Source organism: Pseudomonas sp. YA1 (assembly GCF_058680555.1).
The window spans coordinates 280,280-336,287 of the sequence record NZ_JBZWBG010000001.1; the positions used below are offsets into that span (position 1 = coordinate 280,280).

A 56,008-nucleotide genomic window follows, 5' to 3' on the forward strand; every position below is an offset into this window, starting at 1 on the left:
TTCTTCGCAACGGCCGAAGCCCCCTGTTCCGTGCAAAGCCTGGCCGGAGCCGGGCACAATGGCCGAAATCGTTGGAAGAGGGCAGGATGATGATCGAAGGTCTGGAAAAGATGCTGGCCAAAGGCGTGGACAATGCGCTGCTGCGCTTCGGCCTGGGCAAGGGCTACCTGGACGCGGGCGACGCCGAACGCGCGACGGAACACCTCCAGCGTTGCGTAGAGCAGGACCCGAAGTATTCCGCTGGCTGGAAACTGCTGGGCAAGGCGCGCCAGGCTGCCGGCGATCTCGCGGGCGCCCGGCAGGCCTGGGAGCAAGGCCTGGCAGCTGCCGCGACGCATGGCGACAAGCAGGCCGAAAAGGAAATGACGGTGTTCCTGCGCAAGCTCGACAGGGCGAGAACCTGAGCGTCCGGCCGAGGCTCGCGCAGCGCGTTCTCGCCACCCGCTGGCCGGAGTTCCGGCAGGCGTGTCGGGCGTCCTCATCGAGCGCTGGCGGAACGGTTCGAGCACGCCCCGACGACACTTTTACAAAGACCTGTTCCACACATTCGTAGGCAACTTCTGTCAACGATGTAGCCTGCATCCCGAACGCCCAACACCCCATTGAGCGACCGCTGCCGGCCCTCTAGCTTCGACTCATCGCTTCGGTCCAAGCCCGAACGCGACACCCGACTTCAACTACTTTTCCGGAGCCAACATGTCGAAGCACGAGCGTTCAGTCCCGTCCTATGTCGAATACCCATACGAGCAAGCGATTCTCTACGTTCACCGGAACGCCTCCGCCAATGAGATGCTCGAATCCGTACAGGAGCGCCTGAGGGCTCTCCTCGGTCTCCTCCATGCCTTGGAAAGGATCGAAGTGCGGACAGGGCAGGGCGTTCCCATTCAGCGCGTGGCGCACATCCTGGTCACGCTCGGCGGCGATGCCCTGACGCTGCTCACGGCCGCGCACCGGGCTACCACCTCCTAACGAAGAAGGGCGCAACGGTCACGGCCGTTGCGCCCTTCCTCCAGACTGCCTCGATGAGCCTCAAGCGTTGCTCTGCGGCCGCCCCGGCAGCATCTTCAGGATGCCGTTGAGTAGCATGCCGTAGAGCGGCACGAACAGCAGAAGGCTGATACTCAGCTTCACTCCGTAGTCCACCGTGGCGATTTCCACCCAGTGTTGCGCCATGAACGGATTGTCGCTGCGCCAGAACGCCACGAAGAAGAAGGTGAAAGTGTCCAGCAGGTTGCCGAGGATGGTCGAGGCGACTGGCGCGGTCCACCAGTGTCGGGAACGACGGAGGCGATCGAATACCTGGATGTCGAGGATCTGCCCGAGCACATAGGCGAGGAAGCTTGCCAGGGAGATCCGTGCGACGAAGGTGTTGAACTCCAGCAGCGCGGAGAAACCACGGAACGCCGCTTCCTGGAACAACACCGAGACCACGTAGGAGGCGATCAACGCCGGGATCATGACCCGGGCGATGACCAGCCGGGCAGGGCCCTTGCCCAGCAAGCGCACGGTGAGGTCGGTAGCCAGGAAGATGAACGGAAAGCTGAAGGCGCCCCAGGTGGTGTGCCAGCCAAACAGGGTGATCGGCAACTGCACCAGGTAGTTGCTGGCGATGATGATGAAGATGTGGAAGGCGATCAGGCCGGCCAGGGTGCCGCGCCAGGCCGCCGGAGAAGAAGCTGACATGTACTGTCCTTTTTGCGCGATGGGGTGAGGGAACCCATGCCCGGCACCATGCCGAGCGGCGCGCATTCTAGCCGATAACCGGCAGCGGTTTCGCCCACTCTGTGATCAGTGGCTCATGCCTGGGGTTCCACGTGGAACATCACCGTTCAGGCTTCGCTGAGAAAGCGCAGGCCGACGCCTTCCGCATCGACTCGCACGACTTCCATCTGCAGGATCGGCGCGTCGATCGGCAGATCCTGTACCTGGCCAGTAACGACACTGCCTGTTGGGAGCTGGGTCAGATCCGGGTGTTTGACATAGACCCCGGTGTCGGAGAGGTCGCGTGTCTGCGCCATCAGCTCGCCAAATAACGGGTGACTGATACGGATTCGGCACTTGAGCGGGGTTCGTGGGTATTGTCGTTGATTATCCATCGAGTCCCTCGGGACCTGCGGAGGAGGCGGCAGAGCTGAGCATAGTACCCGGATATGAAAAAGGCGTCTTCCGACGCCCTTTCCTCAGTACCATTTTTTCTCGCCATCCGGGCGGTTCTTGAAGCGCTTCATGCTCCACATGTACTGGCTGGGATAGGCTCGTACATACTTCGCCAACTCGCGGCTCATGGCTGCTACAGACACTTCCAGGTCCTTGTCGTACATGTCCGCCGGAGCCGCTTCGAGGATCACCTTGTAACCGCTACCATCGGGCAGGCGCACCGCATGGAAGAACACTCCACGCGCCTTGCCGCGTGAAAGCAACTGCGGGACGAACTTGCTGATCAATGCAGTGGTGCCCAGGTAGGGCACGAAGAGCCCAGCGGTACGCGCGGGCTCGGGGTCGGCGGGAATCCCTACGCAACCGCCTTTCTTCACTTCCTTGATGACACTGAGGATACCCTCCGGAGTGGAAGGTGCGACGCGATTGCCCAATTGCACGCGTTGCTTCTTCAGCAACTCGTCCACTGCCTTCAGCTTGGGCGGACGATAGAAGATGATCGGCTTGGCGTAAGAGCAATAGAAGTGGTTGAGTACTTCCCAGTTTCCCAGGTGACTGGTAATGCCGACCAGGCCATCGCCGGAAGCCAGCGCTTCCTCCAGCACTTCCATGCCTTCGACCTCGCGGATGTACCTCAGCGACTTTTCAGGCGGCCAGATCCAGGCACAGGCACTTTCGGTGAGGGTACGGCCAATATCCATCAGGCTTTGTCCGACCAGCTTTTCCAGTTCGGTTTCGGACAACTCGGGGAAGCACTTGGACAGGTTGATCCGCACTACCTCGCGGGATCGATTCGGCAATTTCCACATCAGCCAGCCTATGCCGGCCCCGACGCCTTGCACGGCACGCCAGGGCAATAGCGCGAACAGGCGTAGGGCCCCCACCACCAGGGCACCTTTGAATTTCTCCACGAAACACTCCTCGCTCGACTCGAACGCGCATTGTACGCCAGGAAGAAGGGCGAGGGCGGCAGCCAAGGAAGCGGGGCGACCAGCTATGCTGCGCGCCGATGTTCCACGTGGAACATCCGAACGCATCCATCAGGGAGCGCCCGGCTAGCCGACGAGTTGGGCGTAACGGTCGCAGTCCTGGGTATGGTCCATGACCATGCCGCTGGCCTGCATGAAGGCGTAGCAGATGGTCGGCCCGACGAAGTTGAAGCCGGCCTTGCGCAGCGCCTTGCTCATGGCCTCGGCTTCCGGGGTAATCGCCGGCACCTCGGCACGACCAGCGAAATGGTTGATCTTCGGCTGGCCGCCGACGAAGGACCAGAGGAACCCAGCCGGGTCATCCAGCTCCAGCCAGGCCTGGGCGTTCTGCCGCGCAGCGTTGAGCTTGGCCCGATTGCGAATGATGCCGGGGTCGAGCATCAGTTCGTCGATCTCCGCGTCGCTCATCTGTGCCACTCGCTGCACATCGAAGCCGAACAGCACCTGGCGGTAGCGCTCGCGCTTCTTCAGCACGGTGATCCAGGACAACCCGGCCTGGAAGCCCTCCAGCAGCAGAAGTTCGAACAGCGCGTCGGGATCGCGCTGCGGCACACCCCACTCCTCGTCGTGGTAGGCCATGTAGAGAGGATCGTCGTTGCACCAGAAGCAGCGTGGCATAAGGCTTTCCGTGGTTTTCCAGGGATCGGGGGGACGGGCGAGGCGGCGCGGGAATCGGGTATACTTCCGCGTTTTGTATCGAAGCCTCAGCACAGGTGAATTTCGTGAGCCAGACTACGCCCGCCGTGCGCACCTTCCAAGACCTGATTCTCGCCCTGCAGAACTACTGGGCCGAGCAGGGCTGCGTGGTGCTGCAGCCCTACGACATGGAAGTGGGCGCCGGCACCTTCCACACCGCCACCTTCCTCCGCGCCATCGGCCCGGAGACCTGGAACGCCGCCTACGTCCAGCCGAGCCGCCGCCCCACCGACGGCCGCTACGGCGAGAACCCCAACCGCCTGCAGCACTACTACCAGTTTCAGGTGGTCCTGAAGCCGAACCCGGAGAACTTCCAGGAGCTGTATCTCGGCTCGCTGAAAGCCATCGGCATCGACCCGCTGGTCCACGACATCCGCTTCGTCGAGGACAACTGGGAATCGCCGACCCTCGGCGCCTGGGGCCTGGGTTGGGAAATCTGGCTGAACGGCATGGAAGTCACCCAGTTCACCTACTTCCAGCAGGTCGGCGGCATCGAGTGCTATCCGGTCACCGGCGAGATCACCTACGGCCTGGAGCGCCTGGCCATGTACCTGCAGGGCGTGGATTCGGTCTACGACCTGGTCTGGACCGACGGCCCGTTCGGCAAGGTCACCTATGGCGACGTGTTCCACCAGAACGAGGTGGAGCAATCCACCTTCAACTTCGAGCACGCCAACGTGCCGAAGCTGTTCGAACTGTTCGACTTCTACGAAAGCGAAGCCAACCGCCTGATCGCGCTGGAGCTGCCGTTGCCGACCTACGAGATGGTCCTCAAGGCTTCGCATACCTTCAACCTGCTGGATGCGCGGCGCGCCATCTCGGTCACCGAGCGCCAGCGCTACATCCTTCGCGTGCGTACCCTGGCCCGCGCCGTGGCGCAGAGCTACCTGCAGGCCCGCGCGCGCCTCGGCTTCCCCATGGCCACCCCCGAATTGCGTGACGAAGTACTGGCCAAGCTGAAGGAGGCCGAATGATGAGCGCCAAGGATTTCCTGGTCGAACTGGGCACCGAAGAGCTGCCGCCAAAAGCCCTCAACAGCCTCGGCGAAGCCTTCCTCAGCGGTATCGAGAAGGGCCTCAAGGCTGCCGGTCTGAGCTATGCCGCTGCGCGTTTCTATGCGGCGCCGCGCCGTCTCGCCGTGCTGGTCGAGCAACTCGCCGTGCAGCAGCCCGACCGTACCGTCAACCTAGACGGTCCGCCGCTGCAGGCCGCCTTCGACGCCAGCGGTAACCCGACCCAGGCCGCCCTGGGCTTCGCCAAGAAGTGCGGCGTGGATCTGCAGCAGATCGACAAGAGCGGTCCGAAGCTGCGCTTCAGCCAGACCATCGCCGGCCAACCGGCCGCCGGCCTGCTGCCTGGCATCGTCGAGGCCTCGTTGAACGAACTGCCGATTCCCAAGCGGATGCGCTGGGCAGCTCGCCGCGAGGAGTTCGTGCGTCCGACCCAATGGCTGGTGATGCTGTTCGGCGACGACGTGGTCGAGTGCGAGATCCTCGCCCAGAAAGCCGGGCGCGAATCCCGTGGCCACCGCTTCCACAATCCGGACAATGTGCGTATTTCCAGCCCGGCAGCGTACCTGGAAGACCTGCGCGGCGCTCATGTGCTGGCCGATTTCGCCGAGCGCCGCGAGCTGATCGCCAAGCGCGTGGCCGAACTGGCCGCCGAGCAACAAGGCAGCGCCATCGTGCCGCCGAGCCTCCTCGACGAAGTGACTGCACTGGTCGAGTGGCCGGTGCCGCTGGTCTGCTCCTTCGAGGAGCGCTTCCTCGAGGTCCCGCAGGAAGCCCTGATCACCACCATGCAGGACAACCAGAAATACTTCTGCCTGCTGGACGCCGACGGCAAGCTGCTGCCGCGCTTCATCACCGTCGCCAACGTCGAGAGCAAGGCGCCGGAAAACATCGTCAGCGGTAACGAGAAGGTGGTTCGCCCGCGCCTCACCGACGCCGAGTTCTTCTTCAAGCAGGACAAGAAGCAGCCGCTCGAAAGCTTCAACGAGCGCCTGCGCAACGTAGTGTTCCAGGCCCAGCTCGGCACCGTGTTCGAGAAGGCCCAGCGCGTCTCCGGCCTGGCCGCCTACATCGTCGAACGTATAGGCGGCAATGCGCAGAACGCCGCGCGCGCCGGCATCCTGTCCAAGTGCGACCTGGCGACCGAAATGGTCGGCGAGTTCCCCGAAATGCAGGGCATCGCCGGCTACTACTACGCCACCCACGGCGGCGAAGCGGAAGACGTCGCCCTGGCCCTCAACGAGCAGTACATGCCGCGCGGCGCCGGCGCCGAGCTACCCTCGACCCTGACCGGCGCCGCCGTGGCGGTGGCCGACAAGCTCGATACCCTGGTCGGTATCTTCGGCATCGGCATGCTTCCCACCGGCAGCAAGGACCCCTACGCGCTGCGCCGTGCCGCGCTGGGTGTGCTGCGCATCCTCATCGAGAAGCAGCTCGACCTGGACCTGGTAGCCGCGGTCAACGCCGCCGTCGAGCAATACGGCGACAAGGTCAAGGCCGCCGGCCTGGCCGAGCAGGTGCTGGACTTCGTGTTCGACCGTCTGCGCGCGCGCTACGAGGACGAAGGCGTGGACGTGGCCGTGTACCAGTCGGTGCGCGCGCTCAAGCCAAGCTCGCCGCTGGACTTCGACCAGCGCGTACAGGCCGTCCAGGCCTTCCGCCAGTTGCCTGAAGCCGAGGCCCTGGCCGCAGCGAACAAACGGGTGTCGAATATTCTCGCCAAGTCCGAGGACGAGGTTCCGCCGAGCGTGGATGCCAGCCTGCTGGTGGAAGCCGCCGAGAAGGCCCTGGGCAGCGCCGTGGCGAACGCCGAAAGCGAAGTCGCGCCGCTGGCAGCGGCACGCGACTATCGCGCCGCGCTGGCCCGCCTGGCGGCCTTGCGCGAGCCGGTGGATACGTTCTTCGCCGATGTGATGGTCAATGTCGACGACGCGGCGGTGCGCGCCAACCGCCATGCGCTGCTGGCCAAGCTACGCGGGTCGTTCCTCGGGGTGGCGGACATCTCGCTGCTCGGCTGAGCCAGTTCCGCCTCGAAGAAAAGGCCCGGCGTCCTCGCGACACCGGGCCTTTTTCACTACAGGACCTTCAGATACTCCAGCAGCGCGCGTTTCTCCTCGGCCGACAGGCTGGTGCCGTACTCATGGCCGCAGCGGCTGTTGCCGGAATCACGCTGCTCGCAGCCGGTGGTCTTCAGCACATAGCTGCCGAATTGGGTCTGCTGGGCGGCGAGGCCGACCTTGTCCACGTCGTAGGCCGAGCCCACCGGGAAGGATTCCACCCGCTCCGCGGCCGGCTTCAGCAACTCTTCCAGGGTCGGCACCGAGCCGTTGTGCAGGTACGGCGCCGCCGCCCAGATCCCCTGCAGGACCCGCGACTCGTAGGGGTAGGGGTCGGCCTGGGTACGCACCGGCTTCTGGAAGGCGGTCAGCAGTTGCCGGGTTTCGTCGGTCATCACGCTTTCCGGCTTGACCGCCGCCGCCTTGGCATCGTGCTTCTCACCGAGGATCGGCACGAAGTGCTGCAGGATCGAACCGGCCACCGCTACGGCGAGTACGTCGAAGGCTCCGTCGGTCGCCTTCAGCGGCTGGCCGAACGGCATCCGCGCGCCCTCCATCACGCCGGTCTGCACCTGGCCATCGAGGATGGCGTGCTGGCGGCTGTCGCTGCCGACGTCCCTCAGCGGAGTATCCCAAAGCACCAGGTCCTTGATCCGGATGCCGTGGCACTCCACGCATCCACCCTCGTCGGTCTTGCGGGCGAAGATCAGCGCGCCTTTCCTGGCCAGGTGCTTGTCCACCGCCCAGGGCCACTTCGGCGGGCCGATCTTCTTGATCAGCTCCTCCAGCTTGCCCAACCCGTGGAAGTTGGCCGAGTTGACCTTCAGGTAATCCATGCCCAGCAGGTGGAACTTGCTCTTCTGCGGGTGGAAGGTGGCGAACACCCCGTAGACCTCGCCGACATTGCGCGCCAGGCCGAGCAGGTCGTTGCCGTTGGCGGCGAAGCCGGGCCACTGGGTCTTGTTCTGCCGCGCCGCGTTCCACAGGAACGGGTAGCGCACCGGCGCATCCGCCGCCTTGATGTTGTCGGGAATCAGATAGGGCGGCGCGGTGCCGATATCCAGCCCGGTAAGGCGGTTGAAGATCATCGATACCGCGTCCAGCCGCGCTGGTCCCCAGGTGTCCTTGGGCAGCGCGCGCTCGATCAGCGTGTGATAGGGCTCGTACCATTCCTTCACCGCCGCGAGCAGGGCGTCGCGCGCACCGGGAGGCGGATTGGCCCCGAGGATCTGCTTGGCGAAGGCGTCGAAGGCGGCGTCATCGCTGGTCAGCGGTCCCACGGCCCGATCGAGGTCGGCGAGGAATGCCTGGAAGTCGACGATCGCCGGACCGCCGTCGATCCGATAGGCCGTGCCCTTCACCTCGATCTGCCGGGTATGGCAGGCCGAACAGGTCATGCCGACCATCTGCCGGGCACCCGTGCCGGCTACGGTGAAGCCCACCGGCAGGCCTTCCGCGGGCGCCTTGGGATTGGGCAAATAGCCGTAGCGGGCCAGGCTGTCGGCGAGGAAAGGCGTTCCATCCGACTGTCGCAACGCCTTGAGCCAGGGCAGGGGCATCACCTGCGAGCCTTGGTCGCGGCTGTAGAAGTCCTGGCGGTGGCTTTCGGTCCATTCCTTGCCCTGGTCGAGCATGACCGGAGCGGCCGCCAGGGCGGCGGAAGAAAGTGCCAGGGAAGCGAGGGACAAGCTTGAAAGGTGCAGTGTCTTTTTCAGGCGTTTCACGGTTACCGTCCTTGGGAACGGGCAGACGCCCCGGAACTCCCCGTCGTCATGCCCGCTCCACCTGTGGTGGAAACACGGCCGGTCGGCCGTGCTGGCATGCGATAGGCGCTTACTGCGTTACTCCGGTGATCCACCCGCCAAGGGGTTCGCACGTACTCCGAGACACCCACTGCTGCGTGCCAAATGACTCCCTGGCCTGGGATTGCCATTCCATTGCCATTATTGAATCTAGTACAGATTGTCCAGCGTAGGGGGCTCGTCGATCCATCCGCGATGCTCCGGCTGGCTGAGGTAGAATCGATCCTTTCCGTTCATGGCCAACTGCGCATCGATGTCCCGTTCCCTGCTGATTCTCGACCGCGATGGAGTCATCAACCTCGACTCCGACGATTACATCAAGACCCTCGACGAGTGGATCCCCATCCCCAGCTCGATCGAGGCCATCGCCCGCCTGAGCAAGGCCGGCTGGACCGTCGCGGTGGCTACCAACCAGTCCGGCATCGCCCGTGGCTATTACGACCTGGCGGTGCTCGAGGCCATGCATGCGCGCTTGCGCGAACTGGTCGCGGAGCAGGGCGGCGAGGTCGGCCTCATCGTCTATTGTCCGCATGGACCGGACGACGGTTGCGACTGCCGCAAGCCGAAGCCGGGTATGCTGCGGCAGATCGGCAAGCACTACGGGGTCGATCTGTCGGGTATCTGGTTCGTCGGCGACAGCATCGGTGACCTGGAGGCGGCGCGGGCCGTCGATTGTCAGCCGGTGTTGGTAAAGACCGGAAAAGGTGTACGTACGCTGGGCAAGCCCTTGCCAGAGGGCACCCTGATATTCGACGATCTGGCGGCAGTCGCCAGCGCATTACTTCAGTAAGGTCAGAATACATGTCGACAGTGCAGGCCATCAGAACCGTCCTCTTTTACCTGCTGCTGTCCGCCAGCGCGTTCGTCTGGGGCACCCTCAGCTTCTTCATCGCGCCGATCCTGCCGTTCCGCGCCCGCTACCGCTTCGTGGTACAGAACTGGTGCCGCTTCGCGATCTGGCTGACCCGCGTGGTCGCCGGCATCCGCTACGAGGTGCGCGGGCTGGAGAACATCCCGGAAAAGCCCTGCGTGATCCTCTCCAAGCACCAGAGCACCTGGGAAACCTTCTTCCTCTCCGGCTTCTTCGAGCCACTCAGCCAGGTACTCAAGCGCGAGCTGCTCTACGTGCCGTTCTTCGGCTGGGCCCTGGCCCTGCTCAAGCCCATCGCCATCGACCGCAGCCAGCCGAAGCTGGCCCTCAAGCAACTGGCCAAGCAGGGCGACGAGTGCCTGAAGAAAGGCGCCTGGGTGCTGATCTTCCCGGAAGGCACGCGTATTCCGGTGGGGCAGATGGGCAAGTTCTCCCGCGGCGGCACCGCCCTGGCGGTCAACGCCGGGCTACCGGTACTGCCGATCGCCCACAACGCCGGGCAGTATTGGCCCAAGGCCGGCTGGGCCAAGTACCCGGGCACCATCCAGGTGGTGATCGGCCCGGCGATGCACGCCGAAGGCGAAGGCCCGCGCGCCATCGCCGAGCTAAACCAGCGCGCCGAAGCCTGGGTCAGCGAGACCATGGCCGAGATCAGCCCCATCCAGCAGCGGGTCAGCCATCCGGAGCCGTCGGTGGTCTCGTGAAGGGCCGCAAAGCCCCCTGCAAGGCGCACTGTGCGCCGATTCGATAAAAGAAGCCCCGCCATAGCGGGGCTTCTTGTTTTCACGCGAGGCGCAAAGCAAGGCCGGTTGGCAACGATCGACCGAATTGACCGGCGTCCGCTGCCCACAGGAGCGGTGCAACGCCGCCAGGAGGCCCGGGCCCAGGGTGCCAATGCCGGCGAGCAACCGGGGCTCGACCACACCTTGGCAAGGCACCCCTGGCGCCCGTATCCAGGCTACCTGGCGCAAAAAGAAAACCCCGGCGCCGGGCCGGGGTTTCCATGAGGGTCGGTCTGCCGACCTGTCACACGGTCACACGTCCAGGTTCGACACCGCCAGCGCGTTGCTTTCGATGAAGTCGCGGCGCGGCTCCACGGCATCGCCCATCAGGGTGTTGAAGATCTGGTCGGCGGCGATGGCGTCCTCGATGGTCACCTTGAGCATGCGCCGGACGTTCGGATCCATGGTGGTTTCCCACAGCTGCTCAGGGTTCATCTCGCCCAACCCCTTGTATCGCTGGATGCTGTGGCGCTTGGTACCTTCGGCCATCAGCCAGTCCAGGCCGTCCTTGAAGGCGCTGATCGGGCGCTTGCGCTCACCCTTCTGCACGTAGGCGCCGTCTTCCAGCAGGCTGTTCAGCTGGTCGCCGAGCAGCGACACCGAGCGGTAGTCATTGCTGGCGAAGAAGTCACGGTTGAAGGTGACGTAGCTGGACAGGCCGTGGGCCACCAGTTCCACCTCGGGCAGCCACAGGTGGCGCTCGCGGTCTTCGCGCAGGCTGGCCTTGTAGGTCAGGCCAGACTTCTCGGCGGCGGTCAGGCGCGCCTGGAACTTCTCCAACCAGCCCTGCATGGCCGACTCGTTAGCCAGGTCGTCCACCGACACGGTAGGCAGGTAGATGAAGTGCTCGGTCAGCTCCTGGGGGTACAGGCGCGACAGGCGCTTGAGGGTGGCGATCACCCCGCGATACTCGTTGACCAGTTTCTCCAGCGCTGCCCCGGACAGGCCCGGAGCGTGCTCGTTGACGTGCAGGCTGGCGTCTTCCAGGGCCGACTGGGTCATGTACTCTTCCATGGCCTGGTCGTCCTTGATGTACTGCTCCTGCTTGCCGCGCTTGACCTTGTACAACGGGGGCTGGGCGATGTAGATGTAGCCACGCTCGATCAGCTCGGGCATCTGGCGGAAGAAGAAGGTCAACAGCAGGGTGCGGATGTGCGAACCGTCGACGTCAGCATCGGTCATGATGATGATGTTGTGGTAGCGCAGCTTGTCGATGTTGTACTCCTCGCGGCCGATGCCACAGCCCAGGGCGGTGATCAGCGTACCGACCTCCTGGGAGGAGAGCATCTTGTCGAAGCGCGCCTTTTCGACGTTGAGGATCTTGCCCTTGAGCGGCAGGATCGCCTGGGTCCGGCGATTGCGGCCCTGCTTGGCGGAACCGCCCGCGGAGTCACCCTCCACGATGTACAGTTCGGAGAGCGCCGGGTCCTTTTCCTGGCAATCGGCCAGTTTGCCGGGCAGGCCGGCGATGTCCAGCGCGCCCTTGCGGCGGGTCATCTCGCGCGCCTTGCGCGCGGCCTCGCGGGCACGGGCGGCGTCGATCATCTTGCCGACCACGGCCTTGGCTTCGTTGGGATTCTCCAGCAGGAAGTCGGCGAAGTACTTGCCCATCTCCTGTTCCACCGCAGTCTTCACCTCGGAGGAGACCAGCTTGTCCTTGGTCTGCGAGCTGAACTTCGGGTCCGGTACCTTCACCGAGATGATCGCGGTGAGGCCTTCGCGGGCATCGTCGCCGGTGGTGGCGATCTTGAACTTCTTCGCCAGGCCTTCGGCCTCGATGTAGTTGTTCAGGTTACGCGTCAGCGCCGAACGGAAACCGGCCAGGTGGGTGCCGCCGTCACGCTGCGGGATGTTGTTGGTGAAGCAGAGCAGGTTCTCGTTGAAGCTGTCGTTCCACTGCAAGGCGACTTCCACACCCACGCCGTCCTCTTCACGCTGGACGTTGAAGTGGAATACCTCGTTCACCGCGGTCTTGTTGGTGTTCAGGTACTCGACGAAGGCCTTCAGACCGCCTTCGTACTTGAACAGCTCCTCCTTGCCGGTACGCTCGTCGCGCAGCAGGATGCCGACTCCGGAGTTGAGGAAGGACAGCTCGCGGATGCGCTTGGCCAGGATGTCCCAACTGAAGTGGATGTTGCTGAAGGTCTCCGGGGACGGCTTGAAGTGAACTTCGGTGCCGGAGCCATCGGTCTCGCCCACTTCGCGCAGTGGGAACTGCGGAACGCCGTGGTGGTAGACCTGTTCCCAGACCTTGTTGTGGCGACGGATGGTCAGGCGCAGTTCATGGGACAGCGCGTTCACCACCGAGACGCCCACACCGTGCAAGCCGCCGGACACCTTGTAGGTGTTGTCGTCGAACTTGCCGCCGGCGTGGAGGACGGTCATGATCACTTCCGCCGCAGAAACCCCTTCTTCCTTGTGGATATCCACCGGAATACCGCGTCCATTGTCGCGGACAGTGATCGACTCATCCGTATGGATGGTGATGCTGATTTCGCTGCAATAACCGGCCAGCGCTTCGTCGATGGAGTTATCCACCACCTCGAACACCATGTGGTGCAGACCGGTGCCATCGTCGGTGTCGCCGATGTACATGCCGGGGCGCTTGCGTACGGCATCCAGCCCCTTCAGCACCTTGATGCTGGAAGAGTCGTACGTGTTGTTCTCGCTCATGCTTCACTCCCGATGGTCGTGGTCTGAGAGACTTTTCCATGTTCCACGTGGAACATGGATACCGGCGTATCCGTGCGCCAGCCGTCTTTCAATAGTTGCGGGTCCACACAGGTGATGAATACCTGGCAACCCAAATCTTCAAGCAAGCGGCAAAGAGCCATTCGATGCTGCTCATCCAGTTCCGAGGGCAGGTCGTCCACCAGGTAGACGCACTGTCCGCGCTTGGCGCGATTGATCAGATGACCTTGGGCGATGCGCAGGGCGCATACCACCAGCTTCTGCTGACCGCGCGAGAGAATCTCCGCGGCGTTATGACCTGCCAACCGTATGCGAAGATCCGCACGCTGCGGTCCCGCCTGGGTGTGGCCCATCTGCTGGTCGCGCAACAGGCTGGAAGCCAGGACCTCCAGGAGGTCCCGGTCCTTGTCCCAGCCTCGGTAGTAGCTAAGGGTCAGGTCATCCAGTGAAACCAATTCGGCGAGTGTTTCCTCGAATACCGGTTTCAACGCCTGGATATAGCTTCTGCGGTAGGCATCGATCTCATCGCTGGCCAGGCTCAATTCCCGGTCCCAGGCCGCTTGCGACGCGGGGTCCAGTTTACCATGCCGGAGCCAGGAGTTCCGCTGGCGCAGCGCCTTCTGCAGGCGCTGCCAGACGGGCAGAAACCGAGGTTCCACGTGGAACACTCCCCAATCGAGGAACTGTCGGCGGATCTTCGGAGCTCCCTCGAGCAACCGAAAGCTGTCCGGGTTGATCAGTTGCAGTGGAAGTGTTTCCGCTAATTGAGCCGCACTTCGGGCGTTCTGCCCATCGATGCGAATGGTGAACTCGCCCTGGCGCTCACGGGAAATCCCCAGGTTGCTGGCGATGCCGTTGGCCAACATCACCTGGCCGAATACGGTGCAGGCCGCTTCCTCGTACTGGATCACCGGCTGCAAGCGCGCACTGCGGAATGAACGCGCCAGGCCCAGCAGGTGGATGGCTTCGAGCACGCTGGTCTTGCCGCTGCCATTATCGCCGTAGAGGATGTTGATGCGGGGGGAGGGGGAGAGGGTCACCGGGTGCAGGTTGCGCACCGCGGTGACCGAAACGCGGGTCAGGGACATTCAGTGTGATTAGAGGCGCATCGGCATGACGACATAGGCAGAATCGTCATTGTCGGCCTCGTGGACCAGGGCGCTGCTGTTGGAATCGGAAAGGATGAAGCGGACCTGCTCGGTACCGATCACACCCAGCACGTCGAGCAGGTAACTGACGTTGAAGCCGATCTCCAGGTTGCCGCCGTTGTACTCGACCTGCACTTCTTCCTCGGCCTCTTCCTGCTCCGGGTTGTTCGCCTGGATTTTCAGCAAACCGTTGGAAAGCTGCAGGCGAATGCCGCGGTACTTCTCGTTGGAGAGGATCGCGGTACGGCTGAAGGCTTCGCGCAGTTGCTGGCGGTCACCGACCACCAGCTTGTCGCCACCGCGCGGCAGTACACGCTCGTAGTCCGGGAACTTGCCGTCCACCAGCTTCGAAGTGAAGGTGAATTCGCCAGTGGTGGCACGGATATGGTGCTGGCCCAGGACGATGCCGACTTCGCCGTCCTGCTCGGTGAGCAGACGAGCCAGTTCGAGGATGCCTTTGCGCGGCACGATCACCTGGTGGCGGTCCTGCGACGGGATCTGCGCATCCAGCGAGCACATGGCCAGTCGGTGGCCGTCGGTGGCGACGGAGCGCAGGGTGCCGCCGTTCACTTCCAGCAGCATGCCGTTGAGGTAGTAACGCACGTCCTGCTGGGCCATGGCGAAGCTGGTGCGGTCGATCAGGCGACGCAGCTTGCTCTGGGCAATGCTGAAGTTCAGCGAGCCGGGACCTTCCTCTACGGTGGGGAAATCGTTGGCCGGCAGGGTGGACAGGGTGAAGCGGCTACGCCCGGCCTTCACCAGGAGTTTCTGCTCTTCGACACGGATGTCGATCAGCACGTCGTTCGGCAGGCTCTTGCAGATGTCCATCAGCTTGCGCGCCGGTACGGTGATCTCGCCGGGTTCGGCGGCATCTTCCAGTACCACGCGACCAACCAGCTCGACCTCGAGGTCGGTGCCGGTCAGCGACAGTTGCTGGCCTTCGACCACCAGCAGGACGTTGGAGAGAACCGGCAATGTCTGGCGGCGTTCCACGACGCCGGCGACCAGTTGCAGCGGTTTCAACAGGGCTTCGCGTTGAATGGTGAAATGCATGGTCTAGTCCCTTGCCTCGTGGGCTGCGTCAGGTTGTCAGGGTACGCAGCAGGTTCTTGTAGTCCTCGCGGATATCCGCGTCGGATTCCCTAAGTTGAGCGATCTTACGACAGGCGTGCAACACCGTGGTGTGATCCCGACCGCCGAAGGCCACGCCGATCTCCGGCAGGCTGTGGTTGGTCAGCTCCTTGGAGAGCGCCATGGCCACCTGGCGCGGGCGCGCCACCGAACGCGAACGCCGCTTGGACAACAGATCGGATATCTTGATCTTGTAGTACTCGGCGACGGTGCGCTGGATGTTGTCGATGCTGACCAGCTTGTCCTGAAGGGCCAACAAGTCCTTCAGCGACTCGCGAATCAGCTCGATGGTGATCGGCCGGCCCATGAAGTGCGAGTGGGCGATCACCCGCTTCAGCGCACCTTCCAGTTCACGCACGTTGGAACGGATGCGCTGGGCGATGAAGAAGGCCGCGTCGTGCGGCAGCTCGATCTTCGCCTGCTCGGCCTTCTTCATCAGGATCGCCACCCGGGTTTCCAGTTCCGGCGGCTCGACGGCCACCGTCAGGCCCCAGCCGAAGCGGGACTTCAGCCGCTCTTCCAGGCCTTCGATTTCCTTCGGATAGCGGTCGCTGGTGAGGATCACCTGCTGGCCGCCTTCGAGAAGGGCGTTGAAGGTGTGGAAGAACTCCTCCTGGGAGCGCTCCTTACGGGCGAAGAACTGGATGTCGTCGATCAACAGTGCGTCCACCGAGCGGTAGAAGCGCTTGAATTCGTTGATGGCGTTGAGCTGCAAGGCCTTCACCATGTCCGCGACGAAACGTTCCGAATGCAGGTAAACCACCTTGGCGTTCGGGTTCTTCTTCAGCAGGTGGTTGCCCACCGCATGCATCAGGTGGGTCTTGCCCAGGCCGACGCCACCGTAGAGGAACAGCGGGTTGTAGCCGTGCTTGAGGTTGTCCGCCACCTGCCAGGCGGCGGCGCGGGCCAACTGGTTGGACTTGCCCTCGACGAAGTTCTCGAAGGTGAAGGTACGGTTGAGATAGCTGGTGTGCTTCAGCGCGCCTTCGACCTGGACGTTGCGCTCGGTGCGTACCGCAGGTGCGGCTCCGGCCGGCATAGCGGCGGCCAGCGGATCGATGCTGGGCTCTTCCGGCTCGTAGGGGTCGCTCGACACGCTGGGAGCCGTCGTCACTGGCGGCAGCTCTTCACGTGGCACCACCACGGGCGCGGCCGATACCGGCTGCACTGGCGCCGGCGGCGGAGCAACCGGAGGCGGGGGAGCCACGTGGGTCTGCGATGGGACGATGGCGGCGCGCGGCGTACGGCTACGCTTGCTGCCTATTAATAAGGAAAGGGCGGGCAACTGACCCTCGCCGCGTTCACCGAGCAGTTCCAGAAGCCGACCGAGGTATTTCTCGTTCACCCAATCGAGGACGAAACGGTTGGGTGCATACACACGCAATTCGTCGCCTTCGGCTTCGACCTGCAAGGGACGGATCCAGGTGTTGAATTGTTGGGACGGCAGCTCATCGCGGAGAAGATCCACGCACTGCTGCCAAAGTTCCACGGACACGGATATCCCCCAAAGATTGGAAAGGCGGCACAACGAAATAAGCGCCTATTGTAGCCGGACGGGCCGGACTTATCCACATGCCGATGCGCTGAGGCCCCAAGCAAATCAAGACCTTAATAAAAGCAGGCAGGCCGACGGACGGTCGTCCTGGACTTTGTGGATAACCCTTGCTTTGAAGGGGGTACATCCCTGCGCACAGCCGTGTGGAAAAAACCGCTGTGGATAACCATCTCGTTCATCCCCAGGCTTCGCTCAGGAAGGAAACAGCCTCGACACCGGTTCTCGACAACCTTTTGCCTGCCGGAGAAACACGCAGTTGCTGGGCTTCGTCGAGTTATGCACAGAAAAGCGCCGTCCCAAAAGCATTAACCGTTTCTATCCTTTAAAAGAAAAATGACTTCCTTGTATCTATCTATTACGTCATCGCTGGTTGGAAATTGACCTGCCCGTTCGATTTCACTAGAATCGCCGGTCTCTTTAAACGGGGTCACTGCGACCTCAAGTCGTCAACCCAGGTACCGAATCATGAAACGTACTTTCCAACCCAGCACCCTCAAGCGCGCTCGCGTCCACGGTTTCCGCGCCCGTATGGCCACCAAGAACGGCCGTCAGGTTCTGTCGCGTCGTCGCGCCAAAGGCCGTAAGCGTCTGACCGTCTGATTTATCCGGTACGGGTGGTGAGTCGGGACTTCGACCGGGACAAGCGTCTACTGACAGCCCGGCAATTCAGCGCAGTCTTCGACTCTCCGACCGGCAAGGTCCCCGGCAAGCACGTCCTGCTGCTGGCGCGCGAGAACGGTCTCGATCACCCCCGCCTGGGCCTGGTGATCGGCAAGAAGAACGTCAAGCTCGCCGTCCAGCGCAATCGCCTCAAACGCCTGATCCGCGAATCGTTCCGCCATAACCAGGAAACCCTGGCTGGCTGGGATATCGTGGTGATCGCGCGCAAAGGCCTGGGCGAACTGGAAAATCCGGAGCTGCACCAGCAGTTCGGCAAGCTCTGGAAACGCCTGTTGCGCAATCGACCTCGCACGGAAAGCCCTGCTGACGCCCCTGGCGTGGCCGACGGTACTCATGCATAGGTCGATGCCCGCGCATCCCGATCCCTGTAGTGTCATCCCCCCTTCGATGACCCGGCACCGTCGTTCCCAGCCAAGTTGTACTTCCCTAGCGTACGAGGCTATCGCGCAGCATGGCCCGCGACGCAATGGTCGCCCGAGTGCGGTTTCCTCCACTCGGCTCCATCACTGGCAATCCCGTAGCCGCGATCTGCTACTGTCAGTTTCCTTCAAGCCCCGCCCTTTCTCGATGGCCGAGTAACCATGGACATTCAACGCTCGATTCTCATCGTCGCCCTTGCAGTCGTGTCCTACCTGCTGGTTCTCCAGTGGAACAAGGATTACGGTCAGCCTGAGCTGCCCGCCGCCAGCGCTTCGATGAACACCACGCAAGGCCTGCCGGACACTCCGTCCGCCTCGGGCACCAGCAGTGACGTTCCCACTGCCCAGAGCAGTGCGGCCGGCAGCGAAGCCGCCGACAAGCCGGTTGCGGTCAGCGACAAGCTGATCCAGGTGAAGACCGACGTCCTCGACCTGGCCATCGATCCCCGTGGCGGCGATATCGTCCAGCTCGGCCTGTTGCAGTATCCGCGCCGCCTGGACCGTCCGGACGTGCCGTTCCCGCTGTTCGACAACGGTCGCGAACGTACCTACCTGGCGCAGAGCGGCCTCACCGGTGCCGACGGCCCGGACGCCAGCAGCGCCGGCCGCCCGCTGTTCCACAGTGCGCAGAGCAGCTACCAGTTGGCCGACGGCCAGAACGAACTGGTCGTGGACCTGAGCTTCAGCCACGACGGTGTCAACTACATCAAGCGCTTCACCTTCCACCGTGGCCTGAAAGCCGATTGCTCGGACAAGGAAAAGGCTCAGAAGAAGATCGAGTGCATCAATGAAAACGCCTATCAGGTCGGCGTCAGCTACCTGATCGACAACCAGAGCGGCAAGACCTGGAGCGGCAACCTGTTCGCCCAGCTCAAGCGCGACGGCAGCGCCGACCCGTCCTCGACCACCGCCACCGGGGTGTCCACCTACCTCGGCGCCGCGGTCTGGACCCCGGATTCGCCGTACAAGAAGATCTCCACCAAGGACATGGACAAGGAACAGTTCAAGGAGTCCGTGCAGGGTGGCTGGGTCGCCTGGCTGCAACACTACTTCGTGACCGCCTGGGTTCCGACCAAGGGCGAGCAGCACCAGGTCATGACCCGCAAGGACGGCCAGGGCAACTACATCGTCGGTTTCACCGGCCCGACCCTGAGCGTTCCGGCGGGTAGCAAGGTGGAAACCGACCTGACCCTGTATGCCGGCCCGAAACTCCAGAAGCACCTGAAGGAACTCTCCCCGGGCCTGGAACTGACCGTCGACTACGGTTTCCTCTGGTTCATCGCCCAGCCGATCTTCTGGCTGCTGCAACATATCCACAGCCTGATCGGCAACTGGGGCTGGTCGATCATCGCCCTGACCGTCCTGATCAAGCTGGCCTTCTTCCCGTTGTCCGCCGCCAGCTACCGTTCGATGGCGCGCATGCGCGCGGTGTCGCCGAAGATGCAGGCGATCAAGGAACAGCACGGCGACGATCGGCAGAAGATGTCCCAGGCGATGATGGAGCTGTACAAGAAGGAGAAGATCAATCCGCTGGGCGGCTGCCTGCCGATCCTGGTCCAGATGCCGGTCTTCCTCTCCCTCTACTGGGTACTCCTGGAAAGCGTGGAAATGCGCCAGGCGCCGTGGCTCGGCTGGATCACCGACCTGTCGGTGAAGGATCCGTTCTTCATCCTGCCGATCGTCATGGGCGGCACCATGCTGATCCAGCAGATGCTCAACCCGACCCCGCCGGACCCGATGCAGGCCAAGGTGATGAAGCTGATGCCGATCATCTTCACCTTCTTCTTCCTCTGGTTCCCAGCCGGTCTGGTGCTGTACTGGGTGGTCAACAACTGCCTGTCGATCGCTCAGCAGTGGTACATTACCCGCAAGATCGAGGCAGCCGCGAAGACCGCCTGACGTCTATCGCGAAAACTGTCCACAACAAGACGCCCCCTCGAGGGGCGTCTTGCTATCCGGAGATATCCACATGCAAGCCGTCACCGAAACCATCGTCGCGATAGCTACTGCCCAGGGCCGCGGCGGCGTGGGAATCGTCCGCGTCTCCGGACCTCTCGCCGGACAGATGGCCGTGGCCGTGAGCGGACGCCAGCTGAAAGCCCGGCATGCGCATTACGGACCGTTCCTCGATGCCGGTGGGCAGGTGATCGACGAAGGCCTGTCACTGTATTTCCCCGGCCCGAACTCGTTCACCGGCGAAGACGTACTCGAACTGCAGGGGCACGGCGGCCCCGTGGTACTCGACCTGCTGGTGCAGCGTTGTCTGGAACTGGGTGCCCGCCAGGCGCGACCGGGCGAGTTCAGCGAGCGTGCGTTCCTCAACGATAAGCTCGACCTGGCCCAGGCCGAAGCCATCGCCGATCTGATCGAGGCCAGCTCGGAGCAGGCCGCGCGCAATGCATTGCGTTCCCTGCAGGGCGAATTCTCGCGCCGGGTACATGCATTGACCGAGCAACTGATTTCCCTGCGCATCTATGTCGAAGCCGCCATCGACTTCCCCGAGGAAGAAATCGACTTCCTCGCCGATGGCCATGTACTGGGGCTTCTGGAAAAAGTACGCACAGAATTATCCACAGTGCAGCGCGAAGCTTCCCAAGGCGCCCTGCTGCGCGACGGCATGACCGTGGTCATCGCCGGACGACCGAATGCCGGCAAGTCCAGCCTGCTGAATGCCCTGGCCGGTCGCGAGGCGGCCATCGTCACGGACATAGCCGGCACCACCCGCGATGTACTGCGCGAACATATCCACATCGATGGCATGCCCCTGCATGTGGTGGACACCGCAGGCCTGCGGGATACCGAGGACCATGTGGAAAAGATCGGCGTGGAACGTGCGCTGAAAGCCATCGGCGAAGCCGATCGCGTGCTGCTGGTGGTGGACGCCACCGCCCCGGAAGCAGCGGACCCGTTTTCCCTATGGCCGGAGTTTCTCGACCAGCGACCGGAACCGGGCAAGGTCACCCTGATCCGCAACAAGGCGGATTTGTCCACAGAGTCCATTGGCCTTGAGGAAAGCGCGGACGGCCACGTCACCATCACCCTCTCGGCGCGCACCGGCGCCGGCCTGGAGCTGCTGCGCGAACACCTGAAGGCCTGCATGGGCTTCGAACAGACCGCGGAAAGCGGTTTCAGCGCCCGCCGGCGCCACCTGGAGGCGCTGCGCCAGGCTGGCCAGGCGCTGGAGCATGGCCACAGCCAACTTATCCACAATGGCGCAGGCGAGCTGCTGGCCGAGGATCTGCGCCAGGCCCAGCAGCACCTGGGTGAAATCACCGGCGCATTCACCCCCGACGACCTGCTGGGTCGCATCTTCTCGAGTTTCTGCATCGGCAAGTAATGGGGCTCGGCCCACGCCGAGTTGTGGATAACCAGGGCAAGGTTCGCTCCGGTTCTGCGTACTTTCCTTTCACTGTGCCCCTTGCCGCCGGCACTCAACCACGCAGGCATGGATTGCCGGCGCGCCGCTTCGTCCCCGAGAAAACCATCTGCGCCGATGTCGGTCTGCATGGGATGGATATCCACCTGGGAGAGGTTTATGCACAGGCATCGCGCTCCGATCCGGCGTCCGCGAAGGCGCTGCGCTGTGGTCAATCTCCCTCTCGAACGGCGTATCTATCCCGTTGTCTCGCCTGGCGCTATCGCCACGCGCCGGGACGTTCCGTGCACGCAAGACAACCCGGTAAGCGATTTACCCACAAGCCTGGAAGAGATTCTGCGAAAAGAGCTGTTGCAGACCCTGGACTCCGTCGATACCGGCCAGGCGCGGCCCTCGCCTTCGGCTCCCAAGGCGTCCCAGGGCGAGCACTCGGACACTACAACATGGAGATCGTAGCCAACCTGGCGGTATGGCTCGGCGGCGAATGCCATGTCGGACAGATGATCGACTGGTTCGGCAGTTACGACCGCACTAGCGGGCTCAGTGCTCGGCTACTGCTGCGCAAACCCGCTAACGAGGGCTCCGAGCGGGATTTCCAGGTCTCCGCCAAGCGCCGCTTCGAGCGCCTGTCGTCATCCATCGATACGCTGGAAAGCGGCAACGACTAAGCCTTTCCCACGCCTTTCCATCTCCTTCTTCCTACCTGGCTGCGGTCCTGCCGCGGCCCGGATACGCTCGCCTGAAACCTGTGGAAAACCCCAGGGACAGGAGGGTAGATAAACCCGCCGAAGCTCTGTGCATAACTCCACATGTTGATAACGAGCCATTCCATCCACAGCTAAAAAACGCTTATCAACAGGGCCCAGATAGGGTTTGGGACAGCCTTATCATTCGCTACAGGCTATGTCTTTACTGGGCTCGACGTACTTATCAACAGAAAAGCCGCTGCTAAGTAATAAACACAAGTTCTAAAAAGATATAAACATTCCTTTCCTTTTATTTTTTGTAAGCCCGCCGAGCCGTTTTGCTCCCTCGATCTGGATTGGCTATTTTTTGTCCAGGAGTCTTCATTCAGGTTCGCTAAATCCTTATACTGTCCGGCTTTCCTGAATTCCTGCTTCTGAACAGGCCGAGGTGCGTGGTGGATTTCCCTACCCGTTTTGACGTAATCGTGATCGGCGGTGGCCATGCAGGCACCGAAGCCGCACTCGCGGCTGCGCGCATGGGTGTGAAAACCCTGCTGTTGACCCACAATGTGGAAACCCTGGGGCAGATGAGCTGCAACCCCGCCATCGGCGGCATTGGCAAGAGCCATCTGGTCAAGGAAATCGACGCCCTTGGCGGCGCCATGGCCGAAGCCACCGACAAGGGCGGTATCCAGTTCCGCATCCTTAACAGCCGCAAGGGGCCGGCAGTGCGCGCCACTCGTGCACAAGCCGATCGCGTGCTCTATAAGGCCGCTATCCGCCATACACTGGAAAACCAGCCGAACCTGTGGATATTCCAGCAGGCCTGCGACGACCTGATCGTCGAGCAGGATCAGGTCCGCGGCGTAGTGACCCAGATGGGCCTGCGCTTCCATGCTGACAACGTGGTCCTGACTACCGGCACCTTCCTCGGCGGACTTATCCACATCGGCCTGGAGAACTACTCCGGCGGACGCGCCGGCGACCCGCCGTCCATCGCTCTGGCGCGTCGTCTGCGTGAATTGCCGCTGCGGGTCGGCCGTCTGAAGACCGGCACGCCGCCGCGGATCGACGGGCGCAGCGTGGACTTCTCGGTGATGACCGAGCAGCCGGGTGACACGCCGATCCCGGTGATGTCCTTCCTTGGTTCGAAGGAACAGCATCCCGAGCAAGTCAGTTGCTGGATCACCCATACCAACGCACGGACCCACGAGATCATCGCCGCCAACCTCGATCGTTCGCCGATGTATTCCGGTGTGATCGAAGGCATCGGCCCGCGCTACTGCCCGTCGATCGAAGACAAGATCCATCGCTTTGCCGACAAGGAAAGCCACCAGGTCTTCCTCGAGCCGGAAGGCCTGACGACCCACGAGCTGTATCCCAACGGCATTTCCACGTCCCTGCCGTTCGACGTGCAACTGCAGATCGTGCGTTCCATCCGTGGCATGGAAAACGCCCACATCGTGCGGCCGGGCTATGCGATCGAGTACGACTTCTTCGATCCCCGCGATCTCAGGTACAGCCTGGAGACCAAGGTCATCGGCGGCCTGTTCTTCGCCGGCCAGATCAACGGCACCACCGGCTACGAGGAAGCTGGCGCCCAGGGCCTGCTGGCCGGCGCCAATGCTGCGTTGCGTTCGCAGGGCAAGGACAGCTGGTGCCCGCGCCGTGACGAGGCCTACATCGGCGTGCTGGTGGACGACCTGATCACGCTCGGCACCCAGGAGCCGTACCGCATGTTCACCTCGCGGGCGGAATACCGCCTGATCCTCCGCGAGGACAACGCCGACCTGCGTCTCACCGAGAAGGGACGCGAGCTGGGCCTTGTCGACGATCGGCGCTGGGCTGCCTTCGAAGCCAAGCGCGAAGGTATCGAACGCGAGGAACAGCGGCTGAAGAGCACCTGGGTGCGGCCGAATACCCCGCAGGGCGACGCCATCGCCGAGCGTTTCGGTACGCCGCTGACCCATGAATACAACCTGCTCAACCTGCTGAGCCGCCCCGAGATCGATTACGCCGGCCTGGTGGAGATCACCGGCGACGCTGTGGATAACCCCCAGGTGGCCGAGCAGGTGGAGATTCGCACCAAGTACGCCGGCTACATCGACCGCCAGCAGGAGGAAATCGCCCGGCTGCGCGCCAGCGAAGATACCCGCCTGCCTGTGGATATCGATTACCTGGGGATTTCCGGCCTGTCGAAGGAAATCCAGAACAAGCTGAACCAGGCCCGTCCGGAAACCCTCGGACAGGCTTCGCGAATCCCCGGCGTCACGCCGGCTGCGATTTCGCTGTTGTTGATCCACCTGAAGAAGCGTGCCTCTGGCCGCCAACTGGAGCAGAGCGCTTGATGTCTGCGGTAACCCAACATCACGCCGACGAACTCGCGCGCGGTGCTGACGAGCTAGGCGTCGCTCTCGACGCCGACAAGCAACGCCAGCTGCTGGCCTACCTGGCCCTGCTGATCAAATGGAACAAGGCCTACAACCTGACCGCCGTGCGCGACCCGGACGAGATGGTTTCGCGCCACCTGCTCGACAGCCTGAGCATCGTGCCTTACGCCGAGGCTGGGGATAACTGGCTGGATGTCGGCAGCGGCGGCGGCATGCCCGGCGTGCCGCTGGCCATCCTGTTCCCGGAAAAGCGCCTGACCCTGCTCGACAGCAACGGCAAGAAGACCCGCTTCCTGACCCAGGTGAAGCTCGAGCTGAAGCTGGCCAACCTCGAAGTCGTGCACAGCCGGGTGGAAGCCTTCCGTCCCGAGAGCCCCTTCGATGGCATCGTTTCCCGCGCTTTCAGCAGCCTGGAGGACTTCGCCAACTGGACCCGCCACCTCGGTGGCCAGGAAACCCGCTGGCTGGCGATGAAGGGCGTGCATCCGAACGAAGAGCTGGCGGCACTCCCGGAGGATTTCCGGGTCGAAGCCGAGCACGCGCTGGCGGTACCCGGTTGCCAAGGTCAGCGGCATCTGCTGATACTGCGGCGCACAGCATGAGGGGGAACAGGGATAACCATGGCTAAGGTATTCGCGATCGCCAACCAGAAAGGCGGTGTCGGCAAGACCACGACCTGTATCAACCTCGCGGCCTCCCTCGTGGCGACCAAGCGCCGCGTCCTCCTGCTGGACCTGGATCCCCAGGGCAACGCCACCACCGGCAGCGGCATCGACAAGCACAACCTGGAGCACTCCATCTACGACGTGCTCACCGGCGAGTGCAACCTCGCCGAGGCCATGCAGTTCTCCGAACACGGCGGCTACCAGTTGTTGCCGGCCAACCGCGACCTGACCGCCGCGGAAGTGGTGCTGCTGGAAATGGACATGAAGGAAAATCGCCTGCGCAACGCGCTGGCGCCGATCCGCGAGAACTACGACTACATCCTCATCGACTGCCCGCCGTCGCTGTCGATGCTCACCGTCAATGCGCTGACCGCCGCCGACGGCGTGATCATCCCCATGCAGTGCGAGTACTACGCGCTGGAGGGACTGACCGACCTGATGAACAGCATCCAGCGCATCGGCCAGTTGCTCAACCCGACGCTGAAGATCGAGGGCCTGTTGCGGACCATGTACGATCCGCGCATCAGCCTGACCAACGATGTCTCCGCGCAATTGCAGGAGCATTTCGGCGACACCCTCTACAGCACCGTCATCCCGCGTAACGTGCGCCTCGCCGAAGCCCCCAGCTTCGGCATGCCGGCGCTGGTTTACGACAAGCAATCCCGCGGCGCCATCGCCTACCTGGCGCTGGCCGGCGAGCTGGTCCGCCGCCAGCGCGCCAAAGGCCGCGCCGCAACCGCATAAGGAACCCGCATGGCAGCCAAGAAACGTGGACTGGGACGCGGGCTCGATGCCCTGCTGGGCGGCTCGAGTCCCGCCAAACTGCAGGAAGAAGCCGTACAGGCCGACCGCCGCGAGTTGCAGCAGATCCCCCTCGACCTGATGCAGCGCGGCAAGTACCAGCCGCGTCGCGACATGGACCCTCAGGCGCTGGAGGAACTGGCGCAGTCGATCAAGGCCCAGGGCGTGATGCAGCCCATCGTGGTGCGGCCGATCGCCAATGGCCGCTACGAGATCATCGCCGGCGAGCGGCGCTGGCGGGCCAGCCAGCAGGCCGGACTGGAAAAGATCCCGGCGCTGGTGCGCGACGTGCCGGACGAAGCGGCCATCGCCATGGCGCTGATCGAGAACATCCAGCGCGAGGACCTCAACCCGATCGAGGAAGCCGCTGCCCTGCAGCGCTTGCAGCAGGAGTTCCAGCTGACCCAGCAGCAGGTCGCGGAAGCGGTCGGCAAGTCGCGCGCGACCATTACCAACCTGCTGCGCCTGATCGGCCTGCCGGAAGAGATCAAGACCCTGCTTTCCCATGGCGACCTGGAGATGGGCCACGCCCGTGCGCTCCTCGGTCTGCCGGCAGAACGGCAGGTGGAAGGGGCGCGACATGTTGTCGCACATGGGCTGACCGTACGTCAGACCGAAGCCCTGGTTCGGCAGTGGACGCATGCCCCGGGCAAGCCTGCGGGACCGGTCAAGAGCGACCCGGACATCGCCCGCCTGGAACAGCGCCTGGCCGAGCGCCTGGGCGCTTCGGTGCAGATCCGGCATGGTCAGAAGGGCAAGGGACAGCTGGTCATCCGCTACAGCTCCCTGGATGAACTGCAGGGCGTTCTCGCCCACATCCGTTGACACACTTTGGGTTGTAGCGGGTAGTCGGAAATCACTACCAGCCAGTTGAACAGGGGGGACTCCCCCCCTATACTCTGCGCGCTATTTTGTGGGCACTTTTTATGCCAAGTCGTTGATTTGGCAGTGCCGACACCAGAAGACTGAGAGCGCGATGGAGTCCCGCATGCCAAGTCGCCTGCCGGCATTCAGATTGCTGCTCGTCCAACTGGTAGTAGTGCTTGTTGCTGCGATCTCCCTGTGGATTTCTTGGGGACCGGTAGCCGGATATTCCGGACTGCTGGGAGGGATGATCGCCTGGTTGCCGAATTGTTATTTCGCCTACAAGGCGTTCCGTTTCAGCGGAGCGCGGGCTGCCCGGGAAATCGTTCGCTCTTTCTATGCGGGCGAAGCCGGGAAACTGATTCTGACGGCGGTGCTTTTCGCACTGGCGTTCGCAGGCGTGAAGCCACTGATGGCGCCGGCTCTGTTCGGTGTCTATCTGCTGACCCTGATGGTCAGCTGGTGCGCACCCCTGCTGATGGGAAAAACATTTACAAGACCTTAGAGCGATTGAGGCAAACATGGCAGCAGAAACCGCTTCGGGTTACATCCAGCACCACTTGCAGAACCTGACCTTCGGGCGTCTGCCTAATGGTGATTGGGGGTTCGCCCACACCGCCGAGCAAGCCAAGGAAATGGGCTTCTGGGCATTCCACGTAGACACCCTGGGCTGGTCGGTACTGCTCGGCGTGGTGTTCCTGTTCATCTTCCGCCTGGCAGCCAAGAAGGCCACCAGCGGCCAGCCGGGTGGACTGCAGAACTTCGTCGAGGTGATGGTCGAGTTCGTCGACACCAGCGTCAAGGACACCTTCCACGGGCGCAACCCGTTGATCGCGCCCCTGGCCCTGACCGTGTTCGTCTGGATCTTCCTGCTCAACCTGATCGACCTGGTTCCGGTGGACTACCTGCCGATGCTGGCCGCGAAGATCACCGGCGACGAGCACCTGTTCTTCCGCGCGGTGGCCACCACCGACCCGAACGCCACCCTCGGCCTGTCGATCTCGGTGTTCGCCCTGATCATCTTCTACAGCATCAAGGTCAAGGGCATCGGCGGCTTCCTCGGTGAACTGACCCTGCACCCCTTCAGCAGCAAGAACATCGTCGTTCAGATCCTGCTGATTCCGGTGAACTTCCTGCTCGAGTTCGTGACCCTGATCGCCAAGCCGGTTTCGCTGGCGCTGCGTCTGTTCGGCAACATGTATGCCGGCGAACTGATCTTCATTCTGATCGCCGTCATGTTCGGTAGCGGAATGTTCCTGCTGAGTGCCCTGGGCGTAGCCCTGAACTGGGCGTGGGCTGTGTTCCACATCCTGATCATCACCCTGCAGGCCTTCATCTTCATGATGCTGACCATCGTCTACCTGTCGATGGCGCACGAAGACAACCATTAATCGATTCGCTTCAACCTTTAACCAACACGACAAAAAGTCGGGAGGAAAAATGGAAACTGTAGTTGGACTGACTGCTATCGCCGTTGCTCTGCTGATTGGCCTGGGTGCCCTGGGTACCGCCATCGGTTTCGGTCTGCTGGGTGGCAAGTTCCTGGAAGGCGCAGCTCGTCAGCCTGAAATGGTTCCGATGCTGCAGGTGAAAATGTTCATCGTCGCCGGCCTGCTGGACGCCGTGACCATGATCGGTGTGGGTATCGCCCTGTTCTTCACCTTCGCGAATCCCTTCGTTGGTCAAATCGCCGGCTAATCACTCGAATCATTCGATTTGAGTGTTTGACGGACAACGAACGAGCGAGGTGTTGGCGTGAACATTAATGCAACCCTGATTGGCCAGTCCGTTGCGTTCTTCATCTTTGTGCTGTTCTGCATGAAGTTCGTGTGGCCTCCGGTCATCGCGGCTCTGCAAGAGCGTCAGAAGAAGATCGCTGACGGCCTGGACGCTGCCAACCGCGCGGCTCGTGATCTGGAGCTGGCTCATGAGAAAGCGGGCCAGCAACTGCGCGAAGCCAAGGCTCAGGCAGCCGAAATCGTCGAACAGGCGAAGAAACGCGCTAACCAGATCGTCGATGAAGCCCGCGACCAGGCCCGTACCGAAGGCGAACGCCTGAAGGCCCAGGCCCAAGCGGAAATCGAACAGGAACTGAACAGCGTCAAGGACGCCCTGCGTGCCCAAGTGGGTGCCCTGGCCGTCACCGGCGCAGAGAAGATCCTGGGTGCTTCGATCGACGCAAACGCGCACGAGCAGCTGGTTTCCAAACTGGCAGCCGAGATCTAAGCGAGGGCGCTATGGCAGAACTGACCACGTTGGCTCGTCCCTACGCAAAGGCGGCTTTCGAGTACGCCCAGGCTCATCAGCAACTGGCCGATTGGTCGGCTGCGCTGGGTGTGCTGGCCGCAGTGTCGCAGGACGACACCGTGCGCCAGCTGCTCAAAGAGCCTCAGCTGACCTCTTCGGCCAAGGCCCAGAGCCTGATCGATGTGTGCGGCGACAAGCTGAATGCACCAGCCCAGAACTTCGTCCGGACTGTGGCTGAGAACAAGCGGCTCGAACTGCTGCCGACCATCGCTGAGATGTACGAGCAGTTGAAGGCCGAGCAGGAAAAGTCGGTCGAGGTAGAAGTCACCAGTGCCTTCACCTTGAGCAAAGAACAGCAGGACAAACTCGCCAAGGCTCTCAGCGCCCGGCTCAGTCGCGAAGTGCGGCTACATGCGTCGGAAGACGCGAGCCTGATCGGCGGCGTGATCATTCGCGCCGGTGACTTGGTAATCGATGGCTCGGTGCGCGGCAAGCTCGCGAAACTGGCCGAAGCGTTGAAATCTTGAGTTTGAAGGGGCAGCGGCATGCAGCAACTCAATCCTTCCGAAATTAGTGAAATCATCAAGGGGCGCATCGAGAAACTCGACGTCGCCTCCCAAGCACGAAACGAAGGCACCATCGTCAGCGTGTCCGACGGTATCGTGCGCATCTACGGTCTGGCCGACGTCATGTACGGCGAGATGATCGAGTTCCCGGGCGGCGTCTACGGTATGGCGCTGAACCTGGAGCAGGATTCCGTGGGTGCCGTGGTTCTGGGTGAATACCAGGGCCTCGCCGAAGGCATGAACGCCAAGTGCACCGGGCGCATCCTGGAGGTTCCGGTTGGTCCGGAACTGCTGGGTCGCGTAGTCGACGCACTGGGCAATCCGATCGACGGCAAAGGCCCGATCGACGCCAAGGCCACCGACGCGGTCGAGAAGGTCGCTCCGGGCGTGATCTGGCGTAAGTCGGTAGACCAGCCGGTACAGACCGGCTACAAGTCGGTCGACGCCATGATCCCGGTAGGCCGTGGCCAGCGCGAGCTGATCATCGGCGACCGCCAGATCGGCAAGACCGCCCTCGCGGTCGACGCCATCATCAACCAGAAAGACAGCGGCATTAAGTGCGTCTACGTGGCCATCGGCCAGAAGCAGTCCACTATCGCCAACGTCGTACGCAAGCTGGAAGAGAACGGCGCCCTGGCCAACACCATCGTGGTCGCCGCCAGCGCTTCCGAGTCCGCCGCCCTGCAATACCTGGCGCCGTACTCCGGTTGCACCATGGGCGAATACTTCCGCGATCGCGGTGAAGACGCCCTGATCGTCTACGACGACCTGTCCAAGCAGGCCGTGGCTTATCGCCAGATCTCCCTGCTGCTGCGCCGTCCGCCGGGCCGCGAAGCCTACCCGGGCGACGTGTTCTATCTCCACAGCCGTCTGCTGGAGCGCGCTTCCCGCGTTTCCGAAGAGTATGTCGAGAAGTTCACCAACGGCGCCGTGACCGGCAAGACCGGCTCGCTGACCGCGCTGCCGATCATCGAGACCCAGGCCGGCGACGTTTCCGCGTTCGTTCCGACCAACGTGATCTCGATCACCGACGGCCAGATCTTCCTGGAATCCGCCATGTTCAACTCGGGTATCCGTCCGGCCGTCAACGCCGGTATCTCGGTATCCCGCGTAGGTGGCGCGGCCCAGACCAAGATCATCAAGAAGCTGTCCGGCGGCATTCGTACCGCTCTGGCCCAGTACCGTGAACTGGCGGCCTTCGCCCAGTTCGCCTCGGACCTGGACGAAGCGACCCGCAAGCAGCTGGAGCATGGTCAGCGCGTTACCGAGCTGATGAAGCAGAAGCAGTACGCGCCGATGTCGATCGCCGAGATGTCGCTGTCCCTGTATGCCGCCGAGCGTGGCTTCCTGCAGGACGTCGAAATCGCCAAGGTCGGTAGCTTCGAGCAGGCGTTGATCTCCTACTTCCAGCGCGAGCATGCCGCTCTGCTGGCGAAGATCAACGAGAAAGGTGACTTCAACGACGAAATCGACGCGGGCATCAAGGCCGGCATCGAGAAGTTCAAGGCCACCCAAACCTGGTAAGCCGCAGCGGGAGCCGCGAGGCTCCCGCCTGCTAACCCGATAGGTGTCAAATGGCAGGCGCAAAAGAGATTCGCAGCAAGATTGCGAGCATCAAAAGCACGCAAAAGATCACCAATGCCATGGAAAAAGTGGCGGTGAGCAAGATGCGCAAGGCACAAATGCGCATGGCGGCCGGCCGTCCCTACGCGGAGCGTATTCGCCAGGTGATCGGCCATCTGGCCAACGCCAACCCGGAATACCGTCACCCGTTCATGGTCGAGCGTGAAGTCAAGCGCGTCGGCTACATCGTGGTGAGCAGTGACCGTGGTCTGTGCGGCGGTCTGAACATCAACCTGTTCAAGTCCCTCGTCAAGGACATGAGCGGCTACCGCGAGCAAGGGGCGGAAATCGACCTTTGCGTGATCGGTAGCAAGGGCGCTTCGTTCTTCCGCAGTTTCGGCGGCAACGTCGTGGCAGCTATCAGCCACCTCGGCGAAGAGCCTTCGATCAACGACCTGATCGGCAGTGTCAAGGTGATGCTCGACGCATACCTCGAAGGCCGTATCGATCGCCTGTTCGTGGTCTCCAACAAGTTCGTCAACACCATGACCCAGAAGCCGACCGTGGAACAGCTGATTCCGCTGGTGGCCGATGACGATCAGGAGCTGAAGCACCACTGGGACTATCTCTACGAACCCGACGCCAAGTCGCTCCTCGACGGGCTGCTGGTGCGTTACGTGGAATCCCAGGTGTACCAGGCCGTGGTTGAGAACAACGCCTGTGAGCAGGCGGCCCGGATGATTGCAATGAAGAACGCTACCGACAACGCCGGCGAGCTGATCAGCGATTTGCAGCTGATCTACAACAAGGCGCGTCAGGCGGCGATCACCCAGGAAATCTCGGAAATCGTCGGCGGCGCTGCCGCGGTGTAAGAACAGGTTCAAAATTCAGAGGAACCAGACATGAGTAGCGGACGTATCGTTCAAATCATCGGCGCCGTGATCGACGTGGAATTCCCGCGCGATGCCGTGCCGAGCATCTATGAAGCCCTGAAGGTTCAGGGCGTTGAAACCACCCTGGAAGTCCAGCAGCAGCTGGGCGACGGCGTGGTTCGTTCCATTGCGATGGGTTCCACCGAAGGCCTCAAGCGTGGCCTGAACGTGGACAGCACTGGTGCTGCCATCTCCGTGCCGGTCGGTAAAGCGACCCTGGGCCGGATCATGGACGTACTGGGCAATCCGATCGACGAAGCCGGTCCCATCGGCGAAGAAGAGCGCTGGGGCATCCACCGCGAAGCTCCGTCCTATGCCGACCAGGCTGGCGGCAACGAGCTGCTGGAAACAGGCATCAAGGTGATCGACCTGGTCTGCCCGTTCGCCAAGGGCGGCAAGGTAGGCCTGTTCGGCGGCGCCGGCGTGGGCAAGACCGTCAACATGATGGAACTGATCCGTAACATCGCCATCGAGCACAGCGGTTATTCCGTGTTCGCGGGTGTGGGCGAGCGTACTCGTGAGGGTAACGACTTCTACCACGAGATGAAGGACTCCAACGTACTGGACAAGGTAGCCCTGGTATACGGCCAGATGAACGAGCCGCCGGGCAACCGTCTGCGCGTCGCACTGACCGGCCTGACCATGGCCGAGAAGTTCCGTGACGAAGGCCGTGACGTTCTGTTGTTCATCGACAACATCTACCGTTACACCCTCGCCGGTACCGAAGTGTCCGCACTGCTGGGCCGGATGCCGTCCGCGGTGGGTTATCAGCCAACCCTGGCCGAAGAGATGGGCGTTCTGCAGGAGCGCATCACCTCCACCAAGAAAGGCTCGATCACCTCGATCCAGGCCGTATACGTTCCCGCGGACGACCTCACCGACCCGTCCCCGGCGACCACCTTCGCCCACCTGGACGCGACCGTCGTACTGTCCCGTGACATCGCCTCGCTGGGTATCTACCCCGCGGTCGACCCGCTGGACTCCACCTCTCGCCAGCTCGATCCGCTGGTGATCGGCCAGGATCACTACGACACCGCTCGCGGCGTCCAGTATGTTCTGCAGCGCTACAAGGAGCTGAAGGACATCATCGCGATCCTCGGCATGGACGAACTGTCCGAAGCCGACAAGCTGCTGGTGGCGCGCGCTCGTAAGATCCAGCGCTTCCTGTCCCAGCCGTTCTTCGTAGCGGAAGTCTTCACCGGCTCGCCGGGCAAGTACGTTTCCCTGAAGGACACCATCGCTGGCTTCAAGGGCATTCTCAACGGCGACTACGATCACCTGCCGGAGCAGGCGTTCTACATGGTCGGCGGTATCGAAGAAGCGGTCGAGAAAGCCAAAAAACTGTAATCCTGTGCGCCCGGCGACGGGCGCTCATGTGAGGCAAGCGTATGGCCATAACAGTCCATTGCGACATCGTCAGCGCCGAGGCGGAGATCTTCTCCGGCCTGGTCGAGATGGTTATCGCGCACGGCGCTCTGGGTGACCTGGGTATCGCCCCGGGCCACGCGCCGCTGATCACCGACCTGAAACCGGGCCCCATCCGCCTGGTCAAGCAGGGCGGCGAGCAGGAGGTGTACTACATCTCCGGCGGTTTCCTCGAAGTCCAGCCGAACATGGTCAAGGTCCTCGCCGACACCGTGGTTCGTGCCGGCGACCTCGACGAAGCGGCCGCCCAGGAAGCCCTGAAGGCTGCCGAAAAGGCGCTGCAGGGCAAGGGTGCCGAGTTCGACTACAGCGCCGCTGCCGCGCGTCTGGCCGAAGCCGCAGCCCAGCTGCGCACCGTCCAGCAACTGCGCAAGAAGTTCGGCGGCTGATTTCCAGCCGGTACTTCTAGCGGTGTCAGGGAAAAGGGTAGCCTGTGGGCTACCCTTTTTTCGTTTTGCATCTTCACTCACAGGTTTTGCCTGTGACCACCAGGAACGGTAGTCCAGTCCATGTCCCTTGAAATCGTGATTCTCGCCGCCGGCCAGGGCACCCGCATGCGTTCGGCCCTGCCCAAGGTCCTCCATCCCATTGCCGGCAAGCCGATGCTCGGCCACGTCATCGACTGCGCGCGCCAGTTGCAGCCGGAACGGATCCACGTGGTGATCGGCCACGGCGCGGATCTGGTGCGTGAGCGGATGGCCGCCGACGACCTGAATTTCGTGCTCCAGGCCGAACAGCTCGGTACGGGCCATGCGGTGGCCCAGGCCCTGCCGTTCCTCAGTGCAGACCAGGTGCTGATCCTCTACGGCGACGTGCCGCTGATCCAGCTGGACACCTTGCAGCGCCTGCTGGCGCAAGTCACCCCGGACCAGTTGTCGCTGCTCACCGTCGACATGCTCGACCCCACCGGCTACGGCCGCATCGTCCGTGACGACCAGGGCGCGGTGCAGGCCATCGTCGAGCACAAGGACTCGACCCCGGCGCAGCGCCAGATCGGCGAGATCAACACCGGCATCCTCGCGGTGCCGGGCAAGCGCCTTGCCGACTGGCTCGGCCGCCTGTCCAACGACAACGCCCAGGGCGAGTACTACCTGACCGACGTGATCGCCATGGCGGTCGGCGACGGCCTGGTGGTGGCCAGCGCCCAACCGCTGGACGCGATGGAAGTGCAGGGCGTCAATGACCGCATGCAACAGGCCCAGCTGGAGCGTCACTACCAGCGCCTGCGCGCGGAGGATCTGATGCGCCAGGGCGTGACCCTGCTCGATCCGCAGCGCCTGGATGTCCGTGGCGAAATCTCGGTCGGCCGCGACGTGCTGATCGACGTCAACGTGGTGCTGGAAGGCCGCGTGGTGATCGAGGACGACGTGCGCATCGGACCGAACTGCGTGATTCGCGACAGCGTCCTGCGGCGTGGCGCGGTGATCAAGGCCAACAGCCACCTGGAAGGCGCGGAGCTGGGCGAGGGTAGCGATGCCGGTCCGTTCGCCCGCCTGCGTCCGGGCAGCGTGCTCGGCGCTCGGGCCCATGTCGGCAACTTCGTCGAACTGAAGAATGCCCGCCTGGGCGAGGGCAGCAAGGCCGGCCACCTGAGCTACCTGGGCGATGCCGAGCTGGGCGCCAACTGCAACATCGGCGCCGGCACCATCACCTGCAACTACGATGGTGCGAACAAGTTCCGCACCGAGTTGGGCGACGATGTGTTCATCGGCTCGAACAACTCGCTGGTGGCGCCGCTGAAGATCGGCGATGGCGCGACGACCGCGGCCGGCTCCACCATCACCCATGAGGTTCCGGCGAAGAACCTGGCCTTCGGCCGCGCCCGGCAGAAGAACCTGGAAAACTGGAAGCGCCCGGAAAAAATCAAGAAGTAACGGAGCGGCACGGATGCCGAAGCCTGCGAAATGGATCGTGCTGGGGCTGCTCATAGCCGGGGCGGTGCTGCCCGAATGGCCGCGGATACCCGTCGAAGGCGCCAGTGCCCGCGACTGGAATCCGCGAACCTTCTGGTTCGAGCCCTGGGGGCGCTCCGGAGTGCACAAGGGCATCGACATCTTCGCCCGCAGCGGCACCCCCGTACGCTCCGCCAGCTACGGCCTGGTGCTCTATCGCGGGGAGATCGCCCTCGGCGGCAAGGTCGTCCTGGTGCTGGCGCCCAAGTGGCGCCTGCATTACTACGCCCATCTCGATAGCCTCGACACCTATCCGGGGCAGCCGGTCCTCGCCGGTTCCCGCCTGGGTACGGTCGGCACCTCGGGCAACGCGCGCGGCAAGCCGGCCCACCTGCACTACGCGATCATCACCTTGCTGCCCTATCCCTGGCTGGCCGACGCCAGCACCCAGGGTTGGAAGAAGATGTTCTACCTCGATCCCGATACGGTGCTGCCGAGCCGATGAAAAGTCATTGACGGGAATCGCCGGATAAGTTTTGATTCGCACACTTTTCTTTCGAAACGAAACTTAAGTGATCTCGAAACGTAATACGCCGCAACGTCGCCATGCCATCCTCGCGCTGCTTTCCGAGCAGGGCGAGGTCAGCGTGGACGCACTCGCCAAGCGCTTTTCCACCTCGGAAGTGACCATCCGCAAGGACCTCGCCGCCATGGAAAGCCACGGCCTGCTGTTGCGTCGCTACGGCGGTGCGGTGCCGATGCCGCAGGAACTGATCGGCGAAGCCGCACAGCCCGTCTCGCCCTACAAGCAGGCTATCGGTCGCGCCGCCGCGGCGCGCATCCGCGAGCATGCGCGGATCATCATCGACAGTGGCAGCACCACCGCGGCGATGATCCCCGAACTCGGGCACAAGCCGGGCCTGGTGGTGATGACCAACTCGCTGAACGTGGTCAACGCCCTGCGCGAACTGGAGCACGAGCCGGTGCTGCTGATGACCGGGGGGACCTGGGATCCGCATTCCGAGTCGTTCCAGGGGCAGGTTGCCGAGCAGGTACTGCGTTCCTATGACTTCGACCAACTATTCATCGGTGCCGACGGCATCGATCTCGAACGCGGGACGACCACGTTCAACGAATTGCTGGGCCTGAGCCGGGTGATGGCCGAGGTCGCCCGCGAGGTGATCGTCATGGCCGAGGCCGACAAGGTCGGTCGGCGCATTCCTAACCAGGAATTGCCCTGGAGCAGCATCCATACCCTGATTACCGACGAGCGCCTGGAACCTTCCGCGCGCGAACAGATAACCGCCCGGGGCGTCACGCTGATCTGCGCCCCGGTCGAGGCCTGAAAGGAGAAAGACCCCATGTGTGGAATCGTAGGCGCGATCGCCGAGCGCAACATCACCCCCATCCTCATCGAAGGCCTCAAGCGCCTCGAGTATCGCGGCTACGACAGCGCCGGCGTGGCGGTCTTCGATAACGATGGCAGGCTGCAGCGCTGCCGCCGGGTCGGCAAGGTCGCCAGCCTGGAGGAAGGCCTGGCCGGTACGCCGCTGCTCGGCCGCCTGGGCATCGCCCATACCCGCTGGGCGACCCACGGCGCGCCAACCGAAGGCAACGCCCACCCGCATTTCTCCAGCGACGAACTGGCGGTGGTGCACAACGGCATCATCGAGAACCACGAACCTCTCCGTGAGCGGCTCAAGGGCTTGGGCTACGTGTTCACCTCGCAGACCGACACCGAGGTCATCGTCCACCTGCTGCACCACAAGCTGCAGTCCATCGGCGACCTGACCCTGGCGCTGAAGGACGCGGTCAAGGAATTGCATGGGGCCTATGGCCTGGCAGTGATCAGCGCGGCGCAGCCGGACCGCATCGTCGCCGCCCGCAGCGGCAGCCCGCTGGTGATCGGCCTCGGGCTTGGCGAGAATTTCCTCGCTTCCGACCAACTGGCGCTGCGCCAGGTGACCGACCGCTTCATCTACCTAGAAGAAGGCGACATCGCCGAGATCCGTCGCGACAGCGTGCGCCTGTGGGATGTCCAGGGCAACGACGTGCAGCGCGAGACCGTGCAGTACCACGAAGGCGCCGAAGCCGCCGACAAGGGCGAGTACCGGCACTTCATGCTCAAGGAAATCCACGAGCAGCCCAGCGTCGTGCAGCGCACCCTGGAAGGCCGCCTCGGGCAGAACCAGGTAATGGTGGAAAGCTTCGGCCCGCAGGCGGCGGAGCTGTTCGCCAAGGTCCGCAACGTGCAGATCGTCGCCTGCGGTACCAGCTACCACGCCGGCATGGTCGCCCGTTACTGGCTGGAAAGCCTGACCGGGATTCCCTGCCAGGTGGAGGTCGCCAGCGAGTTCCGCTACCGCAAGGTCGCGGTGCAGCCGGATTGCCTGTTCGTCACCATCTCCCAGTCCGGTGAGACCGCCGACACCCTGGCTGCCCTGCGCAACGCCAAGGAGCTGGGCTTCCTCTCCAGCGTGGCGATCTGCAACGTTGCCACCAGTTCGCTGGTGCGCGAATCCGACCTGACCCTGCTGACCCAGGCCGGCCCGGAAATCGGCGTGGCCTCGACCAAGGCCTTCACCACCCAGTTGGTCGCCCTGCTGCTGCTGACCCTGGGCATCGGCCAGGTGCAGAAGCGCCTGGCCGATGGCGTCGAAGCCGAGCTGGTGGACGAACTGCGTCGCCTGCCGACCCGGCTGGGCGAGGCGCTGGCGATGAACCGTACGGTGGAGAAGGTTTCCGAGCTGTTCGCCGAGAAGCACCATACCCTGTTCCTCGGCCGTGGCGCGCAGTTCCCGGTGGCCCTGGAAGGCGCGCTGAAGCTCAAGGAAATTTCCTATATCCATGCCGAAGCCTACCCGGCCGGCGAACTCAAGCATGGCCCGCTGGCGCTGGTGGACAGCGACATGCCGGTGGTTACCGTGGCGCCGAACAACGAACTGGTGGAGAAGCTCAAGTCGAACCTGCAGGAAGTCCGCGCCCGCGGCGGCGAACTGGTGGTGTTCGCCGACGAAGGCGCGGGCATCGAGGCCGGCGAGGGCACCCATGTGGTGGGCATGCCGCACATCGGCGACGTGCTCTCGCCGATCCTTTACACCATCCCGTTGCAATTGCTCTCGTACCATGTCGCCGTGCTCAAGGGCACCGACGTCGACCAGCCGCGCAACCTGGCCAAGTCGGTCACCGTCGAGTAACGCCGGCCGCGTACCCGAGAAGCCGGGGCAGGCATGCGGCCCCGGTGATCGCGGCGCTTGCCGTCAATCGCGCAACGGCAGCGCCTCGTCGCTCCTGCGGCTGGCGAACCAGTCCAGCACGGTGAACCAGGCGCCGATCCCCAGGCCGATGCCCAATACCCACAGGGTGGCGGGCGGCCCCTTCAGCTCCAGCAGTCGCACAGCCAGGGGCACGCTGGCGAGAATGGCGATGTTGTTGAACGTCTCGGCGAACGACAGCACCATGCCCTTGTCCGGCCCGGAGCGCGAGGCGAGTACCACCGTGCCCGCCGGCGCGCCCAGGCCCAGCGCGGCGCCCCAGGCGCCCAGGCAGAAGAGCGCCACGGGCAACGGTAGCGGCAGGAGCATGAAGGTCGACATCGATAGCACCAGGAGCGCCAGCACCAGCAGGAGCATGTCTTCGTCGCGCTTCAGGTAGCGCCGCAGGTAACCCGCGGCGAGGTTGCCCACGGCCAGGCCCACGCCGAAGGCGGCGATGCTGATGCCTATCTGCGCGGTGCTGAAGCCGTAGCGCTGGCGCAGCACCTCTCCCGAGAGAAGCAGGCCGGCGACCCCGGTGCCGTTCCAGGCACCCTTGGCGATCAGTGGCCTGAGAATGCTCCATTGCCTGCACCAGCCCAGCGCGTGGCCCTCGGCGCGCGGTGCCACGGCTTGCACGGGAAGGCGCTGGCGCGCCATCAGGAAGACCAGCACGCAACCGCACGAGACCATCAGGAAGGGCGCCGCCCAGCCGAAGAAGTCCGAGAGGAGGCCGGCCAGTGCCGGGCCGGCGGCAATGCCGAGGGTCATGCCGAGCATCACCTGGCCCATGGCACCGGCCTGTCTTTGCGGGGCCACCACCTCCGCGACCAGGGCGAAGGTGGTCGGGATGATGATTGCCGAGGCGATGCCCCCGATCACCCGCAGGACGACGGCAATTTCCAGGGTCGGGGCGATGACGATGGCCAGAGTATCGACGGCGAAGAGGATCAGGGCGAGCAGCAGCAGCTTCCTGCGTTGCATGCGGTCGGAGAAGTAGCCCAGCAACGGCGCGGCGATCGCATAGGAGAACGCGTAGCTGGAGATCAGCCAGGCGGCGCCGCTGGTGGTGGTGTGGAACGCCTGCGCCAGCGGCCCGAGCATGGAGGACAGCATGAATTCGGTCACGCCGACGAAGAACACGGCCATCGACAGGGCCAGCAGGAACAGGCCGTTGATCTTCTGTGAAGGCGGGGAAATCTTCTGGTTCATGATGTTCTCTTTGGCTGAATGAGCGGACGAACGCCAAGGGGGCGCCGGCTCGCGGAGCCGGCGCCAGGGCCAGGGATGAACCGCTCGGGCTATGGAGGGGATGGTTGTGTGGCTGGTGCGGGAACGGCGGGGAGAAAAGAAGGGAACGAAGCGAGATTCCGGGCGCCAGTGCACGATTTCATCGAAGAAGGCTTCGGAGTATCGCCGCAAGCGGAACCGCCCGGGCTTGGGAGCGCAGGAGAAACTACCCTATCGGAACGTTAGCCGAATTCTGCTCTCCTGCCGGATATCGCGACATTCGCCCCGGTTTGGTTCCCACTTTGGATTGATACTCGAACCAGACCATACCCGGCAACAGGTCAGCGGAACGGTTTCCAGAAGCGCTCCAGCGCCGCCGCCAGCAGTTCCGTATCGCCGCGCGAGTCGCCCCAGGCGCGTAGGGAGTATTGGGTCAGCGGACCGTAGTGCCGCTCCAGGCGGCAGACTTTCTCGTCGCGCCGGCAGTTGCGGCCGACGATCCTGCCGGTCAGTACGCCGTCTACCACTTCCAGCTCGGTGGCGATCAGGTGCACGCCGAGCTTCTCGGCGAACGGCCTGAGTAGCAGCGAAGGGGAGGCGGAACAGATGGTCACGGTGCTGCCGCTGCTGACCTGGTCGGCCACCGCGGTCAATGCGTGGGGACGCATCAGTGTTTCCCAGAAGCGGTTCTGGTAGGCCAGCGCCCGCTCTTCCAGCACATGTACGGGCACATCGGTGAGGAAGGTGGCGATCAGGCGCGCCTTCAGGTCGTCGCGGCCGATACGCCGGCAGAGATAGGCCAGGCTGGGACCTGCCATGCGCAGCATGCGGCGGACGAACACCCGGTTGCCGAAGGCGAAGCGCAGGAAGGGCACGAAGCTGTCTCGGTATGTCAGCGTACCGTCGAAGTCGAACACGGAGAGAAAGCGTACTTCGCGTGTTTCGAGGGACACGGTCTCGTTCATCGGCGTTCCTTATATCGCTTCCTTTCCTTTGACACGGACTATGCGTCGTTCCGTTATTGCAGCAAGGGAAAGTTTGTATATCAAAACTGTCAATTATTCATAGGCAGACTGGCTGCTAACCTGAATCCGAGTGTTCAGGGGGTTTTGCATCGATAGATAGGAGGCTAAGTAGCCGATAGCAAAACTCTATCAAGGTACTGGACTATAGTGATTCCGTCTTGTGACCAGGAGGTTTGGCATGATTGCACAGCTCCCCTCTGAGTTGCTGTCCCTGCAACTGCCGTTGCGGATCCGCATCGGCGATGCTCAGGCGTTCGATCTGGGGCCGGATCCACAGGTAACCATGGTCATTCGCGATCCCTCGCTGCTAACCGAGATCACCCATCCCAGCCTCGATGCGCTGGGCAAGGCCTACGTCGAGAAGCGCCTCGACATCGAAGGACCGATCAGCCAGGTCATCGGTATCGGCGATGCCCTCAGCGAAGCGCTCGGCGAACCCGATGGCGCCGCGCCGCCGGTTCGTGAAAGCCACGACAAGGTCACCGACGCCGAAGCCATCCATTACCACTACGACCTGTCCAACGACTTCTACCAGCTCTGGCTGGATCCGGAAATGGTCTATTCCTGCGCCTATTTCGAGACCGGCAAGGAAGACCTCGCCACTGCGCAACTGGCCAAGCTCCGCCACCTGTGTCGCAAGCTGCGACTGCAGCCGGGCGAGAAGCTGCTCGATGTCGGTTGCGGTTGGGGGGGCCTAGCGCGCCTGGCCGCTCGCGAGTTCGGCGTCGAGGTCACTGGCATCACATTGAGCAAGGAGCAACTGGCGCTCGGGCGGAAGCGGGTCGAGGCCGAAGGCCTGGAGGACCGGGTCACCCTCAAGCTGCTGGACTACCGCGACCTGCCGCGCGATGGTCGCTTCGACAAGGTGGTCAGCGTCGGCATGTTCGAGCACGTCGGGCACGCCAACCTGGGGCTGTACTTCCAGCAGCTGTACGATGCGGTGCGTCCCGGCGGCCTGGTGATGAACCATGGCATCACCTCGCGCTACACCGACGGCCGCCCGGTGGGCAAGGGGGCCGGCGATTTCATCGATCGCTACGTGTTTCCCCACGGCGAGCTGCCGCACCTGTCGCTGGCGGTGGCGCGGATGAGCGAAGCCGGGCTGGAAGTAGTCGACGTGGAAAGCCTGCGTCTGCACTACGCCCGGACCCTGGACTTCTGGAGCGCCAACCTGGAGGCCAGGCTGAAGGAGGCGGCTCGCCTGGTGCCCGAGGAAACCCTGCGGATCTGGCGGCTGTACCTGGCCGGATGTGCCTACGGCTTCAAGCGCGGCTGGATCAACCTGCACCAGATCCTCGCCATTCGCCCCCACGAGGATGGCTCCCACGAGCTGCCCTGGTCGCGGCGCGACCTGTACGCCTGAACGCCGGCGACCGGCTCCCTTGCGGAGCCGGTCGCGCAATCGGTCCTTGCGGATTGTCCTGCGTGGCGGGGCGGTCTAGTCTGCACGAAGTCCTGCGCGGTCGAGGGAAGCCGGGACGCTTCCGCGACAGCGCGACAACAACGATAAGAACAGGAGACTTCCCATGTCGCTGAGCAGACGCTTCGGTCTTTTCACGCTTGCCGCAACGGTGACCTTCAGTACCGCGGTCTTCGCCGCGCCGACCTTCATCAATATCCTCACCGGCGGCACCAGCGGGGTCTATTACCCCATAGGGGTCGGCCTCTCGCAGATCTACGGGCACGATATCCAGGGCGCGAAAACCTCGGTGCAGGCCACCAAGGCCTCGGTCGAGAACCTCAACCTGCTGCAGGCCGGGCGTGGAGAACTGGCGCTGGCGCTGGGCGACTCGGTCGCAGACGCCTGGAACGGGGTCGCCGACGCCGGCTTCAAGGCGCCGTTGAAAAAGCTGCGGGCTATCGGCAATACCTATCCGAACTATATCCAGGTAGTGGCCAGCCAAGCCTCGGGCATCAAGACCCTGGCCGACCTGAAAGGCAAACGCATTTCGGTGGGCGCGCCCAAGAGCGGTACCGAGCTGAACGCCCGGGCGATCTTCAAGGCCGCCGGCCTGAGCTACGAGGACATGGGCAAGGTGGAGTACCTGCCCTACGCCGAGTCGGTGGAGCTGATCAAGAACCGCCAGCTCGACGCTACGCTGCAATCCTCCGGCTTGGGCATGGCGGCCATCCGCGACCTGGCCTCGACCATGCCGATCACCTTCGTCGCGATCCCGGCGGACGTGGTGGAGAAGATCGACAGCCCGGCCTACCACGCCGCGAGCATTCCCGCCGGCACCTACGACGGCCAGGAGCAGGACGTGCCGACGGTGGCGATCGACAATATCCTGGTCAGCCACTCCGGGGTCAGCGACGAGCTGGCCTACCAGATGACCAAGCTGATGTTCGACAACCTGCCGCGCCTGGTCACCGCCCATGCTGCCGCCAAGGACATCGCCCTGGACAAGGCGGCGAAGAACCTGCCGATTCCGCTGCATCCCGGCGCCGAGCGCTTCTACAAGGAGAAGGGCGTACTGCCCGAGTGAGGCCCGTTTCTCCGTAGCCCCGGTCCGTGCGGCGGACCGGGTTCCCCGCGTTTCCGGCTGTAGGGAGTCGATGCATGAGCGATCATCAGAACGGGCTGCACCTCGAGGCGGAAAACTGGCCGCGCGCGCTGTTCGCCGTGGCCCTGGCCTTTTCCGTGTTCCAGGTCGTCACCGCGGCCTTTCCCCTGATTTCCACCCAGGTCCTGCGGGCAATGCACGTCGGACTGCTGTTGCTGGTGGTGTACATCAGCTATCCCGCCTTCGGCATACGTCGCCCCTGGCAGCCGCTGGCCTGGTTGCTGGGCATGGCCGGCCTGGGCACGGCGGTCTACCAGTGGGTTTTCGAGGCCGACCTGATCCAGCGCTCCGGAGAGCTGACCCAGGCCGACATGGTCGTCGGCGTGGTGCTGATCGTCCTGGTCTTCGAGGCGGCGCGACGGGTGATGGGCATCGCCTTGCCGATAATCTGCGCGCTGTTTCTTGCCTATGGCCTGTTCGGCGAACACCTGCCGGGCGACCTGGCCCACCGCGGCTACGGCTTCGACCAGATCGTCAACCAGCTGTCGTTCGGTACCGAAGGTCTCTACGGCACGCCGACCTACGTGTCGGCAACCTACATCTATCTGTTCATCCTGTTCGGCGCCTTCCTCGAGCAGGCCGGCATGATCCGCCTGTTCACCGATTTCGCCATGGGCCTGTTCGGCCACCGGGTCGGCGGGCCGGCCAAGGTCTCGGTATTCTCCTCGGCGCTGATGGGCACCATCACCGGCTCCGGCGTGGCCAACGTGGTCACCACCGGACAGTTCACCATCCCGCTGATGAAGCGTTTCGGCTACAAGCCGGCGTTCGCCGGCGGCGTCGAGGCGACCGCGAGCATGGGCAGCCAACTGATGCCGCCGGTGATGGGGGCGGTGGCGTTCATCATGGCCGAGACCATCAACGTCCCCTACGTGGAGATCGCCAAGGCGGCGCTGATCCCGGCCCTGCTGTATTTCGGCTCGGTGTACTGGATGGTCCATCTCGAGGCCCGCCGGGCCGACCTCAAGGGCCTGCCGCGCGAGCAGTGTCCGAGCGCCTGGGGTGCCGTCCGCGAGCGCTGGTTCCTGCTGATTCCGTTGCTGGTGCTGATCGCGCTGCTGTTCTCCGGGCGCACGCCGCTGTTCTCCGGAACCATTGGTCTGGCGCTGACCGCCATCGTCATCCTTGGTTCGGCGATCATCCTGCGGGTGTCCTCGCTCGGCCTGCGCATCGCCTTCTGGGTGGCGCTGGGGCTGCTCTGCGCGGGGTTCTTCCGCCTCGGCATCGGAGTGATCTTCGTTGTGATCGCGGCCCTGGCCCTGGCCTGCTGGTTCGTCCGTGGCGGCCGGGAAACCCTGCGCATCTGCGTCCGCGCCCTCGCCGAAGGTGCGCGACATGCGATTCCGGTGGGCATCGCCTGCACCCTGGTGGGAGTCATCATCGGGGTGATTTCGCTGACCGGCATCGCCACCACCTTCGCCAGCTACGTGCTCGACCTGGGACGGGAGAACCTGCTGCTGTCGCTGGTCCTGACCATGGTCACCTGCCTGGTCCTGGGAATGGGCATCCCGACCATCCCCAACTACATCATCACCAGCTCCATCGCCGCGCCGGCGCTGCTGGAACTGGGGGTGCCGCTGATCGTCTCGCACATGTTCGTCTTCTACTTCGGCATCCTCGCCGACCTCACTCCACCGGTGGCGCTGGCCTGCTTCGCGGCGGCGCCGATCGCCAAGGAAAGGGGATTGAAGATCAGCTTCTGGGCGGTGCGCATCGCCCTGGCGGGTTTCGTGGTGCCGTTCATGGCGGTGTATTCCCCGGCGCTGATGCTGCAGGAAGGCGGTTGGGGGGCGACGCTCTATGTCACCTGCAAGGCGGTGCTGGCCATCGGCCTGTGGGGCATGGCTTCCATCGGCTACCTGCAGGGGCCGCTGGCCTGGTGGGAGCGCCTGGTGGCGTTCGCCGCGGGGGCCAGCCTGGTCCTGGCCTTGCCGATCAGCGACGAGCTGGGCTTCGTCCTCGGCGCGCTGGTGATCGGCTGGCACCTCTGGCGCCAGCGTGCGCGCGAGGCGGTGGCGTGATCGCGCTATGCCTGGGCATGGCCGGCAGCGTCTGGGCGACGCTGCCGCTGCAGTCGTTCACCCTGGCCTGGCAACACACGGTCGAGAAGGTGCTCTGGGAAGAAGACTATCGCCTGAGCGAGCGCGGCCTGCTGCTGGAAGAGGCCCGGGTGCGGGGCAGCGGGGCGGGGATGGAGATTCCCGAGGGCGCCGTGCTGCGTGACGGCGCCTGGCATTACCGCCGTGGGTTGCCGCCGCTGCAACCGTTGCGACTGGGGCGCACACCGGAGGCCGGCGACTACCGGATCTGCCGTCAGGGGCGCTGCGATGCGCTGGCGCGCTGGATCGGTCCGCCGGACCCTGAGCGCCCGGCGGTCGAACTCTGGGCGTGTCCGATACGGGACCCGAGCGACTGAACGTCCTGTGGATAACCCTGCGACGCCAGTCCACATCCATAAAAACGACGAAGCCGGAGCTGCTTCCGGTCATAAGGAAAACGTCCATGCGTAGCTGTATATCCGTCTTCCGGCCGGCCCTGCTGGCGCTGTTCGTCTCGGCAAGCGGCTCGGCCGGCGCCGACGCGGCTGTGGAAAACCCGCGGATCGGCCGTGCCGCCGATCTCTATGAACTGATCCCGGAATACCAGCCGGACACCTATCGGAACATGGACAAGGTCTATCCGACCCGGGTTATCCACAAAGGGACCAAGGTCCGTCCGCTGCCGGCGGGTGCGGCCATCGCGCCGCGCTACCGGATCGGCGGCGAGGAATACGGCGTCGACGATTTCATGCGGCGCAACCGCGTTGGCGGCGTGCTGGTCCTCAAGGATGGCAAGGTCGCCCTGGAGCGCTACGGCCTGGGCAACGACGAACGCACGCGCTGGACCTCGTTCTCGGTGGTCAAGTCGATCTCCTCGACCCTGGTGGGCGCCGCCGTGCAGCAGGGCCTGCTGGCTCTCGACCAGCCTGTGGACAAGTACCTGCCGAGCCTGGCCGGCTCCGCCTACCAGGGGGTGACGGTGGAACAGGTCCTGCAGATGAGTTCCGGAGTCCGCTGGAACGAGACCTATCGCGATCCGAAGTCCGACCGCCGGCAGATGTTCGACGCCCAGCTCGCCGAACGTCCCGGTGGCATCCTGCGGCTGCTGGCGAGCCTGCCGCGGCAGTACCCGGCCGGTACCCACTTCACCTACAGCACCGGCGAGTCGCACCTGCAGAGCGAGCTGCTGCACGCGGCGACCCGCATTCCGGTGAGCGACTACCTGTCCGAGCGGATCTGGGCGCGGATGGGCATGGAGAGCGACGGCTTCTGGCAACTGGAATCGCCGGCCGGGCAAGAGATCGGCAGCAGCGGCTTGAGCGCGACCCTGCGCGACTATGGCCGCTTCGGCCAGTTCGTCCTCGAGGATGGGGTGATCGATGGCGAACGTATCCTTCCCGAGGGTTGGGTCGATCGTGCCAGTCGCGTCGAGGCTTCTTCCCACCTGGCCCCGGGCAAGCTCTACGATGGCGAATACGCGCTCGGCTACGGCTACCAGTGGTGGACCTTCCCGGTGGGCGCCAAGGCCCTGCCCGAGCATGACGGCGGGGCCTTCGAAGCCCAGGGCATCTTCGGCCAGTACCTCTACATCAACCGCAAGGAGAAGATCGTGGCGGTGGTCTGGAGCGCCTGGCCGAAGCCGGAGATGGACGATCGCGAGGAGGAGACCTATGCCTTCCTTGGCGCGGCGGTGAAAGCCCTGCGCTAGGGCCGTGGGCGAGCGGATATCCACAGCAGGCTGTGGACAGGTCTTCAGCGGGAAAACCGCAGGGGCAGTCCCTGGCAATCGTCGGACAGGCGTCCCGCGTGCCAGGCGAGCTGCCCGGAGACGATGGTGGTATCGATCCGATGGTGGAATGCCCGGTGGCGGAACGGCGTCCAGTTGCAGCGCGACAGCAGCGGCATGGCGCTGGCCAGCGCCGGGTGCTCCAGTTCGCTGACCAGCACCAGGTCGGCCCAGTAGCCTTCGCGGAGGAAACCGCGATCGGCGATGGCGAACAGTTCGGCGACCCGGTGGCTGGTCTTCGCCACCAGGGTGGCCAGCGACAGCCAGCCTTCGCGGACCAGCTCCAGGAGTGCCGGCAACGCATGCTGGACCAGTGGCAGGCCGGCCGGCGCCTGTGGATAAGCCTGCTGCTTCTCGGCCCAGGCGTGCGGCGCGTGGTCGGTGCCGATCACGTCCAGGCGGTTGCCGGCCAGCGCCCTGCGCAGGGCGTCGCGGTCCTCGCGGCTCTTGATCGCCGGGTTGCACTTGAGCAGATGGCCGAGACGGGCGTAGTCGCTGTCGTCGAACAGCAGGTGGTGGACGCAGACTTCCGCGGTGATGCGTTTCTGGCACAGCGGCTTGTCCTCGAACAGGGCCAATTCGCGCGCTGTGGATAAGTGCAGGACATGCAGCAGCGTGCCATGTCGTTGCGCCAGTTCCACCGCCAGGGCGGTGGAACGGTAGCAAGCCTCGGCGTCGCGAATGCGCGGGTGGGCGGCTGCCGGAATACGTTCGCCGAAGCGTTGTCGCCAGCGCGCCAGGTTGGCTTCGATCCGCGGCGTGTCTTCGCAATGACTCAGCAGCAGGGTCGGAACGCTGGCGAACAGGCGCTCCAGGGTCGGCAGGTCGTCCACCAGCATGTCGCCGGTGGAGGCGCCCATGAACACCTTCACCGCGGCGACCTCGCGTGGATCGAGGGCGGCCACGGTGTCGAGGTTGTCGCGGCTGACGCCGAAGTGGAAACCGTAGTTGGCCACGCTATGGGCGGCGGCGAGGCGCTTCTTTTCCGCCAGCGCTTCGAGGCTCAGCGTCGCCGGGCGGGTATTGGGCATGTCCATGAAACTGGTGATGCCGCCCGCCACGGCGGCGCGGGATTCGCTGGCGATCGAGCCCTTCTGTGGATAACCCGGCTCGCGGAAGTGAACCTGGTCGTCGATCATTCCCGGCAGCAGGTAGCGTCCGGCGGCATCGATCTCCCGGCTGGCGCCGCAGTTTTCCAGGCAGCCGGCGATGCGTTCGATGCGACCGTGGCGGACCAGCAGATCGCCTTCGCGTACCTGCCCCTCGTTGACCATCCGGGCATTGCGGATCAGCAGGCTTTGCATGTTCAGAACTCGTTCTGCAGCGACTTGTAGCCGCGTACCAGGTCGACGTTGGTGCGCGCCACGTCTTCCGAGAACTCGCTGGCCGAAACGCTGACCCGCGGCATGCTCGCCAGGTCGGTGCGCGGACCGATGCGCTCGGTGGACGGGACGTAGAAACCCGCTGGTAGGTCGCAGCCGTCGACCACCGCGTTGTGGCGGACCACGCAGCCATCGCCGACCCGGCAGTTGAACAGCACGCTGTTGAAGCCGATGAAGACCCGGTCGCCGACTTCGCAAGGACCGTGGACGATGGAGCGGTGGGCGATGGAGCTGTGCTCGCCGATGGTCACCGCGGCACCCGACTTGGAATGGATCACCACGCCGTCCTGGATGTTCGAGTTGGCGCCGATCACGATCGGTTGCATGCCGCCGTCGGCGTCGACTTCGTCGGCACGGATCACCGCGTAGGGACCGACGAAGACGTTGGCCTGGATGATCACCTTGCCGCAGATGATCGCGGTCTTGTCCACATAGGCCGATTCGTCGATCACCGGCAGGTCGCCGGAGGGATTCTTGCGGATCATGCGGCACCTCGCTGCCAGTGGCTTTCGGCGACGGCGTCGTGGGCATGCAGGCTTTCCGCATGGACGACCCGTACGGAGAACCGGCTCGCCTGTGGATAACCCTGCAGGGCGCGGTGCAGCCGGCGCACCGCGTCTTCGCAGAACATCAGGTTCTGCCCGTTGGCGAGGGCGAAGGCCTGCTCGTCGGCGCGTTTCACCGCAGTCTGCACCGCGGTGCCGAGGGCGCTTTCGCCGAGATCCGCCAGCTCTTCCAGGGGCAGTCCGACGCAGTCTTCCGCCAGGCCGATGCGCAGGTGCGCGCTGCTGCGCTGGCTGTGCGGGGTGGCGACGATGCCGGCGCTGCTGCCGAGCCAGGCGAGCACGCTGGCATGATCGAGCGGCTGTCCGGCGAAGTCCTGGTCGAAGCGCTCCTGGATCAATTGCCGGGCCAGTGCCGCCGAACAGGGGCAGGTCGAGGAGTAGGTCAGCTCGAGATGGACTTCGGCCTGGAAGTCATCGCCTTCCAGGCGCGTGTCCAGCACCAGTGGATAACGTTTCCAGCCGCTCAGCGGGCTGACCAGCGCCGGACGCCGCAGCAGCGGCGCGAGGCGCAGGCGCAGGTAGGCGCGACGCGACAGGCCGGCGTGGCTGTCGAGGAAGCGTTGCAGGACGGCGCGCAGGCGGGAAAGGTCCAGCTCGCCGTGTTCCAGTTCGGCCAGCGCCAGGTAGAGGCGCGACATATGGATGCCGCGGGCCTGCGGGTCGTCCAGGCTGACACCGGCATCGGCTTCGGCGGCGACCCTCTGCCCGCCGATCTGCACGGGGAGGGCGATGCCCTGCATGCCGACCCAGTCCAGGGGAAGATCGGCGGTGGTGGTCTGGCGGGCAATATCGGGAAGCGTCAAGGCATTCATGGAGAACTCGAAGAAGGGCAGGCAAGGCCTGGAAATGGCTTGAATGTTATAATATAACGTATTAGCTAATGCCGACCCTTGCAATCGGGTATTTCGTCGATGAAGCGCCGTCGCCTCCTGCAAAGCCTGCTCGCCGGCCTGGCCCTCCAGCCGTTCCTGGCCGCCAGCGCCAATGTACGAATCCGCCAGGCCCGCGCCTGGAATTCCTCGGAAAGCTGGCGCCTGGTGCTGGAACTGGACGGCCCGCCGCGTTATCGAACCTTTTCCCTGCAGGCCCCCGAGCGGTTGATCCTCGACCTGCCCGACGCGCAATTGCTCGCAACGCTCTCCGAGCTGCCGCTGGACGGCCCCGTGCGCGCCATCCGCAGCGGCCAACTGGGTGGCGGCGGGACGCGCATCGTCCTCGACCTGCGCCAGGCGGTCAGGCCGCGCAGCTTCGCCCTGGAACCGCAGGCAGGAAAGGGCCATCGCCTGGTCCTGGACCTTTATCCACAGGCGCTGACGGCGCCCCCCGAGCCGATGCTGGCGCTGGCCCGCCCGCTACCCTCGACGGGCCGCGACATCCTCGTGGTGGTCGATGCCGGCCATGGCGGCAAGGACCCCGGCGCGGTCGGTAGCAAGGGCGAGCGCGAAAAGGACGTGGCGCTGGCCATCGCCCGCCTGCTGGCGCGGCGGATCGACCGCGAGAAAGGCTTCAAGGCGCGCCTGGTGCGCAACGGCGACGTGTTCGTCCCGCTGCGCAAGCGGCCGGAAGTGGCTCGGCGCTACAACGCCGACATGTTCGTCTCGGTGCACGCCGACGCGGCGCCGCGACTGACCGCCTCCGGCGCATCGGTATATGCCCTCTCCGAGCATGGCGCCAGCTCGACCATGGCGCGCTGGATGGCCGACCGCGAGAACGGCGCCGACCTGATCGGCAACAGCGGCAACCTGCCGCTACAGGGCCGCGACAAGGTACTCGCCGGGGTGATCCTCGACATGGCCCTGAGTTCGACCATCGCCAGCAGCCTGGACCTCGGCCACAGCGTTCTCGGCCAGTTGTCGGACGTCACCGCGCTGCACCAGAAGCGTGTCGAGCAGGCCGGCTTCGCCGTGCTCAAGTCGCCGGACATCCCTTCTATCCTGGTGGAGACCGGCTTCATCTCGAATCGCGGCGATTGTCGCCGGTTGATGGACGAACGCCATCGCCAGCGCCTGGCCGAGGCGATCTTCGCTGGCGTGCAGGGCTACTTCCGGCAACGCCCTCCCGCCGGCAGCTACCTGGCGGCGCTCAGCGCGCAGCCTCCCGGCTAGGGCCTTCGCTGCAGCCGCTGACCCGCCCGCAGGTCAGGCGTTGGCGCTGGCCCGATGAACTGCTCAGGCGGCTGACGCTGGTCCAGCCGATGTTGCGGCTGAGGCCGACCCAGATTTCCCCGTCGCTGGCGATGCCGCTGAAGAAGGTCAGGCGCCCGTAGCGCGTATTGGTCTGGGCCCAGCGTCGTCCGCTTGCCGCGTCGTAGCCGCGCAGCCAGGTGTCGTTGCCGCCGGTGGCGACGCTGTAGTGGTTGCCCAGCCGATCCATGCAGGCCAGAACGGTGCGCAGGTAAGCGCATTCCGCCGGGCGGGTGCCGGGAAGAAAGCCCTGCGCCTGTGCCGCCGGAGCGAGCAGCAGGAGGGCCAGGCAGTAAAGGCGGAGGACGCGGCGCATCGGTGGATCCCGGGATGACGTGGGCCCAGGGTAGCCGGAAGGCGATTGGCGGGCCATCGATTGTGGTGTTAATTGTTATAGTATAACGTTTTAAATTTCCCAGGTTCAGCCCATGACCGAACAGGAACTGCTTGCCCAGCCCGACGCTGCCTACATGGACGAAGCCCAGCAGGACTTCTTCCGCGACCTGCTGCTGCGCCAGCGCCAGGAACTGCAGGCGCGCATCGAAGGCGAATTCGGCGAGCTGCGCGATCTCGAACGCCCCAGCGACGAGGCCGACCTGGCTTCCCGCGAGGAACAGCGGCAATGGCAACTTCGCCTGCTGGAGCGGGAGAAGAAGCTGCTCGACAAGATCGACGAAGCGCTGGAGCGCCTGGCCCGCGGCGACTACGGCTGGTGCCAGGAAACCGGCGAGCCGATCGGCCTGCGCCGCCTGCTGTTGCGTCCCACCGCCACCCTCTGCATCGAGGCGAAAGAGCGCCAGGAGAAGCGCGAACGCCACGTGCGGCACAACTGAAGAGGTTACCAACCGTGAACCAACGCCTACCTGTCACCGTGCTGTCCGGCTTTCTCGGCGCCGGCAAGAGCACGCTGCTCAACCATGTGCTGAAGAACCGCGAGAACCGCCGGGTTGCGGTGATCGTCAACGATATGAGTGAAATCAATATCGATGGCAGCGAAGTCCAGCGCGATGTCAGCCTGAACCGCGCTGAAGAGCGCCTGGTGGAGATGAGCAACGGCTGTATCTGCTGCACCCTGCGCGAAGACCTGCTGGAAGAGGTCGGCCGTCTCGCCCGGGAAGGCCGCTTCGACTACCTGCTGATCGAGTCCACCGGGATTTCCGAACCGATGCCGGTGGCCGAGACCTTCACCTTCCGCGACGAGCTGGACCGCAGCCTGTCCGACGTGGCGCGGCTGGATACCATGGTCACGGTGGTCGACGGGATGAATTTCCTCCGCGACTACCAGGAGGCCGCCAGCCTGGCCAGCCGTGGCGAAACCCTCGGTGAGGAGGATCAGCGCTCGATCACCGACCTGCTGATCGATCAGGTCGAATTCGCCGATGTGATCCTGGTCAGCAAGATCGACCTGATCTCCAGCGAGCAGCGCGAGGAACTGCTGGCGATCCTGCGCCAGCTCAATGCCGAGGCGGAGATCCTGCCGATGGTGATGGGTCAGGTGCCGCTGGCGAAGATCCTCGATACCGGTCGCTTCGATTTCGATCGCGCGGCGTCCGCGCCGGGCTGGCTGAAGGAACTGCGCGGCGAGCACCTGCCGGAAACCGAGGAATATGGCATCGCCTCCATGGCCTACCGGGCGCGCCGTCCGTTCCACCCCGCGCGCTTCCACGCCTTCCTGCACAATCCGCTGAAGCAGGGGCGGCTGCTGCGCTCCAAGGGCTTCTTCTGGCTCGCCAGCCGGCCCCGTGAGGCTGGCAGCTGGTCGCAGGCCGGCGGCCTGATGCGCTACGGCCTGGCGGGCCGCTGGTGGCGCTTCGTGCCGACCGGACAGTGGCCACAGGACGAAGAGGGCCTGCGGGCGATCATGCGGCACTGGGAGGAAGGCGTCGGCGACTGTCGCCAGGAGCTGGTTTTCATCGGCCAGAACCTGGACTTCACGGCCCTGCGCGCAGCCCTCGATGCTTGCCTGCTGGATGATGCCGAGATGAACCTGGGCATTCCGGGCTGGCAGGGCCTGGACGACCCCTTCGAGGACTGGGGGCACGCCGCATGAGCGCACTGCCACAGGAAAGTCTGTTGCCGCGCCAGGCGTTCGGCGAAGACCCCCAGGTGCTGGCCGAGGTGCTTCGCGACGGGGTCAACCTGGCGGTCTGGACACGCCGGCTGAACCCGGCGCTGCGCGACTTCGCCGCCGCCCTGGTACGCAACCGGCCGGGACTGGCGCTGAGCCAGACGCTGGAGATGGAAGAGGAACGGCTACCCGCCTTGGACGGCCTGCTCGACGCGCGGCAACTGCCGGGACAAGCCGATTTCCTCGACGACCTGGGCTGGCTGGTCGAGGCCTTCTTTTGCCTGACCGGGGCGCGGCGTATCGGCCTGCGCCTGCGCGTTCTGGATAAACCGATGTGCCCGCGTTTCCATGTCGACCACGTGCCGCTGCGGCTGGTCACCACCTACCAGGGCGCTGCCAGCGAATGGCTGGACGAGTCCGGCCTGGACCGTCGGCTGCTTGGTGGAGCACAGGCGGAAGTTGTCGATGAACAGCTTATCCATAGCTTGTCCACAGGCGACGTGGCGCTGCTCAAGGGCGAACGCTGGGAGGGTAACGAAGGTGCCGGACTGGTGCATCGCTCGCCGCGAGCGGAGCCCGGGCTGGCGCGCCTGCTGTTGACCCTGGACTGGCTTGCCTGAGCCTGTGGGCAAGTGTCTTTCGAGGAATAAAAAAAGGCCATCCGCAGATGGCCTATCACCAAAAAGTCGTCCTACCTTGGGGATGGGGACGAAGGGTGCTGAGGTACCCGACTCCCATTTAGCCCGGACGCTGTGACAGGCTGATGACGCGCTCAGGGCTTTTTCGCGGCGCTAGGCTCTTCCCAGCGGCCTTGGCTCTGGCTGGCGCAGAACGGCTCCAGGTAGCGTGCGTCGGTCGCGATGCCGTAGTAGAAGATGTCCTGCCGATAGGGCGCATTGGGTACCCTGGCGTCGCGGCAGACACCGAAGGCGCCCGTCGGACACTCCTCGGCGAACGCCACCTCGACCTTCTGGCCCTGCAGTTGTGGCTGGCAGAAGCCTTCGCGGAACAGCTTGGCCGGGATGCTGCGGTTCTGCTGGCAGACCTTCACATCGAGATTCTTCGCCTGGCTATGGACGATGCAGGCTTCGGCCAGGGCCAGGCCCGGCAGGCAGGACAGGAAGAACAGGAACGGACGCATGCGAGGACTCCATTGCAGACGGGCGCGACTCTAGCACGGGGCCTGGCTCCCCGCAGGCAAGGACCGCATTGATCCACAGGCTTTCACATTCCGGTTGCGCAGATGCTTCGAGAGATACCCACACACCTGATCGGCGGCCCCCTGGGGGCCGGCAAGACCAGCCTGATCCGCTCGCTGCTGGCGCAGAAGCCGGCGGGCGAGCGCTGGGCGGTGCTGGTCAACGAGTTCGGCGAGATCGGCCTGGATGCCGCGCTGCTGGCCACGGACGTCGACGGCGTGGCCATCGGCGAGGTGGCGGGCGGGTGCCTCTGCTGCGTCAATGGCGTGCCGTTCCAGGTGGGGCTCGGTCGCTTGTTGCGTCGGGCACGGCCGGACCGGCTGTTCATCGAACCCTCCGGGTTGGGACATCCGCTGGCGCTGTGGAAACAGCTGCAGGCTCCTCCCTGGTCCGGCGTCCTGGCCCTGCAACCCCTGGTAGTGGTGCTGGATGCCGCCGCGCTGGCCTCCGGCCAACCGCTGCCGGAGGCACAGGAACAGGCGCTGGAAGCGGCCGGCATGTTGCTGCTGAACAAATCCGAAGCGCTCGACGCGACGCAGCGCTGCGCCGTGCGCGCGCGCCTGCCGGTCCTGCCGTTGCGCTGGAGCGTGCGCGGCCACCTGGCATTGCGCGATCTGCCGACCAGCGTTGCCGGGGAAGGTAGCGCGACGACCTGGGCGGCCCTGCCGGACGCGCCTGCTCAGTTGGGAACGGTGCTGCCCGCCGAGCGACCGCTGCGCGCCGTGCGCGAGCAGGACGGCCAGTTGGCCATCGGCTGGCGGCTGGCGCCGTCGGTGCGTTTCGATCGGGTCGCAGTGGACGCCTGGCTGAGCCGTTTGTCCGGACTGCGGCGGGCCAAGGCGGTGCTGCATTGCGCGGACGGTTGGTATGCAGCGAATGCCGCGCCGTTTGTGGATAACTGGGGCAAGTCCTCGTGGCGACGGGATAATCGGCTGGAACTGATCCTCGCCGCAGGCGCGGATGAAGAGGCGCTCGAAGAGGCGTTCCTGGCGTGTCGGATGGTCGCGGAATGATCCGCCAAGGTTGCCCTGAGGACGCGACTGAATGATAATAATTATCAGAAGACTCTACTTCCTTACCTTTCACTTCTCCGCAGGTCGCCCTCATGTCGCCACAGCCTTCACGGTCGCCTGACCGTTTTTCGCTGGCCGCGCTCGCCGAAGACCATCCCACCGCTCCCGCCCAGGGAGACGAAAGCGAGTCCCTGCCATGCGTGAATGCCCAGCGCGGAGAACCCAACCTGCGCGTGGTGGACTGCTCCGGTGCGCGCCGCGACGAGGAAGTGGCGGTCGAGGAAGTGCTGATCCCCTACGCCC

General features: G+C 64.1%; 54 protein-coding genes and 1 pseudogene (1 of these 55 only partly in view). 39 read left to right on the forward strand and 16 right to left on the reverse strand.

Annotation, left to right across the window (positions count from 1 at the left end):
- The first annotated feature begins 86 nt into the window (after positions 1–86).
- Together AC4OR5_RS01285 and AC4OR5_RS01290 are read left to right on the forward strand one after the other, a co-directional pair.
- Positions 87–404 (forward strand): tetratricopeptide repeat protein, encoded by a 318-nt coding sequence (locus AC4OR5_RS01285; protein ID WP_003097288.1) that lies wholly within the window; start codon positions 87–89, stop codon positions 402–404.
- A gap of 292 nt (positions 405–696) precedes the next feature.
- Positions 697–969 (forward strand): hypothetical protein, encoded by a 273-nt coding sequence (locus tag AC4OR5_RS01290; protein WP_003142201.1) that lies wholly within the window; start codon positions 697–699, stop codon positions 967–969.
- A gap of 60 nt (positions 970–1,029) precedes the next feature.
- On the opposite strand, the gene AC4OR5_RS01295 is transcribed toward AC4OR5_RS01290, so the two are convergent.
- From AC4OR5_RS01295 to AC4OR5_RS01310, 4 genes are all read right to left on the reverse strand, one after another.
- A complete protein-coding gene (locus tag AC4OR5_RS01295; RefSeq protein WP_003097286.1) occupies positions 1,030–1,683 on the reverse strand; it encodes a 7-cyano-7-deazaguanine/7-aminomethyl-7-deazaguanine transporter in 654 nt (217 codons plus the stop codon).
- Between the two features lie 146 nt (positions 1,684–1,829).
- Positions 1,830–2,096, reverse strand: a complete 267-nt coding sequence (locus AC4OR5_RS01300) for a PilZ domain-containing protein (protein WP_003114645.1) — start codon at positions 2,094–2,096, stop codon at positions 1,830–1,832.
- Between the two features lie 84 nt (positions 2,097–2,180).
- On the reverse strand, positions 2,181–3,068 hold the full coding sequence (locus tag AC4OR5_RS01305; protein WP_003097282.1) for a lysophospholipid acyltransferase: 888 nt from the start codon (positions 3,066–3,068) through the stop codon (positions 2,181–2,183).
- Between the two features lie 144 nt (positions 3,069–3,212).
- The gene (locus AC4OR5_RS01310; RefSeq protein ID WP_022581122.1) at positions 3,213–3,764 is read right to left on the reverse strand and encodes a DNA-3-methyladenine glycosylase I; all 552 of its coding nucleotides are present in this window, start codon (positions 3,762–3,764) and stop codon (positions 3,213–3,215) included.
- Positions 3,765–3,868: 104 nt separating this feature from the next.
- On the opposite strand from AC4OR5_RS01310, the gene glyQ reads away from it, so the two are divergent.
- Both glyQ and glyS read left to right on the forward strand, forming a co-directional pair.
- Positions 3,869–4,816, forward strand: a complete 948-nt coding sequence (gene glyQ, locus AC4OR5_RS01315) for a glycine--tRNA ligase subunit alpha (protein WP_003097276.1) — start codon at positions 3,869–3,871, stop codon at positions 4,814–4,816.
- On the forward strand, positions 4,816–6,870 hold the full coding sequence (gene glyS / locus AC4OR5_RS01320) for a glycine--tRNA ligase subunit beta (protein ID WP_058159870.1): 2,055 nt from the start codon (positions 4,816–4,818) through the stop codon (positions 6,868–6,870). Before glyQ ends, glyS begins: the two co-directional genes overlap by 1 nt.
- Before the next feature lie 56 nt (positions 6,871–6,926).
- Here the strand turns inward: glyS and AC4OR5_RS01325 are convergent, their stop codons facing one another.
- Positions 6,927–8,633 (reverse strand): di-heme-cytochrome C peroxidase, encoded by a 1,707-nt coding sequence (locus tag AC4OR5_RS01325; RefSeq protein WP_058159868.1) that lies wholly within the window; start codon positions 8,631–8,633, stop codon positions 6,927–6,929.
- A 331-nt stretch (positions 8,634–8,964) separates the two neighbouring features.
- On the opposite strand from AC4OR5_RS01325, the gene gmhB reads away from it, so the two are divergent.
- The gene (gmhB, locus tag AC4OR5_RS01330; RefSeq protein WP_033939455.1) at positions 8,965–9,501 is read left to right on the forward strand and encodes a D-glycero-beta-D-manno-heptose 1,7-bisphosphate 7-phosphatase; all 537 of its coding nucleotides are present in this window, start codon (positions 8,965–8,967) and stop codon (positions 9,499–9,501) included.
- Between the two features lie 11 nt (positions 9,502–9,512).
- Positions 9,513–10,286: a lysophospholipid acyltransferase family protein gene (locus tag AC4OR5_RS01335; protein ID WP_003100265.1), complete on the forward strand. Its 774-nt coding sequence runs from the start codon at positions 9,513–9,515 to the stop codon at positions 10,284–10,286.
- Positions 10,287–10,616: 330 nt separating this feature from the next.
- Here the strand turns inward: AC4OR5_RS01335 and gyrB are convergent, their stop codons facing one another.
- From gyrB to dnaA, 4 genes and pseudogenes are all read right to left on the reverse strand, one after another.
- On the reverse strand, positions 10,617–13,037 hold the full coding sequence (gene gyrB, locus AC4OR5_RS01340; protein ID WP_003097268.1) for a DNA topoisomerase (ATP-hydrolyzing) subunit B: 2,421 nt from the start codon (positions 13,035–13,037) through the stop codon (positions 10,617–10,619).
- A 3-nt stretch (positions 13,038–13,040) separates the two neighbouring features.
- Positions 13,041–14,143: pseudogene (gene recF / locus AC4OR5_RS01345) on the reverse strand (DNA replication/repair protein RecF).
- 9 nt (positions 14,144–14,152) lie between these two features.
- On the reverse strand, positions 14,153–15,256 hold the full coding sequence (gene dnaN / locus AC4OR5_RS01350; RefSeq protein WP_003097262.1) for a DNA polymerase III subunit beta: 1,104 nt from the start codon (positions 15,254–15,256) through the stop codon (positions 14,153–14,155).
- A gap of 28 nt (positions 15,257–15,284) precedes the next feature.
- Positions 15,285–16,829, reverse strand: a complete 1,545-nt coding sequence (gene dnaA / locus AC4OR5_RS01355) for a chromosomal replication initiator protein DnaA (protein ID WP_003109151.1) — start codon at positions 16,827–16,829, stop codon at positions 15,285–15,287.
- Positions 16,830–17,354: 525 nt separating this feature from the next.
- On the opposite strand from dnaA, the gene rpmH reads away from it, so the two are divergent.
- The 22 genes from rpmH to glmS all read left to right on the forward strand — a co-directional run bounded on the left by rpmH (position 17,355) and on the right by glmS (position 38,593).
- Entirely contained in the window at positions 17,355–17,489 is a 135-nt protein-coding gene (gene rpmH, locus AC4OR5_RS01360; protein ID WP_003100258.1) for a 50S ribosomal protein L34, read from the forward strand.
- A gap of 14 nt (positions 17,490–17,503) precedes the next feature.
- Positions 17,504–17,911 carry a ribonuclease P protein component gene (rnpA, locus tag AC4OR5_RS01365; RefSeq protein WP_003100251.1) on the forward strand — a complete coding sequence of 136 codons (408 nt, stop codon included), beginning with the start codon at positions 17,504–17,506 and terminating at the stop codon, positions 17,909–17,911.
- Between the two features lie 240 nt (positions 17,912–18,151).
- Entirely contained in the window at positions 18,152–19,888 is a 1,737-nt protein-coding gene (gene yidC, locus AC4OR5_RS01370) for a membrane protein insertase YidC (RefSeq protein WP_003097255.1), read from the forward strand.
- Between the two features lie 70 nt (positions 19,889–19,958).
- Positions 19,959–21,326: a tRNA uridine-5-carboxymethylaminomethyl(34) synthesis GTPase MnmE gene (mnmE, locus tag AC4OR5_RS01375; RefSeq protein ID WP_058159866.1), complete on the forward strand. Its 1,368-nt coding sequence runs from the start codon at positions 19,959–19,961 to the stop codon at positions 21,324–21,326.
- A gap of 482 nt (positions 21,327–21,808) precedes the next feature.
- On the forward strand, positions 21,809–22,033 hold the full coding sequence (locus AC4OR5_RS01380) for a hypothetical protein (RefSeq protein ID WP_003097251.1): 225 nt from the start codon (positions 21,809–21,811) through the stop codon (positions 22,031–22,033).
- Between the two features lie 473 nt (positions 22,034–22,506).
- Complete coding sequence (gene mnmG, locus AC4OR5_RS01385) at positions 22,507–24,399, forward strand: tRNA uridine-5-carboxymethylaminomethyl(34) synthesis enzyme MnmG (protein ID WP_003100244.1); 1,893 nt, start codon at positions 22,507–22,509, stop codon at positions 24,397–24,399.
- Entirely contained in the window at positions 24,399–25,043 is a 645-nt protein-coding gene (rsmG, locus tag AC4OR5_RS01390) for a 16S rRNA (guanine(527)-N(7))-methyltransferase RsmG (protein ID WP_003100242.1), read from the forward strand. Before mnmG ends, rsmG begins: the two co-directional genes overlap by 1 nt.
- Positions 25,044–25,061: 18 nt before the next feature.
- Positions 25,062–25,850, forward strand: coding sequence for a chromosome partitioning protein Soj (gene soj / locus AC4OR5_RS01395; protein WP_003097243.1), 789 nt, complete (start codon positions 25,062–25,064; stop codon positions 25,848–25,850).
- A 9-nt stretch (positions 25,851–25,859) separates the two neighbouring features.
- Positions 25,860–26,732, forward strand: a complete 873-nt coding sequence (locus tag AC4OR5_RS01400; RefSeq protein ID WP_003100240.1) for a ParB/RepB/Spo0J family partition protein — start codon at positions 25,860–25,862, stop codon at positions 26,730–26,732.
- Positions 26,733–26,895: 163 nt separating this feature from the next.
- On the forward strand, positions 26,896–27,276 hold the full coding sequence (locus tag AC4OR5_RS01405) for a F0F1 ATP synthase subunit I (RefSeq protein WP_003097239.1): 381 nt from the start codon (positions 26,896–26,898) through the stop codon (positions 27,274–27,276).
- Positions 27,277–27,292: 16 nt separating this feature from the next.
- Entirely contained in the window at positions 27,293–28,162 is an 870-nt protein-coding gene (atpB, locus tag AC4OR5_RS01410; protein ID WP_003097238.1) for a F0F1 ATP synthase subunit A, read from the forward strand.
- Between the two features lie 49 nt (positions 28,163–28,211).
- A complete protein-coding gene (gene atpE / locus AC4OR5_RS01415; RefSeq protein ID WP_003097235.1) occupies positions 28,212–28,469 on the forward strand; it encodes a F0F1 ATP synthase subunit C in 258 nt (85 codons plus the stop codon).
- A gap of 57 nt (positions 28,470–28,526) precedes the next feature.
- Positions 28,527–28,997: a F0F1 ATP synthase subunit B gene (locus AC4OR5_RS01420; protein WP_003100235.1), complete on the forward strand. Its 471-nt coding sequence runs from the start codon at positions 28,527–28,529 to the stop codon at positions 28,995–28,997.
- Positions 28,998–29,008: 11 nt separating this feature from the next.
- Positions 29,009–29,545 (forward strand): F0F1 ATP synthase subunit delta, encoded by a 537-nt coding sequence (locus AC4OR5_RS01425; RefSeq protein WP_003097135.1) that lies wholly within the window; start codon positions 29,009–29,011, stop codon positions 29,543–29,545.
- Positions 29,546–29,563: 18 nt separating this feature from the next.
- Complete coding sequence (atpA, locus tag AC4OR5_RS01430) at positions 29,564–31,108, forward strand: F0F1 ATP synthase subunit alpha (RefSeq protein ID WP_003097134.1); 1,545 nt, start codon at positions 29,564–29,566, stop codon at positions 31,106–31,108.
- Between the two features lie 50 nt (positions 31,109–31,158).
- A complete protein-coding gene (atpG, locus tag AC4OR5_RS01435; RefSeq protein ID WP_003097132.1) occupies positions 31,159–32,019 on the forward strand; it encodes a F0F1 ATP synthase subunit gamma in 861 nt (286 codons plus the stop codon).
- Positions 32,020–32,049: 30 nt separating this feature from the next.
- Positions 32,050–33,426 carry a F0F1 ATP synthase subunit beta gene (gene atpD / locus AC4OR5_RS01440; protein ID WP_003097130.1) on the forward strand — a complete coding sequence of 459 codons (1,377 nt, stop codon included), beginning with the start codon at positions 32,050–32,052 and terminating at the stop codon, positions 33,424–33,426.
- A gap of 41 nt (positions 33,427–33,467) precedes the next feature.
- Positions 33,468–33,893, forward strand: coding sequence for a F0F1 ATP synthase subunit epsilon (locus tag AC4OR5_RS01445; protein ID WP_003097128.1), 426 nt, complete (start codon positions 33,468–33,470; stop codon positions 33,891–33,893).
- Positions 33,894–34,013: 120 nt separating this feature from the next.
- On the forward strand, positions 34,014–35,378 hold the full coding sequence (gene glmU / locus AC4OR5_RS01450; RefSeq protein ID WP_058159864.1) for a bifunctional UDP-N-acetylglucosamine diphosphorylase/glucosamine-1-phosphate N-acetyltransferase GlmU: 1,365 nt from the start codon (positions 34,014–34,016) through the stop codon (positions 35,376–35,378).
- 13 nt (positions 35,379–35,391) lie between these two features.
- Positions 35,392–35,901 carry a M23 family metallopeptidase gene (locus AC4OR5_RS01455; protein ID WP_023107482.1) on the forward strand — a complete coding sequence of 170 codons (510 nt, stop codon included), beginning with the start codon at positions 35,392–35,394 and terminating at the stop codon, positions 35,899–35,901.
- Positions 35,902–35,968: 67 nt separating this feature from the next.
- Positions 35,969–36,742, forward strand: a complete 774-nt coding sequence (locus tag AC4OR5_RS01460; protein ID WP_003458389.1) for a DeoR/GlpR family DNA-binding transcription regulator — start codon at positions 35,969–35,971, stop codon at positions 36,740–36,742.
- A 15-nt stretch (positions 36,743–36,757) separates the two neighbouring features.
- A complete protein-coding gene (glmS, locus tag AC4OR5_RS01465; RefSeq protein WP_023107481.1) occupies positions 36,758–38,593 on the forward strand; it encodes a glutamine--fructose-6-phosphate transaminase (isomerizing) in 1,836 nt (611 codons plus the stop codon).
- Between the two features lie 63 nt (positions 38,594–38,656).
- On the opposite strand, the gene AC4OR5_RS01470 is transcribed toward glmS, so the two are convergent.
- Both AC4OR5_RS01470 and AC4OR5_RS01475 read right to left on the reverse strand, forming a co-directional pair.
- The gene (locus AC4OR5_RS01470) at positions 38,657–39,862 is read right to left on the reverse strand and encodes an MFS transporter (protein ID WP_058155763.1); all 1,206 of its coding nucleotides are present in this window, start codon (positions 39,860–39,862) and stop codon (positions 38,657–38,659) included.
- 359 nt (positions 39,863–40,221) lie between these two features.
- Complete coding sequence (locus AC4OR5_RS01475) at positions 40,222–40,845, reverse strand: HAD-IB family phosphatase (protein ID WP_003097106.1); 624 nt, start codon at positions 40,843–40,845, stop codon at positions 40,222–40,224.
- A 238-nt stretch (positions 40,846–41,083) separates the two neighbouring features.
- Between AC4OR5_RS01475 and cfaB the strand changes: the two genes are divergently transcribed.
- The 5 genes from cfaB (at position 41,084) to AC4OR5_RS01500 (ending at position 47,216) form a co-directional block, all read left to right on the forward strand.
- Positions 41,084–42,268: a C17 cyclopropane fatty acid synthase CfaB gene (gene cfaB / locus AC4OR5_RS01480; RefSeq protein WP_019485160.1), complete on the forward strand. Its 1,185-nt coding sequence runs from the start codon at positions 41,084–41,086 to the stop codon at positions 42,266–42,268.
- Between the two features lie 163 nt (positions 42,269–42,431).
- Positions 42,432–43,391, forward strand: coding sequence for a TAXI family TRAP transporter solute-binding subunit (locus AC4OR5_RS01485; protein WP_019485159.1), 960 nt, complete (start codon positions 42,432–42,434; stop codon positions 43,389–43,391).
- Positions 43,392–43,465: 74 nt separating this feature from the next.
- Complete coding sequence (locus AC4OR5_RS01490) at positions 43,466–45,490, forward strand: TRAP transporter permease (RefSeq protein WP_003097101.1); 2,025 nt, start codon at positions 43,466–43,468, stop codon at positions 45,488–45,490.
- The gene (locus AC4OR5_RS01495; RefSeq protein WP_003109142.1) at positions 45,487–45,885 is read left to right on the forward strand and encodes a DUF1850 domain-containing protein; all 399 of its coding nucleotides are present in this window, start codon (positions 45,487–45,489) and stop codon (positions 45,883–45,885) included. Before AC4OR5_RS01490 ends, AC4OR5_RS01495 begins: the two co-directional genes overlap by 4 nt.
- Before the next feature lie 86 nt (positions 45,886–45,971).
- Complete coding sequence (locus AC4OR5_RS01500; protein WP_003109141.1) at positions 45,972–47,216, forward strand: serine hydrolase domain-containing protein; 1,245 nt, start codon at positions 45,972–45,974, stop codon at positions 47,214–47,216.
- A 44-nt stretch (positions 47,217–47,260) separates the two neighbouring features.
- On the opposite strand, the gene AC4OR5_RS01505 is transcribed toward AC4OR5_RS01500, so the two are convergent.
- From AC4OR5_RS01505 to folE2, 3 genes are read right to left on the reverse strand one after another with little or no spacing between them, the layout of a single operon-like run.
- Positions 47,261–48,598, reverse strand: coding sequence for a dihydroorotase (locus AC4OR5_RS01505; RefSeq protein WP_003097095.1), 1,338 nt, complete (start codon positions 48,596–48,598; stop codon positions 47,261–47,263).
- Positions 48,599–48,600: 2 nt separating this feature from the next.
- Complete coding sequence (locus tag AC4OR5_RS01510; RefSeq protein WP_003099663.1) at positions 48,601–49,161, reverse strand: gamma carbonic anhydrase family protein; 561 nt, start codon at positions 49,159–49,161, stop codon at positions 48,601–48,603.
- Entirely contained in the window at positions 49,158–50,054 is an 897-nt protein-coding gene (gene folE2, locus AC4OR5_RS01515; RefSeq protein WP_031638506.1) for a GTP cyclohydrolase FolE2, read from the reverse strand. The genes AC4OR5_RS01510 and folE2 overlap by 4 nt, the downstream gene beginning before the upstream one ends.
- A 99-nt stretch (positions 50,055–50,153) precedes the next feature.
- Here folE2 and AC4OR5_RS01520 point away from each other — a divergent pair, with 99 nt between their 5' ends.
- Positions 50,154–51,347, forward strand: a complete 1,194-nt coding sequence (locus AC4OR5_RS01520) for an N-acetylmuramoyl-L-alanine amidase (protein WP_031757097.1) — start codon at positions 50,154–50,156, stop codon at positions 51,345–51,347.
- Here the strand turns inward: AC4OR5_RS01520 and AC4OR5_RS01525 are convergent.
- A complete protein-coding gene (locus AC4OR5_RS01525) occupies positions 51,325–51,741 on the reverse strand; it encodes a hypothetical protein (protein WP_003097088.1) in 417 nt (138 codons plus the stop codon). The genes AC4OR5_RS01520 and AC4OR5_RS01525 overlap by 23 nt on opposite strands.
- A gap of 112 nt (positions 51,742–51,853) precedes the next feature.
- Between AC4OR5_RS01525 and dksA the strand changes: the two genes are divergently transcribed.
- The 3 genes from dksA to AC4OR5_RS01540 are packed head-to-tail and all read left to right on the forward strand — an operon-like array spanning position 51,854 to position 54,113.
- Positions 51,854–52,258: an RNA polymerase-binding protein DksA gene (gene dksA / locus AC4OR5_RS01530; protein ID WP_003097086.1), complete on the forward strand. Its 405-nt coding sequence runs from the start codon at positions 51,854–51,856 to the stop codon at positions 52,256–52,258.
- Between the two features lie 14 nt (positions 52,259–52,272).
- Positions 52,273–53,475: a zinc metallochaperone GTPase ZigA gene (gene zigA / locus AC4OR5_RS01535; protein WP_003097084.1), complete on the forward strand. Its 1,203-nt coding sequence runs from the start codon at positions 52,273–52,275 to the stop codon at positions 53,473–53,475.
- Complete coding sequence (locus AC4OR5_RS01540; protein WP_003136514.1) at positions 53,472–54,113, forward strand: DUF1826 domain-containing protein; 642 nt, start codon at positions 53,472–53,474, stop codon at positions 54,111–54,113. Before zigA ends, AC4OR5_RS01540 begins: the two co-directional genes overlap by 4 nt.
- A gap of 152 nt (positions 54,114–54,265) precedes the next feature.
- On the opposite strand, the gene AC4OR5_RS01545 is transcribed toward AC4OR5_RS01540, so the two are convergent.
- On the reverse strand, positions 54,266–54,634 hold the full coding sequence (locus AC4OR5_RS01545; protein ID WP_003097081.1) for a hypothetical protein: 369 nt from the start codon (positions 54,632–54,634) through the stop codon (positions 54,266–54,268).
- Between the two features lie 102 nt (positions 54,635–54,736).
- Here AC4OR5_RS01545 and AC4OR5_RS01550 point away from each other — a divergent pair, with 102 nt between their 5' ends.
- Positions 54,737–55,705: a CobW family GTP-binding protein gene (locus AC4OR5_RS01550; RefSeq protein ID WP_003122315.1), complete on the forward strand. Its 969-nt coding sequence runs from the start codon at positions 54,737–54,739 to the stop codon at positions 55,703–55,705.
- Positions 55,706–55,797: 92 nt separating this feature from the next.
- Positions 55,798–56,008, forward strand: partial view of an energy transducer TonB1 gene (gene tonB1, locus AC4OR5_RS01555; RefSeq protein WP_010895710.1) — the 5' end (the start) only. It continues 818 nt past the right edge of the window; the window shows 211 of its 1,029 coding nt (coding positions 1–211); the start codon lies at positions 55,798–55,800; its stop codon lies off the right edge, out of view.

Excerpts from the sequence above, each read along its gene's own strand:
- AC4OR5_RS01285 (WP_003097288.1), top strand. The coding sequence starts at position 87 with ATGATGATCGAAGGTCTGGAAAAGATGCTGGCCAAAGGCGTGGACAAT.
- AC4OR5_RS01290 (WP_003142201.1), top strand. The coding sequence starts at position 697 with ATGTCGAAGCACGAGCGTTCAGTCCCGTCCTATGTCGAATACCCATAC.
- AC4OR5_RS01295 (WP_003097286.1), bottom strand. The coding sequence starts at position 1,683 with ATGTCAGCTTCTTCTCCGGCGGCCTGGCGCGGCACCCTGGCCGGCCTG.
- AC4OR5_RS01300 (WP_003114645.1), bottom strand. The coding sequence starts at position 2,096 with ATGGATAATCAACGACAATACCCACGAACCCCGCTCAAGTGCCGAATC.
- AC4OR5_RS01310 (WP_022581122.1), bottom strand. The coding sequence starts at position 3,764 with ATGCCACGCTGCTTCTGGTGCAACGACGATCCTCTCTACATGGCCTAC.
- glyS (WP_058159870.1), top strand. The coding sequence starts at position 4,816 with ATGAGCGCCAAGGATTTCCTGGTCGAACTGGGCACCGAAGAGCTGCCG.
- gmhB (WP_033939455.1), top strand. The coding sequence starts at position 8,965 with ATGTCCCGTTCCCTGCTGATTCTCGACCGCGATGGAGTCATCAACCTC.
- AC4OR5_RS01335 (WP_003100265.1), top strand. The coding sequence starts at position 9,513 with ATGTCGACAGTGCAGGCCATCAGAACCGTCCTCTTTTACCTGCTGCTG.
- gyrB (WP_003097268.1), bottom strand. The coding sequence starts at position 13,037 with ATGAGCGAGAACAACACGTACGACTCTTCCAGCATCAAGGTGCTGAAG.
- dnaN (WP_003097262.1), bottom strand. The coding sequence starts at position 15,256 with ATGCATTTCACCATTCAACGCGAAGCCCTGTTGAAACCGCTGCAACTG.
- rpmH (WP_003100258.1), top strand. The coding sequence starts at position 17,355 with ATGAAACGTACTTTCCAACCCAGCACCCTCAAGCGCGCTCGCGTCCAC.
- yidC (WP_003097255.1), top strand. The coding sequence starts at position 18,152 with ATGGACATTCAACGCTCGATTCTCATCGTCGCCCTTGCAGTCGTGTCC.
- mnmE (WP_058159866.1), top strand. The coding sequence starts at position 19,959 with ATGCAAGCCGTCACCGAAACCATCGTCGCGATAGCTACTGCCCAGGGC.
- AC4OR5_RS01380 (WP_003097251.1), top strand. The coding sequence starts at position 21,809 with ATGGAGATCGTAGCCAACCTGGCGGTATGGCTCGGCGGCGAATGCCAT.
- rsmG (WP_003100242.1), top strand. The coding sequence starts at position 24,399 with ATGTCTGCGGTAACCCAACATCACGCCGACGAACTCGCGCGCGGTGCT.
- soj (WP_003097243.1), top strand. The coding sequence starts at position 25,062 with ATGGCTAAGGTATTCGCGATCGCCAACCAGAAAGGCGGTGTCGGCAAG.
- AC4OR5_RS01400 (WP_003100240.1), top strand. The coding sequence starts at position 25,860 with ATGGCAGCCAAGAAACGTGGACTGGGACGCGGGCTCGATGCCCTGCTG.
- AC4OR5_RS01405 (WP_003097239.1), top strand. The coding sequence starts at position 26,896 with ATGCCAAGTCGCCTGCCGGCATTCAGATTGCTGCTCGTCCAACTGGTA.
- atpB (WP_003097238.1), top strand. The coding sequence starts at position 27,293 with ATGGCAGCAGAAACCGCTTCGGGTTACATCCAGCACCACTTGCAGAAC.
- atpE (WP_003097235.1), top strand. The coding sequence starts at position 28,212 with ATGGAAACTGTAGTTGGACTGACTGCTATCGCCGTTGCTCTGCTGATT.
- AC4OR5_RS01425 (WP_003097135.1), top strand. The coding sequence starts at position 29,009 with ATGGCAGAACTGACCACGTTGGCTCGTCCCTACGCAAAGGCGGCTTTC.
- atpA (WP_003097134.1), top strand. The coding sequence starts at position 29,564 with ATGCAGCAACTCAATCCTTCCGAAATTAGTGAAATCATCAAGGGGCGC.
- atpG (WP_003097132.1), top strand. The coding sequence starts at position 31,159 with ATGGCAGGCGCAAAAGAGATTCGCAGCAAGATTGCGAGCATCAAAAGC.
- atpD (WP_003097130.1), top strand. The coding sequence starts at position 32,050 with ATGAGTAGCGGACGTATCGTTCAAATCATCGGCGCCGTGATCGACGTG.
- AC4OR5_RS01445 (WP_003097128.1), top strand. The coding sequence starts at position 33,468 with ATGGCCATAACAGTCCATTGCGACATCGTCAGCGCCGAGGCGGAGATC.
- glmU (WP_058159864.1), top strand. The coding sequence starts at position 34,014 with ATGTCCCTTGAAATCGTGATTCTCGCCGCCGGCCAGGGCACCCGCATG.
- AC4OR5_RS01455 (WP_023107482.1), top strand. The coding sequence starts at position 35,392 with ATGCCGAAGCCTGCGAAATGGATCGTGCTGGGGCTGCTCATAGCCGGG.
- glmS (WP_023107481.1), top strand. The coding sequence starts at position 36,758 with ATGTGTGGAATCGTAGGCGCGATCGCCGAGCGCAACATCACCCCCATC.
- AC4OR5_RS01470 (WP_058155763.1), bottom strand. The coding sequence starts at position 39,862 with ATGAACCAGAAGATTTCCCCGCCTTCACAGAAGATCAACGGCCTGTTC.
- AC4OR5_RS01475 (WP_003097106.1), bottom strand. The coding sequence starts at position 40,845 with ATGAACGAGACCGTGTCCCTCGAAACACGCGAAGTACGCTTTCTCTCC.
- cfaB (WP_019485160.1), top strand. The coding sequence starts at position 41,084 with ATGATTGCACAGCTCCCCTCTGAGTTGCTGTCCCTGCAACTGCCGTTG.
- AC4OR5_RS01485 (WP_019485159.1), top strand. The coding sequence starts at position 42,432 with ATGTCGCTGAGCAGACGCTTCGGTCTTTTCACGCTTGCCGCAACGGTG.
- AC4OR5_RS01490 (WP_003097101.1), top strand. The coding sequence starts at position 43,466 with ATGAGCGATCATCAGAACGGGCTGCACCTCGAGGCGGAAAACTGGCCG.
- AC4OR5_RS01500 (WP_003109141.1), top strand. The coding sequence starts at position 45,972 with ATGCGTAGCTGTATATCCGTCTTCCGGCCGGCCCTGCTGGCGCTGTTC.
- AC4OR5_RS01505 (WP_003097095.1), bottom strand. The coding sequence starts at position 48,598 with ATGCAAAGCCTGCTGATCCGCAATGCCCGGATGGTCAACGAGGGGCAG.
- AC4OR5_RS01510 (WP_003099663.1), bottom strand. The coding sequence starts at position 49,161 with ATGATCCGCAAGAATCCCTCCGGCGACCTGCCGGTGATCGACGAATCG.
- folE2 (WP_031638506.1), bottom strand. The coding sequence starts at position 50,054 with ATGAATGCCTTGACGCTTCCCGATATTGCCCGCCAGACCACCACCGCC.
- AC4OR5_RS01520 (WP_031757097.1), top strand. The coding sequence starts at position 50,154 with ATGAAGCGCCGTCGCCTCCTGCAAAGCCTGCTCGCCGGCCTGGCCCTC.
- AC4OR5_RS01525 (WP_003097088.1), bottom strand. The coding sequence starts at position 51,741 with ATGCGCCGCGTCCTCCGCCTTTACTGCCTGGCCCTCCTGCTGCTCGCT.
- dksA (WP_003097086.1), top strand. The coding sequence starts at position 51,854 with ATGACCGAACAGGAACTGCTTGCCCAGCCCGACGCTGCCTACATGGAC.
- AC4OR5_RS01540 (WP_003136514.1), top strand. The coding sequence starts at position 53,472 with ATGAGCGCACTGCCACAGGAAAGTCTGTTGCCGCGCCAGGCGTTCGGC.
- AC4OR5_RS01545 (WP_003097081.1), bottom strand. The coding sequence starts at position 54,634 with ATGCGTCCGTTCCTGTTCTTCCTGTCCTGCCTGCCGGGCCTGGCCCTG.
- AC4OR5_RS01550 (WP_003122315.1), top strand. The coding sequence starts at position 54,737 with ATGCTTCGAGAGATACCCACACACCTGATCGGCGGCCCCCTGGGGGCC.